The 56,909-nt window shown below is 69.9% G+C and carries 50 protein-coding genes, 2 tRNA genes and 1 pseudogene (1 of these 53 running past the window's edge); 24 read left to right on the top strand and 29 right to left on the bottom strand.

The window, feature by feature from the left end; genetic code table 11:
* The 4 genes and pseudogenes from FK219_RS13715 to FK219_RS09160 form a co-directional block, all read right to left on the bottom strand.
* A pseudogene (locus tag FK219_RS13715) lies at nt 1-650 on the bottom strand (ABC transporter substrate-binding protein); it reaches 595 nt to the left of the window's first position.
* Nucleotides 651-713: 63 nt separating this feature from the next.
* Entirely contained in the window at nt 714-1,601 is an 888-nt protein-coding gene (locus tag FK219_RS09170; RefSeq protein WP_152583813.1) for a carbohydrate ABC transporter permease, read from the bottom strand.
* Nucleotides 1,594-2,562: a carbohydrate ABC transporter permease gene (locus FK219_RS09165; RefSeq protein WP_210416805.1), complete on the bottom strand. Its 969-nt coding sequence runs from the start codon at nt 2,560-2,562 to the stop codon at nt 1,594-1,596. The genes FK219_RS09170 and FK219_RS09165 overlap by 8 nt, the downstream gene beginning before the upstream one ends.
* Nucleotides 2,559-3,764 carry an ROK family transcriptional regulator gene (locus FK219_RS09160; protein WP_152583812.1) on the bottom strand — a complete coding sequence of 402 codons (1,206 nt, stop codon included), beginning with the start codon at nt 3,762-3,764 and terminating at the stop codon, nt 2,559-2,561. Before FK219_RS09160 ends, FK219_RS09165 begins: the two co-directional genes overlap by 4 nt.
* 165 nt (nt 3,765-3,929) lie before the next feature.
* On the opposite strand from FK219_RS09160, the gene FK219_RS09155 reads away from it, so the two are divergent.
* Complete coding sequence (locus tag FK219_RS09155) at nt 3,930-4,703, top strand: hypothetical protein (protein WP_152583811.1); 774 nt, start codon at nt 3,930-3,932, stop codon at nt 4,701-4,703.
* An 84-nt stretch (nt 4,704-4,787) separates the two neighbouring features.
* Here FK219_RS09155 and FK219_RS09150 read toward each other — a convergent pair whose 3' ends face one another.
* The 3 genes from FK219_RS09150 to clpX form a co-directional block, all read right to left on the bottom strand.
* Nucleotides 4,788-6,089, bottom strand: a complete 1,302-nt coding sequence (locus FK219_RS09150; RefSeq protein WP_152583810.1) for an HNH endonuclease signature motif containing protein — start codon at nt 6,087-6,089, stop codon at nt 4,788-4,790.
* A 118-nt stretch (nt 6,090-6,207) separates the two neighbouring features.
* Nucleotides 6,208-6,729 (bottom strand): pyridoxamine 5'-phosphate oxidase family protein, encoded by a 522-nt coding sequence (locus FK219_RS09145; protein WP_152583809.1) that lies wholly within the window; start codon nt 6,727-6,729, stop codon nt 6,208-6,210.
* A 29-nt stretch (nt 6,730-6,758) separates the two neighbouring features.
* Nucleotides 6,759-8,039: an ATP-dependent Clp protease ATP-binding subunit ClpX gene (gene clpX / locus FK219_RS09140; RefSeq protein ID WP_152583808.1), complete on the bottom strand. Its 1,281-nt coding sequence runs from the start codon at nt 8,037-8,039 to the stop codon at nt 6,759-6,761.
* A gap of 195 nt (nt 8,040-8,234) precedes the next feature.
* Between clpX and FK219_RS09135 the strand changes: the two genes are divergently transcribed.
* From FK219_RS09135 to FK219_RS09125, 3 genes are all read left to right on the top strand, one after another.
* Entirely contained in the window at nt 8,235-8,861 is a 627-nt protein-coding gene (locus FK219_RS09135; protein ID WP_152583807.1) for a hypothetical protein, read from the top strand.
* A gap of 119 nt (nt 8,862-8,980) precedes the next feature.
* Nucleotides 8,981-9,691 carry a YcnI family copper-binding membrane protein gene (locus tag FK219_RS09130; protein WP_152583806.1) on the top strand — a complete coding sequence of 237 codons (711 nt, stop codon included), beginning with the start codon at nt 8,981-8,983 and terminating at the stop codon, nt 9,689-9,691.
* Between the two features lie 3 nt (nt 9,692-9,694).
* On the top strand, nt 9,695-10,282 hold the full coding sequence (locus FK219_RS09125; protein ID WP_152583805.1) for a copper resistance CopC family protein: 588 nt from the start codon (nt 9,695-9,697) through the stop codon (nt 10,280-10,282).
* 77 nt (nt 10,283-10,359) lie between these two features.
* Here the strand turns inward: FK219_RS09125 and FK219_RS09120 are convergent, their stop codons facing one another.
* From FK219_RS09120 to FK219_RS09105, 4 genes are all read right to left on the bottom strand, one after another.
* Nucleotides 10,360-11,019, bottom strand: coding sequence for an ATP-dependent Clp protease proteolytic subunit (locus FK219_RS09120; RefSeq protein WP_152583804.1), 660 nt, complete (start codon nt 11,017-11,019; stop codon nt 10,360-10,362).
* An 18-nt stretch (nt 11,020-11,037) separates the two neighbouring features.
* Entirely contained in the window at nt 11,038-11,628 is a 591-nt protein-coding gene (locus FK219_RS09115) for an ATP-dependent Clp protease proteolytic subunit (RefSeq protein WP_152583803.1), read from the bottom strand.
* Between the two features lie 173 nt (nt 11,629-11,801).
* A complete protein-coding gene (tig, locus tag FK219_RS09110; protein ID WP_152583802.1) occupies nt 11,802-13,130 on the bottom strand; it encodes a trigger factor in 1,329 nt (442 codons plus the stop codon).
* Between the two features lie 46 nt (nt 13,131-13,176).
* Nucleotides 13,177-13,253: transfer RNA gene (locus FK219_RS09105), tRNA-Pro, on the bottom strand.
* 158 nt (nt 13,254-13,411) lie between these two features.
* Here FK219_RS09105 and FK219_RS09100 point away from each other — a divergent pair.
* Nucleotides 13,412-13,485: transfer RNA gene (locus tag FK219_RS09100), tRNA-Gly, on the top strand.
* A 22-nt stretch (nt 13,486-13,507) separates the two neighbouring features.
* Here FK219_RS09100 and FK219_RS09095 read toward each other — a convergent pair.
* The 3 genes from FK219_RS09095 to FK219_RS09085 form a co-directional block, all read right to left on the bottom strand.
* Nucleotides 13,508-14,200: a hypothetical protein gene (locus tag FK219_RS09095; RefSeq protein ID WP_165638094.1), complete on the bottom strand. Its 693-nt coding sequence runs from the start codon at nt 14,198-14,200 to the stop codon at nt 13,508-13,510.
* 116 nt (nt 14,201-14,316) lie between these two features.
* Nucleotides 14,317-15,714 carry a hypothetical protein gene (locus FK219_RS09090; RefSeq protein ID WP_152583801.1) on the bottom strand — a complete coding sequence of 466 codons (1,398 nt, stop codon included), beginning with the start codon at nt 15,712-15,714 and terminating at the stop codon, nt 14,317-14,319.
* Between the two features lie 48 nt (nt 15,715-15,762).
* Nucleotides 15,763-16,263 (bottom strand): sigma-70 family RNA polymerase sigma factor, encoded by a 501-nt coding sequence (locus tag FK219_RS09085; protein ID WP_165638093.1) that lies wholly within the window; start codon nt 16,261-16,263, stop codon nt 15,763-15,765.
* A 162-nt stretch (nt 16,264-16,425) separates the two neighbouring features.
* Between FK219_RS09085 and FK219_RS09080 the strand changes: the two genes are divergently transcribed.
* Nucleotides 16,426-20,055 carry an SCO7613 C-terminal domain-containing membrane protein gene (locus FK219_RS09080; RefSeq protein ID WP_165638088.1) on the top strand — a complete coding sequence of 1,210 codons (3,630 nt, stop codon included), beginning with the start codon at nt 16,426-16,428 and terminating at the stop codon, nt 20,053-20,055.
* Nucleotides 20,056-20,206: 151 nt separating this feature from the next.
* A complete protein-coding gene (locus FK219_RS09075; protein WP_152583798.1) occupies nt 20,207-20,692 on the top strand; it encodes a Dps family protein in 486 nt (161 codons plus the stop codon).
* Nucleotides 20,693-20,731: 39 nt separating this feature from the next.
* Here the strand turns inward: FK219_RS09075 and FK219_RS09070 are convergent, their stop codons facing one another.
* From FK219_RS09070 to FK219_RS09060, 3 genes are all read right to left on the bottom strand, one after another.
* Nucleotides 20,732-22,228, bottom strand: coding sequence for an amidohydrolase (locus FK219_RS09070; RefSeq protein ID WP_152583797.1), 1,497 nt, complete (start codon nt 22,226-22,228; stop codon nt 20,732-20,734).
* Between the two features lie 108 nt (nt 22,229-22,336).
* Entirely contained in the window at nt 22,337-23,338 is a 1,002-nt protein-coding gene (locus FK219_RS09065; RefSeq protein ID WP_152583796.1) for an Fpg/Nei family DNA glycosylase, read from the bottom strand.
* Nucleotides 23,339-23,345: 7 nt separating this feature from the next.
* Nucleotides 23,346-23,831, bottom strand: a complete 486-nt coding sequence (locus FK219_RS09060; RefSeq protein ID WP_152583795.1) for a ribose-5-phosphate isomerase — start codon at nt 23,829-23,831, stop codon at nt 23,346-23,348.
* Nucleotides 23,832-23,921: 90 nt separating this feature from the next.
* On the opposite strand from FK219_RS09060, the gene FK219_RS09055 reads away from it, so the two are divergent.
* Nucleotides 23,922-24,698, top strand: coding sequence for an SDR family oxidoreductase (locus tag FK219_RS09055; RefSeq protein WP_152583794.1), 777 nt, complete (start codon nt 23,922-23,924; stop codon nt 24,696-24,698).
* 81 nt (nt 24,699-24,779) lie between these two features.
* On the opposite strand, the gene FK219_RS09050 is transcribed toward FK219_RS09055, so the two are convergent.
* Both FK219_RS09050 and FK219_RS09045 read right to left on the bottom strand, forming a co-directional pair.
* On the bottom strand, nt 24,780-25,127 hold the full coding sequence (locus tag FK219_RS09050) for a cupin domain-containing protein (RefSeq protein WP_152583793.1): 348 nt from the start codon (nt 25,125-25,127) through the stop codon (nt 24,780-24,782).
* Nucleotides 25,124-26,545 carry an NAD(P)/FAD-dependent oxidoreductase gene (locus tag FK219_RS09045; RefSeq protein ID WP_152583792.1) on the bottom strand — a complete coding sequence of 474 codons (1,422 nt, stop codon included), beginning with the start codon at nt 26,543-26,545 and terminating at the stop codon, nt 25,124-25,126. Before FK219_RS09045 ends, FK219_RS09050 begins: the two co-directional genes overlap by 4 nt.
* Before the next feature lie 123 nt (nt 26,546-26,668).
* Between FK219_RS09045 and FK219_RS09040 the strand changes: the two genes are divergently transcribed.
* From FK219_RS09040 to FK219_RS09020, 5 genes are read left to right on the top strand one after another with little or no spacing between them, the layout of a single operon-like run.
* The gene (locus tag FK219_RS09040) at nt 26,669-28,579 is read left to right on the top strand and encodes an alpha-amylase family protein (protein WP_328821661.1); all 1,911 of its coding nucleotides are present in this window, start codon (nt 26,669-26,671) and stop codon (nt 28,577-28,579) included.
* A 58-nt stretch (nt 28,580-28,637) separates the two neighbouring features.
* Nucleotides 28,638-31,181 (top strand): aminopeptidase N, encoded by a 2,544-nt coding sequence (gene pepN / locus FK219_RS09035; protein ID WP_152583790.1) that lies wholly within the window; start codon nt 28,638-28,640, stop codon nt 31,179-31,181.
* Nucleotides 31,182-31,215: 34 nt separating this feature from the next.
* Entirely contained in the window at nt 31,216-32,193 is a 978-nt protein-coding gene (locus tag FK219_RS09030; protein WP_152583789.1) for a mechanosensitive ion channel family protein, read from the top strand.
* On the top strand, nt 32,190-32,603 hold the full coding sequence (locus tag FK219_RS09025) for a globin (RefSeq protein WP_165638092.1): 414 nt from the start codon (nt 32,190-32,192) through the stop codon (nt 32,601-32,603). Before FK219_RS09030 ends, FK219_RS09025 begins: the two co-directional genes overlap by 4 nt.
* Nucleotides 32,600-34,252 carry an FAD-binding dehydrogenase gene (locus tag FK219_RS09020; RefSeq protein ID WP_152583788.1) on the top strand — a complete coding sequence of 551 codons (1,653 nt, stop codon included), beginning with the start codon at nt 32,600-32,602 and terminating at the stop codon, nt 34,250-34,252. Before FK219_RS09025 ends, FK219_RS09020 begins: the two co-directional genes overlap by 4 nt.
* A 20-nt stretch (nt 34,253-34,272) precedes the next feature.
* Here the strand turns inward: FK219_RS09020 and FK219_RS09015 are convergent, their stop codons facing one another.
* Nucleotides 34,273-34,941: a hypothetical protein gene (locus FK219_RS09015; protein WP_152583787.1), complete on the bottom strand. Its 669-nt coding sequence runs from the start codon at nt 34,939-34,941 to the stop codon at nt 34,273-34,275.
* A gap of 20 nt (nt 34,942-34,961) precedes the next feature.
* On the opposite strand from FK219_RS09015, the gene FK219_RS09010 reads away from it, so the two are divergent.
* Nucleotides 34,962-35,846 carry an acyl-CoA thioesterase gene (locus tag FK219_RS09010; RefSeq protein ID WP_152583786.1) on the top strand — a complete coding sequence of 295 codons (885 nt, stop codon included), beginning with the start codon at nt 34,962-34,964 and terminating at the stop codon, nt 35,844-35,846.
* 9 nt (nt 35,847-35,855) lie between these two features.
* Nucleotides 35,856-36,488 (top strand): LysE family translocator, encoded by a 633-nt coding sequence (locus FK219_RS09005; protein ID WP_152583785.1) that lies wholly within the window; start codon nt 35,856-35,858, stop codon nt 36,486-36,488.
* Between the two features lie 2 nt (nt 36,489-36,490).
* On the opposite strand, the gene FK219_RS09000 is transcribed toward FK219_RS09005, so the two are convergent.
* Genes FK219_RS09000 through FK219_RS08985 form a run of 4 tightly spaced genes read right to left on the bottom strand, consistent with a single transcriptional unit; the run spans nt 36,491 to nt 40,470 of the window.
* Nucleotides 36,491-36,952, bottom strand: a complete 462-nt coding sequence (locus tag FK219_RS09000) for an acyl-CoA thioesterase (RefSeq protein WP_152583784.1) — start codon at nt 36,950-36,952, stop codon at nt 36,491-36,493.
* Nucleotides 36,949-38,277 carry a DUF2254 domain-containing protein gene (locus FK219_RS08995; protein WP_165638091.1) on the bottom strand — a complete coding sequence of 443 codons (1,329 nt, stop codon included), beginning with the start codon at nt 38,275-38,277 and terminating at the stop codon, nt 36,949-36,951. Before FK219_RS08995 ends, FK219_RS09000 begins: the two co-directional genes overlap by 4 nt.
* A gap of 43 nt (nt 38,278-38,320) precedes the next feature.
* On the bottom strand, nt 38,321-40,003 hold the full coding sequence (gene ettA, locus FK219_RS08990) for an energy-dependent translational throttle protein EttA (protein ID WP_152583782.1): 1,683 nt from the start codon (nt 40,001-40,003) through the stop codon (nt 38,321-38,323).
* A 2-nt stretch (nt 40,004-40,005) separates the two neighbouring features.
* Nucleotides 40,006-40,470: a DUF6993 domain-containing protein gene (locus FK219_RS08985; RefSeq protein WP_152583781.1), complete on the bottom strand. Its 465-nt coding sequence runs from the start codon at nt 40,468-40,470 to the stop codon at nt 40,006-40,008.
* A gap of 389 nt (nt 40,471-40,859) precedes the next feature.
* Between FK219_RS08985 and FK219_RS08980 the strand changes: the two genes are divergently transcribed.
* The 4 genes from FK219_RS08980 to FK219_RS08965 all read left to right on the top strand — a co-directional run bounded on the left by FK219_RS08980 (nt 40,860) and on the right by FK219_RS08965 (nt 46,063).
* The gene (locus FK219_RS08980; RefSeq protein ID WP_152583780.1) at nt 40,860-42,284 is read left to right on the top strand and encodes a hypothetical protein; all 1,425 of its coding nucleotides are present in this window, start codon (nt 40,860-40,862) and stop codon (nt 42,282-42,284) included.
* A gap of 130 nt (nt 42,285-42,414) precedes the next feature.
* A complete protein-coding gene (locus FK219_RS08975; protein ID WP_407941907.1) occupies nt 42,415-42,732 on the top strand; it encodes a response regulator in 318 nt (105 codons plus the stop codon).
* Complete coding sequence (locus tag FK219_RS08970; protein WP_152583778.1) at nt 42,729-45,407, top strand: hybrid sensor histidine kinase/response regulator; 2,679 nt, start codon at nt 42,729-42,731, stop codon at nt 45,405-45,407. The genes FK219_RS08975 and FK219_RS08970 overlap by 4 nt, the downstream gene beginning before the upstream one ends.
* Nucleotides 45,404-46,063 (top strand): response regulator, encoded by a 660-nt coding sequence (locus tag FK219_RS08965; RefSeq protein ID WP_152583777.1) that lies wholly within the window; start codon nt 45,404-45,406, stop codon nt 46,061-46,063. The genes FK219_RS08970 and FK219_RS08965 overlap by 4 nt, the downstream gene beginning before the upstream one ends.
* A gap of 28 nt (nt 46,064-46,091) precedes the next feature.
* On the opposite strand, the gene ssb is transcribed toward FK219_RS08965, so the two are convergent.
* Entirely contained in the window at nt 46,092-46,586 is a 495-nt protein-coding gene (gene ssb / locus FK219_RS08960) for a single-stranded DNA-binding protein (protein WP_152583776.1), read from the bottom strand.
* A 202-nt stretch (nt 46,587-46,788) separates the two neighbouring features.
* Here ssb and FK219_RS08955 point away from each other — a divergent pair, with 202 nt between their 5' ends.
* Entirely contained in the window at nt 46,789-48,714 is a 1,926-nt protein-coding gene (locus tag FK219_RS08955) for a hybrid sensor histidine kinase/response regulator (protein WP_152583775.1), read from the top strand.
* A gap of 19 nt (nt 48,715-48,733) precedes the next feature.
* Here FK219_RS08955 and FK219_RS08950 read toward each other — a convergent pair whose 3' ends face one another.
* On the bottom strand, nt 48,734-48,946 hold the full coding sequence (locus tag FK219_RS08950) for a methyltransferase (RefSeq protein WP_152583774.1): 213 nt from the start codon (nt 48,944-48,946) through the stop codon (nt 48,734-48,736).
* 92 nt (nt 48,947-49,038) lie between these two features.
* Complete coding sequence (gene msrA / locus FK219_RS08945; protein WP_152583773.1) at nt 49,039-49,566, bottom strand: peptide-methionine (S)-S-oxide reductase MsrA; 528 nt, start codon at nt 49,564-49,566, stop codon at nt 49,039-49,041.
* Between the two features lie 63 nt (nt 49,567-49,629).
* Between msrA and FK219_RS08940 the strand changes: the two genes are divergently transcribed.
* Genes FK219_RS08940 through FK219_RS08930 form a run of 3 tightly spaced genes read left to right on the top strand, consistent with a single transcriptional unit; the run spans nt 49,630 to nt 52,493 of the window.
* Nucleotides 49,630-50,649, top strand: a complete 1,020-nt coding sequence (locus FK219_RS08940) for an aldo/keto reductase (RefSeq protein WP_152583772.1) — start codon at nt 49,630-49,632, stop codon at nt 50,647-50,649.
* A 7-nt stretch (nt 50,650-50,656) separates the two neighbouring features.
* On the top strand, nt 50,657-51,622 hold the full coding sequence (locus tag FK219_RS14150) for an EamA family transporter (RefSeq protein WP_152583771.1): 966 nt from the start codon (nt 50,657-50,659) through the stop codon (nt 51,620-51,622).
* Between the two features lie 55 nt (nt 51,623-51,677).
* Nucleotides 51,678-52,493 (top strand): hypothetical protein, encoded by an 816-nt coding sequence (locus FK219_RS08930; protein WP_152583770.1) that lies wholly within the window; start codon nt 51,678-51,680, stop codon nt 52,491-52,493.
* 92 nt (nt 52,494-52,585) lie between these two features.
* Here FK219_RS08930 and FK219_RS08925 read toward each other — a convergent pair whose 3' ends face one another.
* On the bottom strand, nt 52,586-54,127 hold the full coding sequence (locus FK219_RS08925) for an LPXTG cell wall anchor domain-containing protein (protein ID WP_152583769.1): 1,542 nt from the start codon (nt 54,125-54,127) through the stop codon (nt 52,586-52,588).
* A gap of 120 nt (nt 54,128-54,247) precedes the next feature.
* On the opposite strand from FK219_RS08925, the gene FK219_RS08920 reads away from it, so the two are divergent.
* Nucleotides 54,248-55,690, top strand: a complete 1,443-nt coding sequence (locus tag FK219_RS08920; RefSeq protein ID WP_152583768.1) for a class I adenylate-forming enzyme family protein — start codon at nt 54,248-54,250, stop codon at nt 55,688-55,690.
* Between the two features lies 1 nt (nt 55,691).
* On the opposite strand, the gene FK219_RS08915 is transcribed toward FK219_RS08920, so the two are convergent.
* Nucleotides 55,692-56,714: a serine hydrolase domain-containing protein gene (locus tag FK219_RS08915; RefSeq protein WP_165638089.1), complete on the bottom strand. Its 1,023-nt coding sequence runs from the start codon at nt 56,712-56,714 to the stop codon at nt 55,692-55,694.
* Between the last annotated feature and the right edge of the window lie 195 nt (nt 56,715-56,909).

Here is a 56,909-nt window from a genome sequence, read left to right as displayed (position 1 = left end):
AAGGCCACGGCGGTGCGGTCGTCGTTGAGGAACGACTCGCCGTTCTGCGCGAGCACCTTGTAGTACTCGAAGAACGACACCGGCTGGTGGCTGCCCCAGATGTCATCGCCGAGCGCGGTGATCGCTTCAGCAGCGGCCTGCTCGTCCTCCCACGTCCAGTCGGCGGTCGGGTACTCGAGGCCCGCCTGGTCGAACAGGTCGGCGTTGTATTACAGCACGACGGCCGAGAACGAGCTCGGCAGGCCGTAGCTCACGCCATCGCGGGAGTATGCCTCGATGAGCGACTCTCGGTACGACTCGGGGTTCGCCACCTCGAGCGGCGCGAGGGCGCCCGAGTCGGCGAGGGTCTGGAAGAACCCGAAGTCGGTGTCGACCACGTCGGCGATGGTGCCGGCCGCGAGGTCGGTCTGCAGGGTCGTGAAGTAGTCCGCGTACGGCAGTGTCGTCACCTCGACGGTGATGTTCGGGTTCTCGTCCTCGAACGCGTCGACGATCGTGGCGAGGTTCTCTTCATTGCCTCCTGCGGAGATGAAGTTGCTGTACGTGATGGTGACGGGGCCGTCGGGCTCGGCAGCCTCGGTGGCACAGCCTCCGAGCACGAGGGCGGTGGCGCCGGCGAGGCCGACGGCGGCGATGAGTGAACGCTTCATGTGAGTGCTATCTCCTTCGATAGGGGTTGCAGTGGTGCGGGTGGATACGGAATGTCTCGGGGCTCACTTGATCCCCGAGCTGGCGACGCCTTGAATGACGTACTTCTGGGCGAAGATGTAGAGCGCGAGCATTGGGATGATGCTCACGACGGAGCCGGCCATGACGACGTCCCAGGCCGTGGTGTACTGCCCCTGGAGCGCGGCGAGCGCGATGGGCAGGGTCTGCAGCTCGGCATCGCGCAGCACGATCAGCGGCCACAGGAAGCTGTTCCAGCTGCCCATGAAGGCGAAGATCGTGAGCGTCGCGAGCGCCGGGCGGATGTTCGGGATGATGATCTGCCAGAAGATGCGGAAGTGCCCCGCACCATCGAGCGTCGCGGCCTCGTCGAGCTCGCGCGGCACCTGGTTAATCGCCTGCCGCAGCAGGAAGATGCCGAACGCGGCGGCGAAGGTCGGCAGCAGCGCGCCGAGGTAGGTGTTGATCAGCCCGAAGGCCTTGATCTGCGCGAAGAGCGGCACGACGAGCACCTGCAGCGGAATCATCATGGTCGCGAGGTAGATCGCGAAGACGATGCCGCGGCCGCGGAACGGCAGCCGACTGAACGCGTAGGCGGCCGTCGCGCTCGTGAACAGCTGCGCGATGGTCGTGAGCGTGGCCAGCACGAAGCTGTTCACGACGACCCGCGCGAACGGGCGCTCGGTGAAGAGCGTCTCGTACCCGCTCAGGGAGGGGTTCTCGGGCCACAGGCTCGGCTCGGTCGAGAGGCCGATGCCGTCGGAGAGCGAGGTGACGACCGTCCACAGGAAGGGGAAGAACATGAGCGCCGCGCCGAGGATCACGACGGCGTGCAGAAGAACCCATCCGAGGGATGCCCGGCGCCGGGCATCCGCGCTCGTACGATCGGGGCTCGCCCCGCGGTCGGGGTGCGGCAGCGTGCGCGACTCAGCCATAGTGCACCCACCTCTTCTGGCCGATGACCTGCACGAGCGTCACGGCGAGGATGACGGCGAAGAGCATCCACGAGAGCGCGGAGGCCTCGCCCGCCTGCCCGTAGCGGAAGGTCAGGTCGTAGATCTGCTGCACGACGACCTGCGTCGAGCCGGCGGGCCCGCCGCCCGTCATCGCGTACACCTGGTCGAAGACCTGGAAGCCGTTGATGAGCGAGATGACGACGACGAAGAACGTGCTGGGGCTCAGCATCGGCAGGGTCACGCTCACGAGACGTCGCCACGGGCCAGCACCGTCGACTTTCGCCGCGTCGTAGAGGTCGGGGTTGATCGCCTGGAGGCCCGCGAGCAGGATCACCATGACGAAGCCGAGATCCTTCCACGCGCTCGCGAGGATGATCGAGGGCATCGCCCACGCCGGGTCGGTCCACCAGCCGGGGCCGTCGATGCCGAACCAGGCGAGCACGGCGTTCACGACGCCGTTGGCGGGGTTGAGCAGCCAGCGCCACACGATCGCGACGACGATCCAGCTCGTCACGACGGGGAGGAAGTAGATGCCGCGCCAGAACGCGCGACCCTTGAGGGCACGGTTGAGGGCGAGGGCCAGGATGAGGCCGCCGACGTAGACGAGCGGCAGATAGCCGACGATGTAGTAGAGCGTGTGGGCGAACACCTCGCCCGTCTCGCCCTCGCTGAACAGGCGGGCGAAGTTGTCGAACCCCACCCACTGCATGGGCGTGATGAGGTTCCACTCGTGCAGGCTGATCCACGCCGCCGCCACCATGGGGCCGAGCACGAAGAGCGTCAGAGGAATGGCGCTCGGCAACAGGAAGGCGAGCACGGTGAGCGCGTAGGTCACGCGGGTGCGGCGCGAGCGAACCGGTCGCCGGATGCCCGCCACGGGTGTGCGCGTGGGCTCGGGGCTTCGGTCGAGCAGGCTCGTCTGCAGGGTCGAGGTGCTCACGAATCGGCCTCGGGTGGCGCGGCCTGCTGCACGAGGCGGCGACGCACGAGGTCGCCCTGCTCGCCCATCGAACCGTCCGCGTCGAACGGCGTCGCGAGCACGAGCGTCGCGGCGCCCTGCGCCCAACTGTCGTCCTGCCAGCGCTCGACGGCGATCGGCACGCCGCGCCGAGAGGGGATGAGGGCCGCGCGGAACGCCGGCTCGAAGCCGTAGGACCAGTGCGTCCAGTCTGCGGTGCCCTCGCCGAGCAGGATCACGACCTCGGGGTCGAGCACGTGCACGAGCCCGGCGACGGTGCGGCCGAGGAGGTGGCCCGCCTCGCTGAAGACAGCCGTCGCGCGGTCGTCACCCGAGTCCGCGGCATCCCGCAGCGCCTCGATTCCAGCCGACGCGCCGATGACGCCGCGTTCACGGGCGATGCGCACGAGTGCGTCCTCACTGAGGAACGTCTCGAGGCAGCCGTGGTTGCCGCACGAGCACAGGGGCCCGTCGTCGCGCACGGGAGTGTGGCCGACCTCTCCCGCTCCCCCGCGCGAACCACGCAGGATCACGCCGTCGACGACGATCGCGGCGCCGACGCCGGTACCGATCGTGACGACGAGGAAGCTGTCGTGGCGGCGACCCAGGCCGTACAGGCGCTCGGCCATGGCGAGGGCGTTGACGTTGTTCTCGACGAGGACGGGAAGGCCGAGCTCGCGGCGCAGGCTCTCGCCGATGGGGGCGTGGGTCCAGCCCAGCTGGGTCGAGTCGACGACACCCTCGCCCTGACGGTCGACGTCGCCCGGCACGCCGACGCCGATGCCGAGCAGAGGGGTGTCGGCACCACCGGCGATGAAACGGCGCAGCAGCTCGACGAGCTTCGCGAGCATGGTCGTGGCCGAGGCGTCGAAGGGCTCGCTCGCCGTGCGCAGCACGGAGCCGTCGATGCCGACCTCGACGAAGGCGAGGTGATCGGCGGCGACCTTGACGCCCACGGCGCGGCCGGCGCTCGCGACGAGCCCGAGCATGCGGGCCGGGCGGCCCCCCTGGGAAGGCTGGTGGGCGAGCTCGCGCAGGAGGCCGTCGGCCAGGAGGTCCTTGGTGAGCTGCGTCATGAGCGCGGGCGAGAGGTTGAGCGCCCGGGCGAGCTCGGCGCGCGACGCGGGGCCGTGTGCACCGAGGTGCGCCAGGATCGCGGAGCGATTGACGTCGGTGCGAGCCATCGGGCGGAGCGCCATTGATTCCCCTTACTTCAAGACTAAACAAACCATAGAATGAAGTACCGAAGCATGTCAAGCGGTGCTCTGCCTGGCGGCGTCGCGCCCTGGCGGCGTCTCGGCCTGGCAGCGTCTCGGCCTGGCAGCACCAGCCCCGACGAAGGAGTCCCTATGACCGCCTGCACCCGCGAACTCTTCGAGCAGTACCTGTGGACGGTGCGCGACCGACTGGTCGGCGACGACCGCATCCTCGGGCTCGTCGACATGGGCTCCACCGCCGAGATACACCGGGTCGACGAGTGGAGCGACCACGACCTCGCGATCATCACCTCTCCGGGGAGTCAGGAGGAGGTGCGGCGCGAGCGGTGGTGGCTGCCCGACGCTGAGCGCATCGTTCTGGACGTCATCGAGTGGCACGGCGGCGGCACGCTCGTGTTCGACGATGGGCGCGTCATCGAGTTCGGGGTCGCGAGCCCCGACGAGCTCGCCGAGTGGAGTGTGCACCACCACGACGTGCTCCTCGACCGCGGCGGTGTCGCCGAGGCCGTCGCACGGGCCGTTGCGCGCTCGCCGCGCAATCGGGACGCCTCACTCGCGGACGCGCTCGCGCTCGTCGTCGCGAAGGTGCACCTCGGTGCGGGCAAGGCCCGCCGCGGTGAAGCGCTTGCCGCGTCGGCACTCCTCCGGGGTGACGCCGTCACGCACCTGCTCACGGCGGTCGCCGTGCTCTCCCCTGTCGACAACCGCGCCGACTACCTCGACCCTCGACGCCGCGTCGAGCTGACCCACCCCGACCTGGCAACGTCGCTCGCTCACGCGCTCAGGCTCGACGACGTCGCGCTCGCGGGCCGCCTACTCGAACTGTTGGAGTCAGTCGCAGGTCACAGACCGGAGTTTCCCCGCGACGCACTCGCCATGGTGCGCGCCCGGCACGGCTGGGGCTAGTCGGCGCGCGGCCAGACGCGGTTGGCGCGCGGCGGCGGAATGCGCTCTGCGCGATGGAGTTCGCCCGGCGCGAGGGCAGTCGCACTACGCGGGCACGCGCAGGTCTCGCTCAGGGCGCGTCGCATACTCGCGCCCACTCGGAGCGCGCCACTGCAGCACGCCGTCGCTCGAGTGCCTGACTGCCCATCGCGTGTGGTGCTTGAGCCGATGATGCGCGGGGCACAGGTGTGCGAGATTGTCGTGATCGGACCGGCCACCGTGCTGCCAGTCGATCGTATGGTCGAGGTCGGAGGTCGATGCGCCTCGACCGCAGCCGGGGAACCTGCAGGTACCGTCGCGCACTCTCAGCCACAGCTTGAGGTCTGCCGGCACCGTGTAGCGATCGCGACCGACGGAGAGCACCGCCCCCGTCTCGGGATGGGTCAGAAGTCGCGTGAACGAGGGAGCGTGCGCGGCGAGTCGACGGGCAGTCTCGTCGTCGATCGGGCCATAGCCCTCGAGTTCGGCGGGAGCATCGGACGGCGTGCTGCCTGAGCGGTCGAGAAGAGAGAGCACCGGCACAGTCACGAGAATCTGCGCGCGAATACCCTGACCCAGCGCTGTCTCAGCCACGACGCCGTCGATGAGGAGGTCGGCGAACGCGTCGGCGCGCCGCTGCGCGAGGGTGCGACCGTCGCTCACACCGCGGGAAGCCGCGGGCTCGGCGTCATGGGCGGCGAGGCCTTCGCCCGTCTCGAGGGACCGTGCGATGTGCGTGAGCCGTGCGTAGATGCTCTGAGCCTGCTCAGCGGGCAGGTAGGCGGTCAACCAGGCCATGCCGTCGCGCGCGGGCTCCACCGCTACATGCCGTGACTCCACGGCCGCGGTGCGGCGCATCTCGATGGAGTCGGGATGAACCCGTTCGCGGATCACACGGGCTCGCTGCCGAAACCGCTCAGGCGTGCGGCTCTCGGCCGCGGTCAGCGCCGCGGCCTCGAACTCGGCGCGAACCTCGGCGGGAAGCGACCACGCCTGGTCGATGAGAATCGAGGCGTGACGATACGTGATTCGACCGTCGGCGAGTGCCTGGCGAGTCGCAGGAAGGTCGGCGCGCAGAGTGCGTGCCTGCTCGAGCAGCGTCGTCGCGGTCCGCTCGGAGACACGCAGTGCTGCAGCGAGTTCAGCAGCGGTGGTGCGCCGGGCAACGACCTCAGGACTCCAGCCCGCAGCACCGGTCGATGAGGCACCAGCGCCCTCGACATGGGAGATGACCGCGCTCACGTCTGCAACAAGGGCGGCTCGGCGCTCCGCGATGCGTGCCTCCCGCACCTCCAGCTCGATGAGTTCGTCAAGCAGCGCGTCGAGACGCGAGTCGCTCGCGTTCCGCTCGTCCACCGTCATCGTCATGCCGATAGTCCAGCATCGACCACCGACATTCCCACCCTCGAGACCGGGATCATGCGCGCGCGACCGTGGGCGGGCTCAGCGCACGCGGCACGGCGGCTCGGCGCGACCAGAGGTGCGCTCAGCGCGCGGGGTACCAGTGCCGCACGTGCTGGCGGTCGGCGCGGGCCTGCCAGAACTCGACCTCGGAGGGCTGCAGGGCCCACGCGGCCCAGTCGTGGTTGTGCGGCTCGGTGACGGCGGGTCGGGCGGCCCAGTCGGCGGCGGCGACCTCGCTGGGCAGCTCTTCGACCTCGCCGGTCACGCGCACCTGTCGCCCCCGCTGCGGCCAGTAGAAGGTCAACGCGGCGTAGGGGTTGGCGGCCAGGTCGATGCCCTTGCGTGTGGACCGTGCGCCCGCGAACACCCACTGGCCTTCGCTGAGGTCTTTGAGGATGAGGGTGCGAGCCGTGACGTGGCCCGTGGGCCCGGCCGTGGAGAGCGTGCACGCGTGCGGCTGGTGCACGCCGAAGTGCAGGGCCTCGTCGAGCCACTCGAGGAACAGGTCCTCGGCCGAGGCCGGCGCCCGCGTCGGGTCGAAGATCGGCAGGTCGTCGGGAAAGTCGGGCAGGGCCCGCAACCGGTCGCGCAACGAGTCGCTCATGGCGTCAGAGTAGCCGCGCCACCTGCGAACTACGCCGACTTCTCGCGGCGCTGCGCCGCCCGGCGCGGCACGATCGTCGGCGCCGCGTTCTCCATGACCGCCTCGCGCGTCACGACGACACGACCGACCTCGTCGCTCGAAGGCACCTCGAACATGATCGGCCCCAGCACCTCTTCGAGGATCGCCCGAAGCCCGCGCGCGCCGGTCTGCCGCAGCACGGCGAGGTCGGCGATCGCGTCGAGCGCGTCTGGGGCGAACTCGAGCTCGACGCCGTCGATCTCGAACATGCGCTGGTACTGCCGCACGAGAGCGTTCTTCGGTGCGGTGAGAATCTCGATGAGCGCCGTGCGGTCGAGCGGCGTGACCGTCGTGACGACGGGCAGACGGCCGATGAACTCGGGGATGAGGCCGAACTTGTGCAGGTCTTCCGGCAGAACCTCGCTGAAGAGGTTCTTCTCCTCCGCCTTGTCGTGCAGCGGGGCGCCGAAGCCGATGCCGCGCTTGCCCGCGCGCTGACTGATGATGTCTTCCAGCCCCGCGAAAGCACCGGCGACGATGAACAGCACATTCGTCGTGTCGATCTGAATGAACTCCTGGTGCGGATGCTTGCGCCCGCCCTGCGGGGGAACGCTCGCGACCGTGCCCTCCAAGATCTTGAGCAGCGCCTGCTGCACGCCCTCACCGGAGACGTCGCGCGTGATCGACGGGTTCTCGGCCTTGCGGGCGATCTTGTCGACCTCGTCGATGTAGATGATGCCCGTCTCGGCGCGCTTGACGTCGAAGTCGGCGGCCTGCAGGAGCTTGAGGAGGATGTTCTCGACGTCTTCACCGACATAGCCCGCTTCGGTGAGCGCCGTAGCGTCGGCGACGGCGAACGGCACGTTGAGGCGCTTCGCGAGCGTCTGCGCGAGATAGGTCTTGCCGCACCCGGTGGGGCCGATGAGCAGAATGTTGCTCTTCGCGATCTCCACCTCGTCGGCGAGCTGGTCCGCCGAGGTGAGCGACTGACCGGCGCGGATGCGCTTGTAGTGGTTGTACACGGCGACGGAGAGCGAGCGCTTGGCCGCCTCCTGCCCGATCACGTACTCGCCGAGGAAGTCGTAGATCTCACGGGGCTTCGGCAGCTCGAACTCGGCCGCCTCGTTCTCGTTCGACTCGGCGAGACGCTCCTCGATGATCTCGTTGCACAGCTCGACGCACTCGTCGCAGATGTACACGCCGGGGCCGGCGATGAGCTGCTGCACCTGCTTCTGGCTCTTTCCGCAGAAGGAGCACTTCAGCAGGTCGGCGCTTTCTCCGATGCGGGCCACGGGGCCCCCCTTCCGTGCGTACGTGCATCGAGCCTAACCCTCGGCACCGACGATGTGCGCGCACCTCTCCCCGCCCGGGTGTCGCGCCCCGCCAGACCGACCCGGAAGTCGACCCCGAGCCCGACCCGTCGCCGCGCCCCCGGCCTCCGAATGCTGAGCAGAGCCACAAGCCTCGTCACCTAGTCTGGAGCCGTCATGAGCACCCACGATCGTCTCGCCGCGCGACGCAGTCGCGTGGCCGCGTCGTGGCTCGTCGGCGTCGTCGCGACGGTCATCGCCGGCGCCGCGCACGCTCTCGGCGGGGGCGGCACGCCGTCGACCGCCGCTCTCGCCACGGCACTCGTGGTGTCCGGCCTGGTGGGCATGTTCGTGATCGGTGCGCGACCTTCGAGCCCGCGCATCCTCATCGGGGTCGCGATCGATCAGGCGATCTTCCACAGCCTGTTCTCGTTCTTCGCCGGCGCTGCCGCCGGCACAGGCGTGGCCAGCTCAGCCGGCGCCCACGCCGCGCACACCGCACCCCTCTCCCTCGCGAGCCCCGCGGTCGCCACGCACGGTGCGGCAAGCCTGCCGATGGCGCTCACCCACGTCGCGGCCGGCGCGGTCGCCTTCCTGCTCGTACGCTTCGGCCTCGACGCGATCACCCGCGTCGTGCGCTCGCTGGCCCTGCGGGTCGCCGCCCTGCTGCGGGATGCTCCCGCCGCCGTGCCGCTGCCCCGCACGCCGCGCCTCGCCCCCGCGGCACTCGTGCTGCCCCGCCTCGGCGGCATCCTTCAGTGCCTCGAACTGCGGCGCGGACCGCCCGCCCTCGCCGCCGTCTAGCGCGGCACCCTCCGCAGACACTCCTTCCGGCGCCTGACCCGCTCACTGCTGTGCCGTCGAGCACATCCGAGCGCGCGCCCACTCACTCTCAGACACTTTCTCTCAGACAAGGACCCACCATGAAGAACCGCACCCGCATCACCGCCGCCGCACTCGCGGGCGGCCTGCTCGCCCTCGCCGCACCGGTCGCCGCCCAGGCGCACGTCTCGGCGACCGCCACGAGCGACGCCGCCGGCTCCTACACCGTCGTCACCTTCTCGGTGCCGCACGGCTGCGAGGGATCGCCCACGCAGGTCGTGACGATCGACATTCCCGAGTCGATCCCGAGCGTCACGCCGAGCATCAACCCGCTGTGGAGCGTCGAAAAGGTCATGGTGCCGCTCGACGAGCCGCTCGAGGCGGCCGAAGGCGCCGAGCCGGTCACGGAGCGCATCGGCCAGATCGTCTACACCTCGACGACGGGCGGCCTGGAGGACGGCTTCCGCGACGCGTTCGAGCTCTCCCTGCGGCTGCCCGACGGGGAGGCCGGCGACACGGTCGAGTTCCCGGTCACGCAGACGTGCGACGAGGGCACTGCTGTGTGGGAGGGCGAGGATGCTCCGCTCGTGACCCTTGCCGCCTCCACGGGCGACGCCCACGGCGGCAGCCACAGCGACGCGGAGGAGACGACCGCGGAGACCGCGGGAACGGAGTCGGAGGCTGTCGCGAGCACCACGCAGCCCGACGTGCTCGCCCGCGTGCTCGGCGCCCTCGGCATCCTCATCGGCGCCGGCGGCATCACCGCGGCGATCCTCACCCGCCGCACCGCGCGCACGACCGCGGGGCAGTAGACGATGCGCCGCGCTTCCGCTCCCCTGGCATCTCTCGGGCTGGGCCTCGCCCTCGTGGCGGGGTCCGCCCTGCCCGCCTCAGCCCACAACGCCGTCGTGTCGACGACGCCCGAGGAGGGCGAGACCCTCACCGAGGTTCCCGAGTTCTTCGTCGTGACGACGAACGAGGCGATGCTCGACGTGGGAGGCGAGGGCGCGGGGTTCGCGATCCAGGTGACCGACGGCAGCGGGCTCTTCTACGGCGACGGCTGCGTCGACGTGGGCGGCCCGTCGATGTCGACACCTGCGGCGCTCGGCGAGGCCGGGGACTACACGATGGCCTTCCAGTACGTCTCGGCCGACGGCCACACTCTGTCCGACACGCTCGAGTTCCGCTACGAGCCCGCAGCGGGCGCGGAGGCGAGCGCCGGTGCGCCGGTGCCGCCCACGTGCGGCGAGGAGCCCGCGGCGGCGAGCGGCGGCGAGGACCCGGCAACCGGCGACGAGTCGGCCGCCGTGCTCGGCACGGTCGCCGTCATCGGCGGCGTGATCGTGCTGCTCGCGGTCGGCGCAGGCGTCGCCGTGTGGCTGGCGCGTCGCCGGCGCGGCTGACTGAGCCGCAGAACGAGGCGAGCCCCGCATCCCGAAATATCCAGGGATGCGGGGCCCGCGCTCGTGGCGACGCCTCGTTACGAGGCGAGGGCCGGCTGGTTCTTGCGGCTCGTGAGCACCTGGTCGATGAGACCGTACTCGAGCGCCTCCTGCGCGATGAGGATCTTGTCGCGGTCGATGTCCTTGTTGACCTCTTCGACCGTCTTGTTGGAGTGCTTCGAGAGAGTCTCCTCCAGCCACTCGCGCAGGCGGGCGATCTCGCGCGCCTGAATCTCGATGTCGCTCGCCTGGCCGCGGCCGGCGTCGCCCGTTGCAGGCTGGTGGATGAGCACGCGCGCGTTGGGCAGAGCGAGGCGCTTGCCCGGTGAGCCCGCCGCGAGCAGCACGGCCGCGGCCGAGGCGGCCTGACCGAGCACGACCGTCTGGATCTCCGGGCGGATGTACTGCATCGTGTCGTAGATCGCCGTCATGGCCGTGAACGAGCCGCCGGGGCTGTTGATGTACATGACGATGTCGCGGTCGGGGTCCTGAGACTCGAGCACGAGCAGCTGCGCCATGACATCGTCGGCCGACGCGTCGTCGACCTGCACGCCGAGGAAGATGATGCGGTCCTCGAAGAGCTTCGCGTACGGGTCCTGCCGCTTGTAGCCGTAGGCGGTGCGCTCCTCGAAGCTGGGGAGGATGTAGCGGCTGCTCGGCATGGCGGGCTGGCCTGCGGAGAAAGTGGGCGTGTCCATGGTGTCCGTATCCGTCCTTTACTTGCCGTGCTCGGTGCCGCCGCCGCCGACGACGTCGCTCGCGGAGGAGCGGATGTGGTCGACGAAGCCGTACTCGAGGGCCTGCTGCGCGCTGAACCAGCGGTCGCGGTCGCCGTCCTTGTTGATCTGCTCGACCGTCTTGCCGGTCTGCTCGGCGGTGATCTCGGCGAGGCGCGTCTTCATGTCGTTGATGAGCTGCGCCTGCGTCTGGATGTCGCTCGAGGTGCCGCCGAAGCCGCCGTGCGGCTGGTGCAGCAGCACGCGCGCGTTGGGCGTGATGTACCGCTTGCCCTTCGTGCCGGAGGTCAGCAGCAGCTGGCCCATCGACGCGGCCATGCCGATGCCGACGGTGACGATGTCGTTGGGAACGAACTGCATCGTGTCGTAGATCGCCATGCCCGCGGTGACCGAGCCGCCGGGCGAGTTGATGTAGAGGTAGATGTCTTTGTCAGGGTCCTCCGCGGCGAGCAAGAGCAGCTTCGCGGCGATCTCGTTGGCATTCTCATCGCGCACCTCTGACCCGAGCCAGATGATGCGGTCTTTGAGCAGTCGGTCAAAAACACTGTTGGGCAGTGTCGGTTCGGCCATGTGGGGAGCTCCTGTTCGTCTCGTGCTTCGAATCTACGCGAGGCGGCCCGCCGCATCCGTCATGTTCGCCGTGGGCAGAGAGCGGCGCGCCTGCGCCGGGTTCGGGATGCACGAGGGGCCCGGCACCTGCGGCGCCGAGCCCCTCGTGACCGCGCTGCGCGCGGAGGTGACTACTAGTGGTCGTGCCCCTCGTGGTCGTCGCCGCTCTCGGCGACGGGCGCGGTCGCGGCCGCCGTGAATGCGGTCAGATCGACGGGCTTGCCCTTCGAGTCGACGACGCTGACCTTGCTGAGGGCGACGGAGAGCGCCTTCGAGCGGGCGACCTCGCCGACCATGCCGGGGATCTGCCCGTTCTGGTCGAGGATCTTGATGAACTCGCCGGGCTCCATGTTGTACTGCTGCGCACCCTGGATGAGGTACTGGGTGAGCTCGTCCTGGCTGACCTTGACCTCCTCCTTCTCGGCGAGAGCGTCGAGGAAGATCTGGTTGCGGAACGTCGTCGTCGTCGACTCGGTGACCTCGGCGCGGTGCGCGTCGTCCTCGAGGCGGTCCTCGTTCTCGAGGTGGCGGTGCACTTCGCCCTCGATGAGCGAGTCCGGAACGGGAATCTCGACCTGCTCGAGCATCGCCGCGAGCAGCTTGTCGCGTGCCTCAGCACCCTGGCCGAACGACTTCTGCTGGGCGAGCTGCGTGCGCAGGTCATCCTTCATCTCGCCGATCGTGTCGAACTGGCTCGCGATCTGCGCGAAGTCATCGTCAGCCTCGGGAAGCTCGCGCTCCTTCACCGACTGGATGGTGACCTCGATCTGCGCCATCTTGCCTTCGTGCTCGCCGCCGAGCAGCTTCGACTCGAACGTGGTCGTCTCGCCCGCGGTGAGCGACTCGACGGCCTCGTCGATGCCCTCGATGAGCTCGCCCGAGCCCACCTCGTAGGAGATGGAGCTGGCGGTGTCGACCGTGTTGCCCTCGACGCTCGCGACGAGGTCGAGCTGCACGAAGTCGCCGGTCGTCGCCGGGCGGTCCACGGTCACGAGCGTGCCGAAGCGGCTGCGCAGGTTCTGCAGCTCCTCCTCGACCTCCTCGTCGCTGACTTCGGTCGCCTCGACCTCGATCGTCATGCCGTCATAGGCGGGGATGTCGAACTCGGGCCGCACGTCGACCTCGACCTCGACCTGCAGGTCGCCGGAGAAGTCCTTCTCGCTCGGCCACTCCTTCACGTCGGCGCTCGGGCGGCCGAGGGCCCGCAAGCCCTGCTCGGCGATCGCGTCGCGGTAGAACTTGTCGAGACCCTCGCTGACAGCGTGGTTGAGCACCTCACCACGACCGACGCGCTGGTCGATGATGGGCGGCGGCACCTTCCCCTTGCGGAAGCCGGGAATCGTCACCGACTCGGCGATGTGCTTATAGGCGTGCTCGATGCTCGGCTTCAGCTCTTCCGGTGTCACCGTGATGGCGAGCTTGACGCGGGTGGGGCTGAGCTTCGTGGCCGTGGACTGAACCAAAAGGATCTCCTGAATGTGTGGACGTCATGTGGGCGTCGTGCGGGCGTGGTCGGGGCGACAGGATTTGAACCTGCGGCCTCCCGCTCCCAAAGCGGGCGCTCTACCAAGCTGAGCTACGCCCCGCGACCGTGACCGTGACCAAGCGCGTCACGACGCAGGTCGCTACGAAAAATGGCCTCGGCAAGTCTAGCCGAGTAGTGGAGGGCTACCGCCGAGCGCTGGGTCGCATGCGTTACGCTGGGCACCAGATACCGAAATACTGGCGGAAACCTGCCAATCTCGGGGCTGTAGCTTAGTGGTAAAGCCTCTGTCTTCCAAACAGATGATGCGAGTTCGATTCTCGTCAGCCCCTCCATCACCAGCCGGCGAAACGCTGGCTAGTCGCGGGTCCAGTTTGCGGTCAGCACCTGGCCGTCGGACTCCTCGGTCGTCGTCGTCGCGAGCGTGTCGACCTGGCAGTCGACCTCGAGGCTGCCACTCCAGGCATCGGTCGCGATCTCGCGCGCCTCGACCTGCACCGACTGACCGTCGATCTCCGCACTGACGGTCGTCGTGAAGTCCTCGCCGGAGGGGTCCATCGCGAAGAGCGTGTCGCCCGACGCGGTCCATGTGCCGCCCTCGACCCCGTCGAAGACGATCTGCACGTCGGCATCCGCGCCGTTGCCCACGACGCGAGCGTCCATCGTGTGCTCGTCGGCGCGCATCTCGTAGGCGCCGTCTGCCGACCAGTCGAGCACCTTCTCGCCCGAGAACGTCGCCGTGCCGCCCGCGAACTCCGGCAGCGACATGACCTCGGCGCCCCACGCCTCGTTGTCGAGAGTCCACGTGCCCACGAGGCAGCCCTCTGCGCGGGCCTGCGGATCGGACTCGTCGAGCCAGTCGGGGCTCGACTCCGCGTCGTCGGTCCCGCCGTTCGAGTCGTCGGGAGTCACGAGCGGTTCGCCGTCCGTGCCGTCGCCGCCCACCCCCGGGCCGACAGGGAAGCACCCGGCGAGGGACGCGATCATCACCCCGCTCAGGAGAGCTGCTGCCGTGGTCGCGCGGCCTGGCCGCGTGCGTCGCGTCGTCATCGAACGTCACCTCAGTCGTCGTATCGCGGCCCTGAACCGGACACGCTAGCAAGGCCGTGCACGGGATGCACGGCCTTGCTGCGACGGATAGCGATGAGTGACCGAAGCCCGCGCGACTACTGCTCGGCGGGCGCAGGCTCGATGATGCCAGGCTCGATCATGCCCGGGTCGATCGGCTCGGGCAGGGCGATGACACCCTCCACGAGAGACACGACCGCGTTCCACCAGCCCTCCGGCTGCTGCATCGCGTAGCCCGGGACGAGCCAGGCGTTGCCCTCGGCATCCCACAGCAGCAGCAGCGTCGCCTCCGCGTCCTCGACCGTCACGGTGACCGTCTCGGGCTCGGGCAGCGGCTCGGGTAGGGGCTCCGGCTCGGTCGGGATCGGCTCGCCCTCGCCGGGCTCGGTCGGTTCGGCCGGCACCGGCTCGCCCACTCCTGGTTCGCCCGGCTCGGAGCCCTCGGGCGACGAGACGGGAGCATCCGCCCCGCCGTCGATCGCGTCGCGCGCGACGCCCGATTCGGCCGCCAGGATGCTGTAGCCGCCCTGGTAGTCGGGGCCGGCGGCGCCGAACCAGCGCCAGTCGCTCAAGCGGTCGACCGCCGCGACCGCCGACACCGTGTCGAAGGTGCCGCGCTCGACGACCTCGATCGCGTGACCGTACGCCCACACGAGCTCACCGGTCTGCGCCGACCACGCGATGCCCCAGTCGAGCGCCGTCGCGACGCCGTCGACCGTCAGGTAGGCGCTCGCCATCGTCTGGTAGGGGTCGACCGTGACGGTGATGTCGCCCGGCGCGACCTCGAGACCCGTCGCCGTGAAGGCCTCGTGCGCGAGCGAGCGCGCCTCCGCCTCGCCGGGTGCGAGCGAATCCTCGAGCCGCGGCTCGACGAACTCGGTCTCGTCGTCACGAGTCACCTGCGGGTAGCCGCCCGGGTTGCTGAACCACCAGTTGGCCGTGCCCACCCACGAGATCGTCACCGACGGCGCCGAGCCGTCCTCCGGCCCGACCACGTAGCTCGGGTACTGCTCGTCGAAGTACTCGGTGCGCTCCGCGGCACCCTCGACGCCGTAGCGCGCCGAGACGTCAGCGAGCACGCTCTCGGGGCTGCCGGTGCGCTGCAGGGCGTACACCGAACCGCGCCCGCCGCTCGTCGACAGCCCGTCACCCGGCAGGTACTCGTAGTCGATCCACTGCGCGATGCGCAGGTCGGCGTCGGCCGACTCCGACGCCGCCGAGAGCGCGCTCGCGGTGCCCGTGCCTGCCGCGGTGAAGAGCGGCTGCGGCGCGAACGGATTCGCGACGACGAGGGCGCCGACCGCGACGGCGGCGACCGCCGAGACGGAGAGGCTCGCGGCTCGCGTCACGCGCCCGTGGTTCACGAGGCGCGGCGCACGCCGGTCAGCTGCGCCGTGCACCACGTCAGGGGACAGGTCAGGCGACACATCGGTGCTGTTCTCGCTCGCGAAGGAGCGGCGCAGACGCTGCGACAGGTTCTCAGAAGAATCGTTCATACCTGGTTTATGTCGCGGCGCCGATGGATCTTTCACCGCGCGGCGCAGTCAGGCAGGGTCAGAATCGCCGGATGCGCCCAGCGCCGCTGCGAGCGACTTCTTCGCGCGATGCAGCCGTACGCTCACGGCGTTCGGCGTGACCCCGAGCGCGACCGCCGCATCCGCGACCGCGAGGTCGTCGAGCACGACGAGGGCGAGCACCTCGCGCTCGGTCGCGCTCAGCGAGGCCCACGCCGCGGCGAGCGCCGGGTCCCCGTCGAGGGCGGCGTCGGCGGCCGGTGCGGAGTCGGGCACGGCGAACCAGCCGAGCACGGAAGCTCGTGCGGCGAGGCGGCGCCGGTGATTCGCGACGAGGTAGCCGGCGATGCGGTACAGCCACGGCAGCTCCTCCCCCGGTGCGACCGCGTCGCGCTTGCGCCACGCGACCGCGAAGACGTCGGCCGCGAGATCGTCGACGTCGTCGCGCTCGACGCGGCGCCGCAGGTAGGCGCTCACCGCCGGCAGGTACTGCTCGTAGAGCGCGGCGAACTGCGCGCGGCTGACCGTCATGCCGCCATTCTGACGACCCCGCACCGCCGGGCGCGACCCAACGTTTTTCGCGTGTCGATCGTCTGCGGCTCCCCCGGGTGGGGCACGCACCCCGCCTCGGCGCGCGCTGCGCGCTGGGGAGGGGTCTGCTGGTGCGGGACGTGGTGCCAGTACGGTGTGCGTATGAGCGACTCCGGTGGCGGCGGCGCACGCCCCGACAGGTTCTGGGCCGGCACGATGCGGTTTCCGCGCACGCCCGCCGACCTGCGGTCGACGAGGACGTGCCCCGCGTGCTTCGCCGTGCTGCGCAGCACGACGTGCGGCACGTGCGGCCTCGACCTCACCCACCCGGCGACGGCCGAGCTCGCCGCGCTCTCGACGCGCATCGCCGATGATCTGGATGCTCGCGCCGACCTCGTCGGGCGCATCCGACGCGAGACGGCGCAGCGCGCAGCGGCGGGGCCGGCCGCGGTCGAGCCGCCGGCCCCAGCGCCGGCACCGGCACCGGCTGCCATGAGCACGACGCCCGCGGCGTCGGCCGCGGCACCGGCTCCGGCACCGGCTCCGGCACCGGCACCGAGCAGCCCCACGCCCGCGCCCACCGCGACCGGACCCACCGGAAAGCGCCGCTCGAGCATCCAGATCGCCCTCGTCGTCGTCGGCATCTCGCTGCTCGCGGTGTTCGCCGTCTTCGGCCTCGTCTACGCCTTCGTGACGTACGGCGAGACCGTGCGCATGCTCATCATCGGCGCCGGCACCCTCGCGACGCTCGCCGCCGCCGCCGTGCTCTCGCGGCGTGGTCTCACCGCGACCGCGGAAGGCATCGCCGCGCTCGGCACGATCGTGCTCGTGCTCGACGCGTGGGCGCTGCGCCTCAATGACCCGGCTGGCCTCGGCTCCCTGCCGGAGCGCGGCTACTGGGGCGTCGCCCTGCTCATCGTCGGGGTCGTCGCCGCCGGCTGGTCGCGCTGGGGGTGCCTGGCGAGCCCGGCCGTCGCCGCCGCGGCGCTGCTGCCGATCGGCGCGGGGCTCGCGACCGCCGAGCTCGTGGTGCAGTTGAGCGCTCCGTTCTCGAGCGACGCCGGGGAGCTGCTCGCCGCCTTCCTGGGCGCGCTCGCCGCGGTCGGCACCGCAGGGCTCTCGGGTGGTGTCGCCTCTCGCCACCGCCCCGCGACCCGTCGGGCCGCGCACATCGTCGCGCGGTCCGTCGGCGCACTCGCCGCGAGCGTCGCGCTCGTCAGTCTCGTCGACCTGCTGCCCGCAGAACGCTTCGCACCGCTGCTCGGCGGCCTCGCGCTCGGTGGTCTCGCCGCCGCGCACCTCGCCCCGCTCGCGCTCGAGTCAGGCGAGCGCCGCCGCGCGCTCGACAGCCTCACGGCCGCCGCGCTCGGAGCCGGCAGCGCCCTCGCGGTGCTCGTGGGCGTGCTCGCGACGACGCTGCGCGTCGACCAGGATCGCGCGACCGTCAGCATGCCCCTGCTCGCCGCGGTGGTGATCGCCGTCGTCGGCGAGCAGCTGTGGCGCCGCTCGAGTGTGCCCGGCGTCTGGCGCACCGGGTTCGCGAGCGGCACGATCGCGGCCGCCGTGGCGGCAGTTATCGCGGCCGCCCTCGCGGGCCTCGTCGCCGCATCGGCGTTCGCGGAGGCCGCGACCGCGGGCATCCGCGTGCTGCCCGGCTCCGTCAGCGGAGCCGTCGCGACGCCCGAGCCCGCCGTGCTCGCGGCTCTGGGCGCGCTCGCCCTCAGTGCGGGCCTGCTCGCGGCGAGCTGGGCGAGCGTGGGTCGCCTGCGGTCGCGCGCTCGCGCGCTCGGCCCCGCACTCGCCGTCATCATCGTGCTCGCCGTGCCGCTCGCAGGCCCCTGGTGGCTCGTCATGCTGCTGCTCGCCGTACTGTCGGTCGGCGGCGTCGTAGCGCTCCGAGCGGGTCTGCCCGCGGCGAGCGACGACGACCGAGGCGCGCTTGTGGCCACGCTCGCCCCCCTCATCATCGGTTCTGCGTTCGGCGCCTTCGCGATCGGCTGGGCGGTGCAGCGCGGCTGGATGCTCGGGCTCACGATCGCGCTCCTGGCCATGCTGCTCGCCCGCACCACGATCGCGCACCGGTGGGTGCGCGGGCTCAGCCTCGGTGTCGCGGCCGCCCTCGTGGTCGGCGTCGCGGGCGCGGTCGAGTCGGAGCTGACGCGTGTCGGTCTCGACTGGGGCGTGTCGACCGTCGCCCTGCTGCTCGCCACGGTGCTCCTGCTGGCCGTCGCGCTCGGGCGCCTCGAGCCCGTCGAGCGCCTCGCCGCGGGGGGCGTGGCCCTCGCAGGTGCTCTGCTCGCACTCGCGCTCGACCCCGAGGCCGCGGTGCCGTACGTCGCGGCAATCGCCGCGCTGCTCGGCGCGCTGACCGTGCTCGGCGCGCGCGGCCACCGCATCGAGCAGTGGGCGGCGCGCATCGCCATCCCTCTCGTCGTCGTGCGGGGCGGCATCGCCCTCGCCGACGACCGCGGTCTGGCCGACCTCACGCTCCCGCTCGCCCTCTCGACCCTCGTCATCGTTGCGGCGATCGCCCTCGCCGTGAGCGGGAGACAGCGAGAGGATGCCCGGCTGCGGCTCGCGACCGACATCGCCATCGGCGCCGTCGGTGCCACGGTGCTCGCGCTCGCGCTGCTCGACCTCGCCGAGACTGCCCCCGCGTCGGCGGCCCTCGCCCTGCTCGTCGCCGCCGCCGTGACAGTGCTCACGGCGACGAGCGCCGGCGGGCTCGTGGGGTCGTCGAGCCCGCGGCGCCACCTCGGCTGGCTCGCGGTCGCCCTCGCGACCGCGGCGCTGTGGACGCTGCTGCTCGACTCCGAGTTCACCCGGCTCGAGGCCTTCGTGCTGCCCGTCTCGGGCGCCCTACTGCTCATCGCCGCGCTCATCGCCCGCGCCGGTCGCGGCACCACGGCGGGCGTCGCGATCGTCGCGAGCGCGGCCCTAGGCCTCGCACTCCTGCCGCTCGCCGCCGTGAGCGGCGTCGATGAGCCCTGGCGCCTCATCGTCGTCGGTGCTCTCGGAGCGGTGCTCGCGGTGCTGCCGCTGACGATCGGGCACCGACTCGACGCGGCCTTCCGCGGGCTCGCCCTCGGTATGGTCGTCGTCGGGCTCGGCAGCGTCGCGCTCGTGGCGGCCGCACAGGTCGTGCGCCTGGGAGAGCTCCTGGGCTCGGCCGGCGGAGCGGCACTCCCCGCTCTCGAGCAGGTGCGCATCGTGCTGCTCGTCGCCGTACTCGCAGCGCTCGCCCTCCTCGCGTGGTTCGCCGCCGCGACCCGCACGCGGCTCGCGGTCGCCGCGACCGCTGCTGGGCTCGCGGCCGCCGTCGCCGCGCTCGCCGGCGTGCTCAACGCCGTGCAGCCTGTCGAGCTCGTGAGCGTGCCGCTCGCGTTCGCGTTGCTCGGCATCGGCACGCTGCAGCTGGGCCGGGAGGAGAGGGCCCGCAGCTGGCCGTGGCTCGGGCCGGGCATCCTCGCTCTGCTCGTTCCCTCCCTGCTCGCGATCGATGGCGCCGGCGAACCGCTGTGGCGCGCGATCGCCCTCGGCGCGGTCGCTGCTCTCGTGTTCGTGCTCGCCCTGCAGCGACGACTGCAGGCGCCCTTCGTACTCGGCGGTACCGTGCTGCTCACGCACCTGCTCGTGCAGTCCTGGCCGTTGCTGGAGCAGGTCGGCCGCGCGGTCGAGTGGTGGATCTGGCTGGGCCTCGCGGGCATCGTCGTCGTGCTGCTCGCCGCCCGCTACGAGCGCCGCGTGCAGAACGTGCGTGCCGTCGCGCGCCGCATCGCCGACCTGCGCTGACGGGCCTCGACCTGCGCTGACCGGCGTCGCCCTGCCCTTACCGGCGTGGCCGGGCGGCGAACCTGAACGCCGCCTGACGGTGGAATGGATGCACTCAGGGCGCTGTTCTACGGTGAGACAGCACACGACCCCTACACAAGGAGGAGTTTCCATGACCACCGTCGCCGACGCCCCCAAGGGCGCGAAGGATCCCGCCCTCACCTCTGGAGTCGCCCAGTACTTCACCCCCATCGTCATCGACCTGACCGCCCTCTCCCTCGAGGGCAAGCAGGCGCACTGGCACGTGCGGGGCAGCAACTTCCAGCCCGTGCACGAGCTGCTCGACACGCTCGTCGAGCACACGCGCGAGTGGACCGACCTCGCGGCCGAGCGCGTCGCCGCCCTCGGACTGCCGCTCGACGCGCGCACCGCCACGATCGCGCAGAAGGCGACCGTGCCCGGCGTCACGGCCGGCTTTCAGAAGACCGACGTGCTCATCGCCGACATCATCGCGGGCATCGACGCGACGCTCGTGAGCCTGCGCGCCGCGATCGAGGGTCTCGAGGAGATCGACCCGGTCAGCCAGGACATCGCGATCGCGATCACGAACGGTCTCGAGCAGGACCGCTGGTTCCTCTACTCGCACATCGCCGAGTAGCGCCGCTGCCGCGCGAGCGCGGCGGCCGGGTTCGTCGGTTCAGAGCTCGACAACCTCGATCGGCGTGCGCACCGTGTCGATGATGCTGAACGTCACGCGCCCACCGAGCAGCGTGAGCGCCACCGGCATCGTGCGCAGCAGCGCTTCGTCCGCCTCGAGCGGGTCGAACTCGACGGCGATGAGATCGGCGGGCTCGCCGACCTCGACGCGCGTGCGCGTCGAGCATCCGATCGCTTCCACGACGCTGATGCACTGCTCGGGGTGGAACGGCTCGCGATGGTCGCGCGTGCGCGTCGTCGCGGCCGCGATCGCCCGCCACGGGTCGAGGTTCGCCACGGGAGCATCCGAGCCGAGCACGACGTGGGCGCCGGCGTCGATGAGCGAGCGCACGGCGAACGCACGCTGGGTGCGACCGCGCCAGTAGTGAGCCGCGACATCCCGATCATCGAGAAGGTGCTCGGGCTGCACGCTCGCCGTGACCCCGAGAGCGGCGAACCGCGGCACATCGGCCTCGTGCACGAGTTGCGCGTGCTCGATGCGCCCCCCGCCGCCGAGCGCGGCGAAGGCGTCGAGCGCCAGGCGATTGGCCGCGTCGCCGATCGCGTGCACCGTCGCCGCGAGCCCCGCGTCGCGGGCCTTCACGAGCATCGGCTGCAGGTCGCACGGCGGCACGAGCAGTCGCCCGTACGGGTTCGGCGCCTCCTCGGGGTAGGGGTCGCAGCAGTACGCCGTGCGCGTGTTGAGCGAGCCGTCGGTGATGACCTTGAGCGGGCCGACCGAGACCGTGCCTCCCACGCTGTCGCCCGTGCGCAGCCCGGCCTCGATCGCCCGATCCAGGTCGTCCGGGTAGATGCCGAACTCGACGCGCAGGGTGTCGAAGCCTTCGGCGACGCGCCGCTGCCAGTCGGCGTGGTTCCAGCGCATCTCCAGATCGACGATGCCGACGACGCCGCGGGCTGCCGCGTCGGCCGCGGCCTGCGCGACCCAGCGGTCGAGCTCTTCGTTCGTGGAGGCGTCGATCATCGCCGTGACCGCGAAAGCCTCCTCCTCGCGGAGGATGCCATCGGGCGAGTCGAAGCCGTAGCGCTCGAGCGCGAGAGTGTTGAGCCACGCGCAGTGCACGTCACCGCTGATGAGAACGACGGGCCGGTCGGGCACGACAGTGTCGAGCAGCTCCGCCGTCGGCTCGTCCGGCCACAGGCCGTCGCGGAAGCCGCCGCCGATGATGACCGACTCGTCCTCGAACTCGCCGTGCACGATCGCCGAGCGCACGATCGCGACCGCCTCGGCGGCCGTCTCGGCACCGGAGAGGTCGAGACGGGTGAGGTGCTGCGCCCACTGCGTGAAGTGCACGTGCTCGTCCCACAGGCCGGGCAGCAGCCAGCGCCCCTCGACGTCGACCGCCTCGCCCTCGGCGAAGTCGCGTGCAGCGACCGTGCCCGCGGGTGCGATGCTCGCAATGACGCCGTCGACGATCGTGACGTCGATCGGGTCGTGACCGCCCAGCGGTCGCGCGTTAAGAATCGCGCGGATCATGCACTGTCCTCTCTGGCCGGTCTCGGGAGATCGTCACGTGGCGTTCCGCGACGACACTACCCGCACGCGTGGGGTCGCCCGCGCCATCGCTGAGTGCCCGCTCCAGAGTCACTGCTGGCACGACGGGCAGTAGTAGAGCTTGCGGGCCGCGGCGAGCTCGAGCACGACGTGCGTGCCGCAGTTGCGGCATGGCAGGCCCTCCCGCTTGTAGACCCAGTGCCGGTCGGCGCGGCTGCGGCGGGCTCGCCGCTGGGCATCCTCGTCGAGGCCGTCCATCGTGAGCATCTGGCCCGTCTCGACGCCGACGCCGAGCAGGTACCGCCAGTCGCGCCACAGCTCGCGAATGACGTCCTCCGGCAGGCTCGCGCCGGGCGTGTGCGGGTCGAGCCGCGCCCGGAACAGCAACTCGGCGCGATAAACGTTGCCGATGCCGCTCACGACCGACTGATCCATGAGCAGCAGGCCGATCGGCACGCGGCGACGGCGCACGCGCTCGAGCATGCGCTCCTCCCCTTCGTCGGGGTCGTCCACAAGAGGGTCGGGCCCCAGACGGTCGATGACCTCCTGCACGGCGGCGGCATCCAGCACTTCGCACGCCGTCGGGCCGCGCAGGTCGGCGACCGCACGCTCGGTGAGCAGGCGCACGCGCACCTGACCGACGGGCTCGGCGGGGAACGACTCGAGCGCCTCCGTCGAGCTCGACTCCTCGCCCATGCGCAGGCGGGCGCGGCGCGGCGCCCCGATCGAGGCGAGCGAATCCTCGTGCTCGCCGACGACGGTGCCCGGAGCATCCTCGTCGTCATCGACGACGCCGTGCTGGCCCGTCTGGCCCATGCGGCCGCGCGCCGACCGCGTGACCGGATCCTGCTCGATCGAGCCGGCGAAATCCCACGCCCCGTAGATGCCGAGGTGCACGCGCAGGTAGAGCGCCTCGTCGAACTCGAGGAACAGCTGCTTGCCGACTGCGCGCGAGGCCGTCATCGTGCGGCCATCCAGGAGCCCCGCTCCCTCGACGAACCGGCCCTGCGGAGAGCTCGTGCTCACGCGCTCGCCTACGAAGTGCCGCGCGAACTGCAGCGCGATGCGATGAACGGAATGACCCTCGGGCACGGCGGCGTCAGTGGATCTCGTGGCCGGCGATCGCGCCCGTCGACTCGTACTCGGCGAGCTGCGCGATGCGGCGCGCGTGACGCTCCTCACCGGGGAACGGTGTCGCGACGAAGACATCGATCAGGCGCAAAACCTCGTCGACGGCGTGCTGGCGCGCGCCCACCGCGATGACGTTCGCGTCGTTGTGCTCGCGCGCGAGGCTCGCCGTCGCCTCGCTCCAGACGAGCGCGGCCCGGATGCCCTGCACCTTGTTCGCCGCGATCTGCTCGCCGTTGCCCGACCCGCCGAAGACGACGCCGAGCGCCTCCACCCCGGCCGCCTGGTCGCGCGCGACGGCGCGGGCGGCATTGATGCAGAAGCTCGGGTAGTCGTCGAGAGCGTCGTATTCGACCGGCCCGTGGTCGACGACCTCGTGCCCCTGCGCCGCGACGTGGGCGCGCACCGTGGCACTGAGCTCGAGGCCGGCGTGATCGGTGGCGACGTGGATGCGCATGGCCTCGATTCTAGGCCGGGACGAAAGGCCCTGGACGCGCGAGGGCAGGGGTGACACCGTGGGGCGCATCGAGACGAAAGGAGTCACCTCATGACTCGCACCTACGTCATCACCGGCGCGGCGAGCGGCATCGGCGCCGCACTCGCCGAGCTTCTGCGCGGCCAGGGCCACACCATCATCGGGGTCGACCTGCACGACGCCGACGTCACCGCCGACCTCACCACGCACGAGGGCCGCGACGCCCTCGTGGCCGAGGTCACGCGGCTCAGCGGCGGCACGATCGACGCCGTTGTCGCCAACGCGGGGCTCGCGACGGAATCCGTCGCAACCGTCGCCGTGAACTACTTCGGCGCCATCGCGACACTCGAGGGGCTGCGCCCGCTGCTGGCGGGCTCGGATGCTCCGCGAGCGGTGGCCACGGCATCCATGGCCTCGCTCTTCCCCGTCGACGACGAGCTCGTCGATGCGTGCCTCGCGCACGACGAGAAGGCCGCGCTGCACCGCACGCAAGAGCTCCTCGACGCCGAGCAAGGTGCGCTCATCTATGGCTCGACCAAGCGGGCGCTCGTGCGCTGGATTCGCCAGAACGCGGCGACAAGCGACTGGGCGGGGGCGGGCATTCCGCTCAACGCGGTCGCGCCGGGCGTCATCCGCACGCCCATGACGGCCGACCTGACGGCGACCGAGGAGGCGACGAAGGGCCTGCTCGAGATGGTGCCGATGCCGCTCAACGGCATCGCCGAACCGGCGGCAGTGTCGAACCTGCTCGCCTACCTCGTGAGTGTCGAGAACACCCACCTGTGCGGTCAGATCGTCTTCGTCGACGGAGGCAGCGACGTCGTCATCCGGGGGGATTCGACGTTCTAGAGCTCCGTCAGAGGGACGGATGCTGACCACCGCTGGCCGATCGGGATATTGGCCGGCGCTAGTTGGCGCACGAACGGGGCGCTACGCGATGTAGATCTTGCGCAGCGTCTCGTGCACCTCCCACTCGGTCTCCTCGCCGTCCTCGAGACGGCCGACCGTGCCGGCGACGAGCTCAGACTCGCTGCCGTCCTCGCGTCGCAGGGTCGCGTGACCGCTGAGCACGACGAACACCTCGTCGACCTCGACATCGGTCACGATGCCGGGGGTGATTTCCCACACCCCGATCTCGATGTCGTCGAGCTCGGCGAGCGCCGCGATACCGGTCGTCGGGCTGCCCGAGACGACCTGATCGGCGTCGACGGGCTCGTGCTCGAGCTCGATGGACAGTGCCTGCAGCACGGTCGCGGCGTCGAGCGGTAGACGGGTCACGAATCGAACCCTAGCCCTACTGCGTCGAGCGTGCGAAGGAAAAGATTGCGGCGACCCTCGCGGTGGTCGGCGCGGTCGAGCGCCCAGCGCACCGACTGCACCGCCGGATAGGTCGCGGGCTCGGGCGGGAACGGCAGCGGCAGCTCGTTCACCATGCGCAAAGAGGTGCGTTCGGTCTGCTCGCCGGCCAGTTGGTCGAGCATGACGTTGGCGGCGAACCGCGTCGCGGCGACCCCGAGGCCCGTGAAGCCCGCCGAGTACGCGACGCGCCCCCCGTGCGCGGTCGCGTGGAACGCGCAGAACCGGCTGGAGGTGTCGATGACGCCCGCCCAGCGGTGGCTGAACCGCACGCCCTCGAGCTGCGGGAAGGTCGTGAAGAAGTGGCTCGCGAGCGTCTCGAAGCTCTCGCGGCGGTCGTCGTACGCGGGCCTGATACGCCCACCGAAGTGGTAGATGGCGTCGTAACCGCCCCACAGGATGCGATTGTCGGCGCTCAGCCGGTAGTAGTGGAACTGATTGGCGCTGTCGGCGATGCCTTGCCGCCCCTCCCACCCGATCGAGGCGAGCTGCGCGTCGGTCAGGGGCTCCGTCATGAGCACGTAGTCGTACACGGGCACGGTGTGCAGACGGTAGCGCTTGAGGAGGGAGGGGAAGGCGTTGGTCGCGAGCGCGACACGGTCGGCACGCAGAACCCCTCCGGCGAGGATGCTCAGCTCGACCCCGTCTGCCTCCGCACGCAGACCACCGACGGCGGAGTGCTCGAACACCTCGACGCCGGCATCGAGGCACGCTCGCAGCAGCGCGTCGGCGAGCTTGCCGGGGTGCACGAGCGCAGTGTCGCGCGTCGACCACAGCCCGCCCTCGTAGGTGGGCGAGTGCACCTGCTCGCGCATGGCGGCGTCGTCGTAGAACCGCTCGGTCTCGCCGTCGTGCGCCGCGGCGAGCTCGGCCACCTGGTACGGCTCGGTCGCGACGGCGAAGGAGCCGACGCGCTCGAAGTCGCAGGCCCAGGCCCGATCGCGCACGGTGCTCTCTATCGCGTCGAGGTTCTCCATGCCGAGGCGGTCAAGCGTCTCGAGCTCGGTGGGGAACCGCGCCTCGCCGTTCTTCTCGCCGTGGGTGAGGCTCGCCTCGACGAAGCCGCCGTTGCGGCCGCTCGCCGCCCAGCCGACGCGTTTGCCCTCGACGAGCACGACGCGCGTGCTCGGGTCGCGCTCCTTCGCGAGCAGGGCCGTCCAGAGCCCCGTGTAGCCGCCGCCGACGATCGCGAGGTCGGCATGCACCCTCCCGTCGAGGGTCGGCAGCGCCGGCCGTTCTGGCAGGTCCTCGAGCCAGAACGGGGAGAGTCGCGAGCCCTCGAGGGCATCGGCGATGAGGCGGGCATCGGGGCGGGCGCGCTCGAAGACTGTCGTGGCCATGCCTCTATCGTCGCACGCGTTGTCCACCTGGACAACACAGTGCTGGGCGGGATGCTCCCCCGGCGCCGACCTAGACTTACACCCGTGCCGCCCCTGCAGAACCGGCCGCGCGCGCTCGACGAGGTGCGCCGCCCCGAGACCACGGAGCAGGAGTGGGCCCGCTTCACCGCCCGCGTCGAGCGCGAGCTGCCCCGCCTGACCAGCCTCTTCACGCGCGTCTACGGCGACTCAGACCGCACGAACCAGCACCTGACGGCCTTGCTCGTGCAGCTCGCCGAGTCCTGGCAGGAGCGCCCCGCCGACTTGCGTGCGCTCGACGCGACCCGCGAGGAGGACCCCGACTGGTTCCTCGCGGGCCGCATGCTCGGGGGCGTCTGCTACGTGGACCGGTACGCGACCGATCTCGAGGGCGTGCGCGCGCGCATCCCGTACTTCCGCGAACTGGGCCTCACCTACCTGCACCTCATGCCGCTCTTCCTGGCCCCCGAGGAGAACAGCGACGGAGGCTACGCGGTGTCGAGCTACCGCGAGGTGAGCCCCGCACTCGGGGACATGGCGCAGCTCACGGCGCTCGCGGCCGACCTGCGCGCGAACGGCATCGCCCTCGTCGTCGACTTCATCTTCAACCACACCTCGAACGAGCACGAGTGGGCGCAGCGCGCGCTCGCCGGCGAGAAGGAGTTCGAGGACTACTACTGGATCTTCCCCGACCGCACGATGCCCGACCAGTACGAGCAGACGGTTCGCGAGATCTTCCCCGACGACCACCCCGGCTCGTTCGTCCCGATGCCGGACGGCAGCGGGCGCTGGGTGTGGGCGACCTTCCACTCCTTCCAGTGGGACCTCAACTACTCCAACCCCGCGGTGTTCAGGGCCATGGCGGGCGAAATGCTCTTCCTCGCCAACCAGGGTGTCGAGATTCTGCGCATGGACGCGGTCGCCTTCATCTGGAAGCAGCTCGGCACGAGCAGCGAATCCCTGCCCGAAGCGCACCTGCTGCTGCAGGCCTTCAACGCCGTGTGCCGCATCGCCGCGCCCGCGCTGCTGTTCAAGTCGGAGGCCATCGTGCACCCCGACCAGGTCGCCGAATACATCTCGCTCGAGGAGTGCCAACTCAGCTACAACCCCCTGCAGATGGCGCTCATCTGGAACTCGCTCGCGACGCGCGACGGCCGTCTGCTGCAGCAGGCGCTCGACCGCCGGCACGCCCTGCCACCGGGCACGGCGTGGGTCAACTACGTGCGCAGCCACGACGACATCGGATGGACCTTCGCCGATGAGGACGCCGCCGAGCTCGGCATCGACGGCTTCGAGCACCGGCGCTTCCTCAACAACTTCTACGTCGGGCGGTTCCCCGGCAGCTTCGCCCGCGGCATCCCCTTCCAGGACAACCCGGCCACGGGCGACTGCCGCATCTCGGGCACGACGGCATCCCTCGCGGGCCTCGAGATCGGCGATGCTGGCGGGCTCGACCGCATCCTGCTCGCCCACTCGATCGTGCTCTCGACCGGCGGCGTGCCCCTGCTCTACCTCGGCGACGAGGTCGGGCAGCTCAACGACCCCGACTGGGCCGAGGAACCGGGCCACGCGGAGGACAGCCGCTGGGCGCACCGCCCCCACTACCCCGCCGACCGCTACGCGCAGCGGCTGAACCCGACGACCGAACCCGGGATGCTCTACTCGCGTCTGCGGGCCCTCATCGAGCTGCGCGCCCGCACGCCGGAGTTCGCCGGCGGCACCCTCATCGGCTTCGACGCGAAGGTGCCGAGCGTCGTGGGGTACCAACGGCCGGGGTCGCACGAGGGCGTCGACACCCTCGTGGTGTGCTTCGCGAACGTCGGCGACGAGCCCGCCCGCATCGACCCGCTCACGCTCTCAGGGCTGCCCTCGAGCGCGCTCGACGTGCTCACCGGCGAGCGCCTCGACCTCCGTCGCGGGCTCACGATCGCGGCCCACGGGTTCACGTGGCTGCGCGTCGCGCTCGAGCCCGCCGAGACTGCCCCCATCAGCGGCCCCGACGGTACGCGCCGCTAGGCTGGGCCGGTGCGGCCACGAACCGCGCATCGCCCTGCAGCCGAAGGAGGCCACACCCGTGCCCGGAGACAACCTGACCCGCGCCGAAGCGCACGAGCGCAAGAGCATTCTCGAGACCGAGAGCTACCAGGTCGCCCTCGACCTCACGACCGGGGACGAGGTGTTCCGCTCGACGTCGACGGTCACGTTCACCGCGACGGCCGGCACGAGTACGTTCATCGACGCGATCACCCGCACCGTGCACAGCGTCGAGCTCAACGGCGAGCAGCTCGACCCCAGCGAGGTCGCCGACGGCACGCGCATCCAGTTGCCGAATCTCGCCGAGCACAACGTTCTCACCGTCGTCGCCGACCACGAGTACACCAACACAGGCGAGGGCCTGCACCGCTTCGTCGACCCCGTCGACGGCGAGGTCTACCTCTATTCGCAGTTCGAGGTGCCTGACAGCCGCCGCGTCTTCGCGGTCTTCGAGCAGCCCGACCTCAAAGCCACCTTCCACTTCACCGTCACGGCGCCGCAGAACTGGGTCGTCGTGTCGAACTATCCCGTCGCCACGCGTACCGAAGCCGGCGACGCGGCGACGACCGTCTTCGAGCCGACCCAGCCCGTCTCGAGCTACATCACCGCCGTCATCGCAGGCCCCTACGAGAGCGTCCACAGTGAGCTCGTCAGCAGCGACGGCCGCACCATCCCGCTCGGCATCTACGCGCGCGCCTCGCTCTTCGAGTACCTCGACGCCGACTACATCTTCGACATCACGCGCAAGGGCTTCGTCTACTACGAAGAGCAGTTCGGTGTGCCGTACCCGTTCGACAAGTACGACCAGCTCTTCGTGCCCGAGTTCAACGCGGGCGCGATGGAGAACGCCGGCGCGGTGACGTTCACCGAGACCTATGTCTTCCGCAGCAAGGTCACCGACGCGATCAAGGAGCGCCGCGTCGTCACGATCCTCCACGAGCTCGCCCACATGTGGTTCGGCGACCTCGTGACCATGAAGTGGTGGAACGACCTGTGGCTCAACGAGTCGTTCGCCGAGTGGGCGTCGACGATCGCGACCGCCGAGGCCACCGAGTGGACCGAGGCGTGGACGACGTTCCAGGCCATGGAGAAGAGCTGGGCATACAAGCAGGATCAGCTGCCCTCCACCCACCCCGTCGTCGCGACCATCAATGACCTCGAGGACGTGCAGGTCAACTTCGACGGCATCACCTACGCCAAGGGCGGCAGCGTGCTCAAGCAGCTCGTCGCGTGGGTCGGCCGCGAGGCCTTCTTCGACGGGGTCTCCGCGTACTTCCAGAAGCACGCCTGGGGCAACACCGAGCTCAAGGACCTCCTCACCGAGCTCGAGACGACGAGCGGGCGCGAGCTCGGCTCATGGAGCACGCAGTGGCTCGAGACCGCGGGCGTCAACACCCTGCGCCCCGAGCTCGAGGTCGACGCTGACGGCACCATCACGAGCTTCGCCGTGCTGCAGAGCGCGGCAGATGACTACCCGACGATCCGCCCGCACCGCATGGCCATCGGCTTCTACGAGCTGCAGGATGGTGCGCTCACGCGCACACACCGCCACGAGCTCGACGTCGATGGCGAGCGCACCGAGGTGCCCGAGCTCGTCGGCCGCGCGCGCCCCGCACTCGTCCTCCTCAACGACGACGACCTGGCCTACGCGAAGATCCGCCTCGATGAGGCCTCCCTCGCCGTCGCGATCGAGCACCTCGCGGCGATCGAGAGCCCGCTTGCCCGCGCGCTCGTGTGGGGCGCGGCATGGGATGCCACGCGCGATGCCGAGACTCCGGCGCGCGACTACGTGCGCCTCGTGCTGAACAACATCGCGACCGAGACCGAGTCGACGACCATTCGCACGACCCTCATGCAGCTCGCCGCGGTCGCGCGCACCTACGTCGAGCCGACGACGCGTGCGGCGACGATCGAGGAGGTCGCCGACGCGCTGTGGCAGCTCGCCCAGGGCGCCGAGGCCGGCAGTGACGCGCAGTTCCAGTTCGTGCAGTACTTCGCGAACCTCGCGGCGACGCCCGCGCACGGCGAGGTGCTCGCCGGTCTGCGCGACGGTTCGATCACCCTGCCGGGGCTCGAGATCGACACCGACCTCGACTGGCTGCTGCTCGAGGGCCTCGCGCTCGTGGGCGCGGCGACGGGCGACGACATCGACGCGGCGCTCGCGAAGGACAACACATCGAACGGCCAGCAGGCCGCCACGCGCGCTCGTGCAGCCCTGCCCGATGCCGCGAGCAAGCGCGCGATCTTCGACCACCTCGTGAGCGACGACAGCATGCCCAACGCGATCGTGCGCATGACGTGCCTCGGCTGGCAGCACGCCAACGACCCGAGTGCGTTCGAGAGCATCGTCGAGCCGTACTTCGCCTCGCTCACGTCGATCTGGAACGACCGCAGCTACAAGATCGCCGAGTACCTCGTGCTCGGCCTCTACCCGGCCGCCCTCGCGAACCAGACGCTCGTCGAGGCGACTCGGGCGTGGCTCGACGCGAACCCGGGCATCCCGGCCCTGCGTCGGCTCGTGACAGAGAACCTCGCCGGCGTCGAGCGGGCGATCGCGGCGCAGGAGCGCGACGCGCGCGGCTGAGCTCTCTGACCGGCCTGAGTAGGCTGAGCGGCACATGAACGACATCGACTGGGCCAGTGTCTGGCAGAACCTCGTCAGCTTCGCCGTCACCTACGAGGCTCCGCTGCGCATCATCGCTGTCATCGTTGGCGCCGTGATCTTGCGGTGGATCCTGCTCATCGTGATCGGTCGCGTCGTCGATCGGGTCGTGTACGGCGTCAAGAAGGCTCAGAACGTCGAGCACACGACCGAGATCTCTGCCTCGCCGCTGCACGCCGTGCGCGTCGTCCAGCGCACGCGCACGATGGGCAGCGTCATGCGCAACCTCGTCACGTGGGCGATCGTCTCGGTCGCCTTCGTGCTCGTGCTCAGCGAGCTCAACTTCTCGGTCACGGCGCTCATCGCCTCGGCGGGCATTCTCGGCGCCGCGCTGGGCTTCGGCGCGCAGAGCGTCGTCAAAGACATGCTCAACGGGCTGTTCATGGTGTTCGAAGACCAGCTGGGCGTCGGCGACATCGTCGATCTCGGCGAGGCGATCGGTGTCGTCGAGAATGTCGGCGTGCGGGTGACCCAGGTGCGCGATGTCAACGGCACGCTGTGGTTCGTGCGCAACGGCGAGATCCTGCGCGTCGGCAACAAGTCGCAGGGCTGGGCGCGCGTCATCATCGATCTGCCCGTGCCGTACACGAGCGACGTGCACGCCGTCGAGGACGTCCTGCTGACGACGGCCATCGCGATGTCCGACGACCCGGTATGGAAGCGCAAGGTGCTCGAGACCCCCGAGATCTGGGGTATCGAGTCGATCTCTGCGGAAGCCCTCGTCGTTCGGCTCGTCATGAAGGTGCGCACCGCCGACCAGTTCGAGATCGCGCGTGAGCTGCGGCTGCGCCTCAAGCTCGCGCTCGACGACATGGGTGTGAGCCTGCCCGCGCTCAACCGCGTCGTCATGGACGGCCTCGACCGCACAGCCCCGCGCAAGGGCTCCCCGCGCACGAAGCCCGTCCCGCTGCCCGACGACGAGTCGCGCTCGTGAGCCCCTCCTCGATCCCCGTCGGCCCGCCGGATCCGTTCTTCGAGCAGGTGGGCGGCCACGCGACGTTCGAGAAGCTCGTGCGGCGCTTCTACGAAGGCATCCGGGAGGACGAGGTGCTGAGGCCCATGTACCCCGACGATGACCTGGAGGGCGCCGTGTGGCGCCTCACCGCGTTCCTCGAGCAGTACTGGGGCGGGCCGACCACCTACAGCGAGCAGCGCGGCCACCCACGGTTGCGGATGCGCCACGCGTCGTTCCACGTCAACCCGGAGGCGCGCGACCGGTGGCTCGCCCACATGCGGGTCGCGGTCGACGAGCTCGAGCTCTCCCCGATGCACGAGGCCGCCCTGTGGGAGTATCTGGAGCGCGCCGCGCACGCCATGGTCAACACCTTCGAGGAGACTCCGTGACCGGACGCTCCGACGCGATCGTCATCGGCGCGGGCCTCGCCGGGCTCGTGGCCGCCGCCGAGCTCGTGGAGGCCGGCAAGCGCGTCACGATCGTCGACCAGGAGCCCGAGGCGACGTTCGGCGGGCAGGCGTGGTGGTCGTTCGGCGGGGTGTTCCTCGTCGACAGCCCCGAGCAGCGACGGATGGGCATCCGGGACTCGATCGAGCTCGCCCAGCAGGACTGGGCCGCCACGGCCGGATTCGACCGACCGGAGGACGACCACGCCCGGCAGTGGGCCGAGTCGTACCTCGACTTCGCCGCGGGCGAGAAGAGGTCGTGGCTGCGTGCGAAGGGCGTGCGGTTCTTCCCCGTCGTCGGCTGGGCCGAGCGCGGCGGCGACACCGCCACGGGGCCCGGCAACTCGGTGCCGCGCTTCCACATCGTGTGGGGCACCGGCCCGGGAATCCTCGAACCGTTCATCCAGGCCGTGCGCCGCGGCGTCGACGAGGGTCTCGTGACGCTCCTCTTCCGGCACCGCGTCGACGCCCTCACCGTCACCGACGGTCGCGTGACCGGCACGAGCGGCAGCGTGCTCGCCCCCGACGACGCCGAGCGCGGCGTCGCCTCGAACCGCGACGTCGTCGGCGACTTCGCCCTCACCGCCGACGCGGTCGTCGTCGCCACGGGCGGCATCGGCGGCAACCACGACCTCGTGCGCGCGGCGTGGCCCGAGCGGCTCGGCACTCCCCCGGCGCACATGATCAGCGGGGTGCCGGCGCACGTCGACGGGCGCGGGCTCGGCATCGCCGAGACGGCCGGCGCGCGCCTGATCAACGGCGACCGCATGTGGCACTACGTGGAGGGCATCCAGAACCACAGCCCCGTGTGGGAGCGCCACGGCATTCGCATCCTGCCCGGCCCCTCGAGCCTGTGGCTCGACGCGACCGGGCGCCGGCTGCCCGCACCGCTCTTCCCGGGCTTCGACACCCTCGGCACCCTCGACTACCTGCGGCACACCGGCTACGACCACAGCTGGTTCGTCACGACGCAGTCGATCATCGAGAAGGAGTTCGCGCTCAGTGGCAGCGAGCAGAACCCCGATCTCACGGGCCGCAGCGTGCGCGAGCTGCTGCGCCAGCGGCTCGGCAAGGGCGCGACGGAGCCCGTCGAAGCGTTCAAGCGGCTCGGTGCCGACTTCATCGTCGCCGACACGAAGGACGAGCTCATCGAGCGCATGCGCGCCCTCGAACCGGATGCCCCGCTCGACGGTGCCCGCGTGTGCCACGAGATCGAGGCGCGTGATCGGATGCTCGACAACGGGTTCGGCAAAGACGCCCAGCTCACGGCGATCCGCGGTGCTCGGGCCTACCGGGGCGACAAGCTCATCCGCGTCGCCGCGCCGCACCGCCTGAGCGACCCGAAGCACGGCCCGCTCATCGCCGTGCGGCTGCACGTGCTCACGCGCAAGAGCCTCGGCGGCATCCAGACCGACCTCGACTCACGCGCGCTCACGACCAGCGGCGAGGTGCTGCCCGGCCTGTACGCGGTCGGTGAGGCGGCGGGCTTCGGCGGCGGCGGCGTGCACGGCTATCGCTCCCTCGAGGGCACCTTCCTCGGCGGGTGCCTGCACTCGGGCCTGCGCGCGGGCCGCGCGATCGCGCGCCTCTAACTTCGCCGAGAGAGGGCGGCTCAGCCTCCGAGCGACCAGCCGCCCTGCTTGACGAGCACGTGGCCGCGCTGCGTGCTCAGGCGAATCCACGGTCCGGAGGCGAACTGCTGCACGGGGTCCTCGCCGAGGAACCCGAGGGCCTCGGCTGCGAACGCGACACCCGCGGGAAGGTGGTCGTGACCCTCGAGCGGGCGGCCCCACACCTCCGAGCGCACGCGGTGCACGATCTGCTCCCCCGTGTTCTCAGGAATCGTCGCGGCGACCTCTTCGATGCCCGCACGAGCGGCGGCCGCGAGCGGCGCAGGGTCGAGGGGGGCCATCCGCTGCCAGCCCCCGCGGGGCGGCGAGATGCCGGCCCACACGACGGTGTGCACGGCGGTCGGCACGCGCACGACGACGGGGCCCTCCGCGGCAGACGTGAGCGCAGCATCCACTCTCGCCTGCAGCGACGCGATCGGCACGACCGCATCGAAGGAGCCGTCGAGCAGGGCGGTCGTGCGCAGGCCCAGCACGGTCGGGCCACGGTCGAGCAGGCCCTTGGGCGTGATGACGGCGACGTACATGGCCAGCACCCCCGAGTCGGCGATGAGGCGCACGGCCGCCGCATCGTCGAGGCGCGCGGCACGCCCGAGCAGCACGGCGAGATCCTGTGCAGCAGCGGCGGTGGGGAGGGTGAACGAGTCGTTCATCGCTCTCTAGACTACGACGGATGACTGATGCGCCTCGCGACCCCGTCGCCGACCTCCTCGCCGCCCTCACGCTCACCGACACGGGGGCGCGCACGAGCGAGGACATCTTCACCGCGCCGAGCCTGTGGACGCCGCAGCGGCGCGTATTCGGCGGCCAGGTCATGGCCCAGGCCGTGCTCTCGGCCATGCGCACGGTCGAGCCTGACCGCTTCATCCACTCCATGCACGGCTACTTCCTCCGGCCCGGCGACATCGACCAGCCGATCACGTTCTCGGTCGACCGCATCCACGACGGTCGCTCGTTCTCGACGCGCCGCACGCAGGCCTATCAGGACGGCCGCCCGATCCTGTCGATGATCGCGAGCTTCCAGGACGACGACCCCGGGCTCGAGCACCAGGCGGCGATGCCGATCGACGTGCCCGCGCCGGAATCGCTGCCGAGCGCCGCCGACATCCTCGGCGCCATCGATCACCCCGCCGCGCAGTACTGGGCGAAGGGCCGCCCCTTCGACATGCGCCACGTCGATACGCCCGTGTACCTGCACGCGAGCGGCGACCAGGTCGCGCACCAGGCCGTCTGGCTGAAGTGCCTCGAGCGCCTCCCGGACGACGAGAATCTGCACCGCGCCGCCCTCGCCTACGCGAGCGACTACTCGATCCTCGAGCCGATCCTGCGCCGGCACGGCCTCGGCTGGTCGACCCCGGGCCTCAAGATGGCGAGCCTCGACCACGCCATGTGGTGGCACCGCTTCGCCCGCGTCGACGAATGGCTGCTGTACGTGCAGGAATCCCCCAACGCGATCGGCGGGCGCGGCCTGTCGACGGGGCGCATCTTCACGCACGACGGGATGCTCGTGGCCTCGGTCGCGCAAGAGGGCATGGTGCGCGTGCCCGGCGTGCAGTAAGTCGCCGGCATGATCCCCGTCGACACGCTGCTCGCCTTCATGCTCGCCTCGCTCATCCTCATCGTCATTCCGGGCTCGAGCGTGCTCTTCGCGATCGGTCGCTCCCTCGCCCTCGGGCGCCGCGCGGGCGTCCTCAGCGTCGTCGGCAACACCCTCGGCACCGTTCCCGTGGTCGTCGCGGTCGCGTTCGGGGTGGGTGCGATCGTCACCTCGTCGGTCGTCGCCTTCACGATCATCAAATTGGCGGGTGCCGCCTACCTGGTCTGGTTGGGGGTGCAGGCGATCCGGCATCGGCATGCGCACGTGCAGACGGCGCCGCTCGCGCCAGCATCGTCGCTGAAGCTGGTGCGCGAAGGGTTCATCGTCGGGTTCACCAACCCCAAGACGATCGCGTTCTTCCTCGCCGTGCTGCCGCAGTTCGTCACCCCGGCGGCGGGCGCGCCGTGGGCGCAGATGCTGCTGCTCGGTGGCGTGTTCCTCACGATCGCCATCATCAGTGACAGCGCATGGGCCTACGCAGCGGGCACCGCCCGAGCATGGTTCGCACGGTCACCCCGGCGGCTCTCGACGCTGTCGGGCGTCGGCGGCGGATTGCTCATCGGTCTCGGCGGCACGCTTGCGTTCACCGCCCCCAGTAGCTGAGGTCAGTCGCGGAAGGCGATCGGCGTTTCGACGTAGGGCTGCCAGGCCTCGCGGGCCCCATCGCTCAGCTTGCGCGGGGACCCTGAGGCGCGATCCACGAGAACGATCGTCGTCGCCGCGCGCGTATAGAGCGTTCTGGGCTCGACACCGGGTGGGCTGAAGATCTCGTAGCAGACCTCGAGACTCGCGCCCCCGAGCCGGCCGATCCACAGTTCCACGTCGAGCGGTTCGCGGTGGAAGGGGATTGGTGCGAGGTACTCGATGCGCTGACCGGCGACGAGCGTTATCGACGGAGCACCAGGGCCGGTCTCCAGCACGGCGGTCGGCGCACCGCCCGCCGGGTCGCTCCAGAATGCCGCGATGCGTGCCTCCTCGAGGAGGGTGAGCATGCGCGCGTTGTTGACGTGCTCGTAGGCGTCCAGATCGCTCCAGCGCACGGGCACCGGCACGTGCAGTCGAGTCATGAGGTTCTCCTCTCCAGGGCGTTGCGGGCCGCCTTCAATCGCTCGAGGTCGTGCGGCAGGAGCGCGGAGGTGTCCGCACCTTCGACGACGCGATCCGCCGCCGCGAGCAGAGCGGCTCGCCTTTCGAGATCGGTCGTGCGCCTCAGCAGACGCCCGGCGCAGTCGAGCAGACGCTCGCCCACGACCGGTTGCGTCGAGGCATAGCCCCGCAGGGTGTCGATCGTGTCGACGACGAGCTCGATCCACGCGCGGCTCGACGCTCGCGTGCGCGCCACCCCGTCGTCGTCGACGAGCACCGGGTGGGGATCCGGCCGAGCCGCGGTCGGCGCGATGGCCGCGCTGAGCGCGTCGATGGCGTTGAGCGCCGTGTACGGGTCATTTACTCCCGGGCTCAGCGACCGGGCAGCGACGTCGACGAGCTGCCGCGCGAGGTGCTCCACATCCTGATACGGCGTGCGCTGGTCACCGATCGACACCCGGCCCACGGTCGCCCGGCACAGCTGCTCGAGCCGCTCCTCGGCCGTCGCCCGCTCGCGTTCAGCATCGTCGTGTTCGGCGTCGGCTTCCACGGTCACGAGGGCGATCACGTCGCCCCTGCAGACGAACGTCCCGGGGTGCACCAGCACGTCCACTCGTCCCTCGTGGCGCGTCGCGGCCGAGACCAGATCGTCGAGCGCGACGCTCGTCACGTATCCGTCCGCGTCGGCGAGCGCCTCGCGGGCGACGCCGCCGCTCGGCCACGAGTCCGCGGGCCGACGACGCGCATCCGCCGTCGCTGGATACTGGTCCGCGAGGCGACCCGCCAGCTCTCGGCGCACTCCCCCGGCGAGGTTGGCGATCTGGATGCCCGCACTGATGTGATGGATGAAGTAGATGAGCACGCACACGCCGACGAGGGCGAGGGCGAGACCCACCGTGACGGCGAGCTCCGGCACGAACGCCTCAGAGCCGGAGCGGATGCGCCGCAGCACCATGAGCGAGTAGAGCGAGCTCGACACGAGCACGGCGAGCACGAGCTGGTTTCCTCGGTCTGCCATGAAGTTCTGCACGAGTCGAGGACCGTACGCCGAGGAGGTGAGCGCCAGGACGGCGATCGTGATGGAGAACATCGTCGCCGCGGCCGACAGCATCGAGGTCGCGATCGCGGCGAGCAGACCCCGCGCTCCGTCCGGTCCCACGCCGAGCAGCGGCAGCCAGTCCCAGCCCGCCGACAGGTCGACCGCCACGAGCGCCTCAGCGAGCGCGAGGGCGAGCGCGATGAGCACGGCGGGGACGAACCAGAATGAGTCGCGAATGCGCGCGAGCCAGTAGGCGATGCGGTTCACGCCCTCCCCCTTCGATCGATCTGCCGGCACCCCCGGCGCGGGGTCAGTCGCGCGTGAGCTTGCGGTACGTCGAGCGGTGCGGCTTTGCGGCATCGGGGCCGAGGCGCTCGATCTTGTTCTCCTCATACGCCTCGAAGTTGCCCTCGAACCAGTGCCAGTAGCTCGGGTTCTCCTCCGTGCCCTCCCAGGCGAGGATGTGCGTCGCGATGCGGTCGAGGAACCACCGGTCGTGCGTGATGACCACCGCGCAGCCCGGGAATTCGAGCAGCGCATTCTCGAGACTGCCGAGCGTCTCCACGTCGAGGTCGTTGGTCGGCTCGTCAAGCAGCAGCAGGTTGCCGCCCTGCTTGAGGGTGAGCGCGAGGTTCAGGCGGTTGCGCTCACCGCCCGACAGCACGCCCGCCTTCTTCTGCTGGTCCGGCCCCTTGAAGCCGAACTGCGAGACGTATGCCCGAGACGGAATCTCCGTCTTGCCGACCTGGATGTAGTCGAGGCCGTCGCTCACGACCTCCCACAGGTTCTTGTTAGGGTCGATGCCGCCGCGGCTCTGGTCGACGTATGAGATGTCGACGGTGTCGCCGATCTTGAGGGTGCCGCCATCGAGCTCCTCGAATCCGACGATCGTCTTGAAGAGCGTCGTCTTGCCGACGCCGTTGGGGCCGATGATGCCGACGATGCCGTTGCGCGGGAGGGTGAAGGAGAGACTATCGATGAGGATGCGCTCGCCGAAGCCCTTCTTGAGCTTCGAAGCCTCGATCACCTGCGAGCCGAGTCGTGGGCCCACGGGGATCACGATCTCCTCGAAGTCGAGCTTGCGCGTCTTCTCGGCCTCCGTCGCCATCTCCTCATAGCGGGCGAGCCGGGCCTTCGACTTGGCCTGCCGACCCTTCGCATTCGAGCGCACCCAGTCGAGCTCGCTCGCGAGGCGCTTGGCGAGCTTGGCGTCCTTCTTGCCCTGCACCTCCAGACGCGCGGCCTTCTTCTCGAGGTACGTCGAGTAGTTGCCCTCGTAGGGGTAGAGGCGGCCACGGTCGACCTCGGCGATCCACTCGGCGACGTGGTCGAGGAAGTACCGGTCGTGCGTGATGGCAATGACGGCGCCCGGGTACTTCTGCAGGTGCTGCTCGAGCCACAGCACGCTCTCGGCATCGAGGTGGTTGGTGGGCTCGTCGAGCAGGAGCAGATCGGGCTTCTCGAGCAGGAGCTTGCAGAGCGCGACGCGACGCTTCTCTCCACCACTGAGGTGGGAGATCATCTCGTCGCCGGGCGGGCAGCGCAGAGCATCCATGGCCTGCTCCAGCTGGCTGTCGAGATCCCAGCCGTTCGCGGCGTCGATCTCCTCCTGCAGCGTGCCCATCTCGGCCATGAGAGCATCGAAGTCAGCCTCGGGGTCGGCCATCGCGAGCGAGATCTCGTTGAAGCGGGCGAGCTTGTCGCTCAGCTCGCGCACGCCGTCCTGCACGTTCTCGAGCACCGTCTTCGACTCGTCGAGCTCGGGCTCCTGCATGAGGATGCCGACCGAGTAGCCGGGGCTCAGCCGCGCCTCGCCGTTCGAGGGCTGGTCGAGACCCGCCATGATCTTGATGATCGTCGACTTGCCCGCGCCGTTGGGGCCGACCATACCGATCTTGGCGCCGGGGAAGAACGACATCGTGACGTCGTCGAGAATGAGCTTCTCCCCGACCGTCTTGCGGGCTCGGACCATGGTGTAGATGAATTCGGCCATAGCTACCAGTCTATGGAGAGCGTGCGGCCGACGAGGCACCGACCGGTGCTCAGGGCAGCCGCATCGTCGGCGACGACGGCGCCGTCGGCCACCTGGCCCAGCAGGCAGTCCTCGCCCCAGCGCACGGCCACGAGGATCGAGTCGGCCTGCAGGCCCGTCGGGGTCGTGTCGGCGGTCACCTCCATGGCGGCCTTGTCGAAGCCCGAGGAGACGAGCTCGTCGACGAGCTCGCGGCTGGAGGGCGCACCGTTCTGGGCAAGAAGTGCTTCGAGGCGGAAGACGAAGTAGTCGAGGTTCTCGGCGGCGGTGCCGCCCTCCACGAACTCGGGAACCACCCCGGGCGTGACACGAGGCTGCTCGACCGGATCGACGGGAGCGTCGCTCGAGGGGGTGGGAATCGGGTCGCGTTCGGCGGCACAGCCGGCAAGGGCGAGGCCGCCGACGAGGATGCCCGCCGCGAGCGTCACGACTCGGAGGCTGCGCGGCGACGGGCGCGAGAGCATCCCGAACCTCCGTGATCTGCCTGCGGCGACGAGGCCGCGTCGCGACCCGAGGGCCAGTCTACGCAGGCCGCGTTCGGTAATCGAACACGCCCCACGGGCAACGGTTGCGAGCATCTCGCAGGCTGGAGCAGACTCATGTCAACGCAAGCGGTTGGTGATCGGGGGATCACCGGGGGACCGCGAACCGTGGCAGCGTTTCGGCCCGTTCGGGTCGGGCCAGAAGCGCTGAGACAAGTGCCGGTGGCCTCTGATCTCTTCGGGTGAGATCAGAGGCCACCGCCTTCTCGACCAGAACGCTCGTCAGGCACGTCGAACCGGGTCGGCCTACACTCCCTCTCGGCGAAGGGAGACGCATGCGAAGCCTCACGGTTCGCGACGCTCTCGGCGGTCCCTGGGCCTCGCACTGGCTCGTCTGGGTGAGCCTCTACCCGCCGACGACTCTGCTCGTCCTCCTGCGCGAGACCGTCACGCCCTTCCCGGAGTGGTGGTGGCCGCTCCTCTCGGCGACCGTGCAGCACCTCGTGGTCGGCGTCGTCATCGCCCTCGGCGCGGCGCTCGGCCGTCGCCGGCACGCTGTGCTGCCGCTGGCCGTCGCGGGTTCCATCTGGGGCGTCGCGGCGATCGTTCGCGGTGTTATCGGGGGCGCGGTCGCGGGTAGCGTCGCCGGCGTCGACCCCGAGTACGTGTTCCGCATCATCACGTGGCTGGTCGCGAGCACACTCTGGGTGCCGGTGTTCGTCTACACGCTCGCGCAGTTCGATCGGCGGCGCCTGCTGCTCGGTTCGCTCGACGCGGCTCGACGCGAGCTCGACAGTGCGCGAGACATGACCGCCGAGTCGGCCGACGACGTGCAGCGCAGGCTCCGGGAGTCGGTGCGGCAGACGCTGCAGCCCGTTCTCGACGACTTGCAGGGGAGCCTGTCGAACTCGCGCGAGTCGCTGTCGCGTCGTCGTCTGGAGGAGTTGAGCGCTCAATTGAGCCGCGTGCACGATGAGGTCGCGGCGGTGGTCGACGCCGCGGGCAACGGCAGCGGCAGCGGCAGCGGCGAGAGAACGGACTCCGGCGAGCGGGCGTCGGTGCGGCGCGCCTTCGACGTTCGGCCGGGCAGGCCCGCGCTCACCGCCCTGCTCGTGACGGTCGCCACCATCACGCTCATCGTCCCCGATGCATGGCGCGTTTTCGGGCACCTCGCGGCCATCGAGGTCGTCGTGGCTACCGTGGTCGCCGGCCTCTTCCTCGGCGTCGGGCCCGCCATCGCGCTGCGCACGGGTCATCGCGTCTCGGTCTTTCCGGGGCAGGCCGTGACCGTCGTCTCCCTCGTCTTCGCGCTCGGTGCCATGACCCAGATCATGCTCGCGAGCGGGATCGATCCGATCACCTGGCACGGACTCCTCATCGCCCCGCTCATCGCCGTGTCGCTCATCCTCGCGAGCGTCGTGTTCGCCCTCGCCTCGGCGCTCTTCCGCATCAACGAGGAGGCGGGGCAGCTGATCTCCGAGACCCGCGCCACGATCGAGGCTCTCACGGCCGAGAACGATGAGGTTCGAGAGCGGGAGGGCCGACGCCTCGCCATCCTGATGCACGGCCCGATCCAGGGGCGGCTCGCTGCGTGCGTCATGGCGCTCAACTTCCACACGACTGCCGCGCCCGACCCGGCCGACGAAGACCGCGTCCCCGCGATGCTGGACTCGATCCTGGCGCACCTCACCGATGTCTCCGCCGATCTCGTCGCGCTCGCATCGCTCGACGACCGCGCGGCAACCCCCGAACAGGGGTAGTTCTCCCTCTATAGACGGGCCCCGTAGCGCCATCATGGCGCTTAGACTTGCGCGCATGGCTGACCCGGAGCCGACCGACATCGTCGTCCTCGTCGCGGACGACGACGCCCTCGTGCGATCGGTCCTGCGCATGGCGCTCGCCTCGCGGGGGCTCGCCGTGGTCGAGTCCTCCGACGTCGAGGAGACTGGCCGTGCAGCACAGGCGCAGGCCTTGCACCTGGCGGTGCTCGATGTCAACATGCCGGGAGGCTCCGTGCTCGACGCGGTCGCTGCGCTGCGCGCCTCGCACGCGCACCTGCCGGTGCTCGTGCTGAGCGGCGACATGTCTGCCCCCGCAGAGTTGGACAACGCCGACTACGAGTTCGCGCGCAAGCCCATCGAACTCGACGACTTCCTGGAGCGTGTGGAACGCCTCCTCTCTCCGACGCGCAACGGCAGCCGGCCATGACGTCGCCGCTGCGCGACCCGGCGGTTCTCGCGGCCGTGCTCGACAGTGCGATCGCGGACCTCGCCGACATCGCGTTCGTGGTCGACATCGAGGGCACGGTCATCGCGGCGAACAAGACTCTGCTGGCGCGGTCCGGTCTCTCACGCGACGATGCCATGGGGCAGTCGTTTCTCGACATCATCCATGGCGAAGACCGCACGATCACCAGCGAGCACCTGAATCGCGCACTGCAGGGCGAGGTGGCGGCGTTCCGCATCGTGAGGACGCTCAACGAGGAAGCCCAGTACGTCTCCGACGTCACGCTGCACCCCGTGCGCGACGGTGACGACGTCGTGGCAGTGCTCGGCACCGCCCGTGACGTCACCGAGGCCGTCACCGTGGCCCGCGAGCGGGAGTCTGCGGAAGAGCTCCTGCAGATCGCCGGCCGCATGGCGGGGTTCGGTGGCTGGTCGATGGATGCGACCGACCGGGTCCTGCGGCTTTCCGACGAAGCGCGCACGATTCTCGCGATCGCGCCCGACGCGGAGATCGTGCTCGGCGCGCTGCTCGACGCACAACCTTCTCGCACGCGTGACGAGCTGAGGGGAGCCATGCGCGAATGCCTAGAGGAAGGCCGGGGCTTCGATCTGCAGCTGAACATCGTGACGATCACCGGCTCGCAGGTCGTCGCGCGCATCCTCGGCAGACCAGAACGTGACCACACGGGGGCGGTCGCGCGCGCTCTCGGCGCCATCTGGGACGTGACCGAGGTCGAGGCGGAGAAGGCCAAGCTCGTGGAGTTGGAGGAGCGCTTGACGATTGCGCTCAACACCATCAGCGACGGCATCATGTTCCTCGACCGCGACTGGATATTCACGTTCGCCAACCCTCGAGCACTCGAGCTCACCGGGAAGTCGGAAGCTGAACTGCTCGGGAAGTCGTACTGGGAGGCCTTCCCCGAATCGGAAGGGTCCGAGTGGGAGCAGACATACCGTCGCGCCCTCGAGACGGGTGCTCGCCAACAGGTGAGATCGCTGGACGAGAACCGTGACACGTGGTTCGACATCACCGCGTATCCCACAGCGTCGGGGCTCGCACTGTACGTGCGCGATGTGACCGAGGACGAGCTCACACGCCAGCGCATGGTCGCGAACCAGCGCCGTCTTTCCGACCAAGCCAGATTGCTCGACGCCTCGCGGGACTCGATGATCGTTCGCGGACTAGATCACCGGGTCCAGTACTGGAATCGCGCCGCGACCGAGCTGTACGGGTGGGACGCTGGCGAGGCCATCGGGCAGCCGATCACCGCGCTCATCTTCGACGACACGACCGCCTTCGACAATGCCACCGCTGCGGTTCTGCGAGATGGCTTCTGGAGCGGAGCTCTCGAGCAAAGAGATCGGAACGGCCGGCCGCTCGTTGTGGACAGTCGTTGGCAGCTCGTGCTGGACGAGAGCGGCGAGCCCTCCGCGATCTTCGCCGTGAACAGCGACATCACCGAGCAGCAGAAGGCGGAGGAGGCGCGCCTGCGGGCGCAGCGCATGGAGAGTCTCGGAACGCTCGCCGGAGGGATCGCGCACGATCTCAACAACGTGCTCACGCCCATTCTCATGTCGGTTCAGCTCCTCACACGCCGTGCGCACGACAGCGACGAGCGTCAGATACTCGACGGCATGGAGGCTGCCGTCAAGCGAGGCGCTGACATGATTCGCCAGGTGCTCGCCTTCGCCCGGGGCGTGGAGGGTCGACGCATCCGTGTCACCATCAGCGACCTGCTCGACGATCTCATCGTCTACGCGCGCAATGCGTTGCCGAAGGAGATCACCGTCACGATCGAGCACGATGTCGCCGACGGAGACACGATGGGCGACCCCACGCAGCTGCTCCAGGTGCTCATCAATCTCGTCACGAACGCCAAGGACGCCATGCCCGAGGGCGGCCAGGTGCGCATCAGGGCCCGCCGTGTCTCCATCGATGAGCAATACAGGTCAGTCAGCCACTCCGCATCGCCCGGTGAATACCTCACGATCGAGGTCGAGGATGACGGATTCGGCATGCCGCCGGACGTCGTCGCCAAGGTCTTCGAGCCGTTCTTCACGACGAAGGAGCCCGGCCGCGGAACGGGGCTCGGGCTCGCGAGTTCGCTCGCCATCGTGCGCAGCCACGGAGGCTTCATGCAGGTGTACAGCGAGGAGGGCAATGGGACGAAGTTCCAGGTGGCTCTGCCCGTCGCGGAAGGCGGTGAGGTGTCGCGACCTCCCGAGATCGCAGTCGAGGAGCGCGCTCCTCGCGGCGGAGGCGAGCTCATCCTCGTCGTCGACGACGAACCGATGATCGTTAAGGTGACGACGCAGACGCTAGAGTCTCACGGCTACCGCGTGGTCACGGCACGGAACGGGCAGGAGGCGATCGACCTCGTCGATCGGGGAGAGCACGATATCGACCTCGTGCTCACCGACATGATGATGCCCGTCATGGATGGTGCGGCGGCGAGCGCGTACCTCGAGCATCACCATCCCGAGATACCCATCGTCGCCATGAGCGGGCTCAACTCCCACGGATCGGCGAAGCGCGCTGTCGGCATGGGCATTGCCCGCTTCCTGCCGAAGCCGTTCACCACGAGCCTTCTCCTCACAACCGTTGCTGAGACCTTGCGCGGTATCCCGCTCGACCTAGAACTGGAGCACGAGCTGTGACCGATTCCGAGAGCCGCGCTCTGCGGGTAGTCGTCGCCGACGACGACCCCTTCACCCTCTCACTCGTCACGGGCGGGCTCGAAGCGCAAGGCTTCGACGTGACCTCAGCGACGAGCGCTGAGGAGGCCCTCAGCGCCGTCGCCCGCGTCGACCCTCACGCGCTCGTGAGCGACCTCAACTTCGGGCCGGGCCGGACGGGTGCCGCACTCCTCGATCGTGTCGCCGAAGAGTTCCCCTGGATCGGGCTCGTCGTACTGACCTCGCACCGCTCCCCCGAGCTTGCCGTGCCCAACCCCGAGCTCATACCGGCGAGCGTCGTCTACCTCGTGAAATCGCAACTGAGCCGCGTCGACGAGCTCGCCGGCGCCGTTCACCGGGCGATCAGCGGCCAGATCGACGCAGACGTGGTGCGTGACGACGACGATGTGCCCACCGTGACCGCCGCGCAGGCGGAGGTGCTGCGCATGCTCGCCGAGGGTGCGTCGACGCGCGCGCTCGCCGAGCACCGAGGGACGACGGTGCGCGCGGTGGAGACGATGCTCAATCGCCTCTTCCTCGCGCTGGGCCTCGACACGGGCGAGAACGCGAGCCCCCGGGTCGCCGCGGTCACCCTGTGGCAGCGCGGAGGCATCCGCGTGCGTCGGGCGGGCGACTGATCCGAGGGCCCAGCATTATCGGCAGTACCTAGAACGGGGTCGCGGCAAGCGCATCCTGCCCGCTCTGGTCTGCTGACTCCTCGGCGGGCGACGCATCCTCCTCGGTCGGCCCCTGGGCGGTCCCGTCACTCGACTCCGAAGGGTCATCACGCGTCGTGCTCTTGGCGATGACGCTGCGCGTGAAGGTCGCGCGGCCCCAGGTGAGGTCGTGCCCGATCGCTTCGGCGTCGATCTCGATCGACGTGCCCGACTTCTCGTCTGTTTCCCAGTCGCGGATGCGCACGCGCCCCGTGACGATCACGCGCTGCCCCTTCTCGAGCGAGGTCGCCACGTGAGTGCCGAGCTGCCGGAAGGCGGTCACGGTGTACCAGTTCGTGTCGCCGTCGATCCAGGCGTTCTGGCCGCGGTCGAAGCGGCGCTGGTTCGAGGCGAGGCGAAAACTCGTGATCGTGAGCCCCTCGCTCGTGACGATATGACGAGGGTTCGTCGCGACGAGCCCCGTGAGCGTGATGGTGTCGGTCATGGTGTCCTCCGGTCTGCCAGTGGTGGGCGAGACGCCGGACGGTTCGTGCCGGAAGAGCGCCCGGCGTCTCGTACCGGAGAGTGTGGTGGGTCGGGAACCATGCAGAGAGGAGACGCAGCGGCCTGCGGAGGCACGACCGCCACGCGCAACCTGGGGAGGAACGGCCGGGCGGGACCGTCGAGACGCGCCCTAGACTGGGGCGATGTCGAACCACACGCCGGATCGACACGTCGATGGTGATGCCCCCAGCCCGGTCGACTGGTCCGCGACCCCCGAGCAGGTGCGCTCCTCGATCGAGCAGTTTCCGCACCCGGTGGTGCTCGTCACCCCGGACTGGCGCATCAGCTTCGCCAATGCCGCCGCCATCGCGCAGTCCGGTGTTCCGACCCACGTCCTGACACGCGACACCATCTGGGAGATCTACCCCGAGCTCGCCACGGAAGCCTTCCGTCCCGCGCACGAACGAGCGATGCACGAACGTGAGTCCGCGAACGTGAGGGCTTTCAGCGACCACTACCAAGCATGGTTCGAGATCACGGTCCACCCGATCGACGGCGGCATCGCCAGCTATCTGCGAGATGTCACGCGAGACCAGCTCACGCGCCTCAAGCTCGAGGAGAGCATCCGGAGCCTTCGAGAGCAGGCGGCCCTCCTCGATGCCACGCGCGATGCGATGATCGTGCGCGACCTGGATCACACGATCCGCTACTGGAACAGTGGGGCCAGCGCGATGTACGGCTGGAGTGCCGATGAGGCCGTCGGCCGTTCGGCACGAGACATGCTGTATCACGACGTGCGCGAGTTCGACTCGAGCTGCACCGCGGTGCTGCGCGACGGCTACTGGTCAGGGGAGATCCGTGAGCGCGCGCAGGACAACCGTCTCATCGTCGGAGATGGACGATGGCATCTGCTGCGGGATGACGAGGGTGACCCCATCGGCATCTTCACGGTGACGTCGGACATCACCGACTTTCGGCGCGTGGAAGACATGCGCGAGCGCGCGCAACGCATGGAGAGCCTCGGCACTCTCGCCGGCGGCATCGCCCACGACCTCAACAACGTGCTCACACCGCTCCTCCTCGCTACCCAGGTGCTGCTCGCCGACGACCGCAGCGACCGCGATCGGGAGATGCTGACCACCATCGAGAAGAGCGCACGGCGAGGCGCCACGATGATCCGTCAGATGCTGACGTTCGCCCGTGGAGTGGATGTCGAGCGTGCGCCCATCGACCTCGCCGATCTGCTCGCCGAGGCGCACCGATTCGCGCGCGACACCCTGCCGGACTCGGTCGACATACTCGTGCGGCACGAGGCGCGCCACGGCGCGCTCGGCAGCACCACCCACCTCATGCAGGTGGTGCAGAACCTCATCCTCAACGCCCGCGACGCCATGCCCGACGGCGGCACCTTGACGCTCGCCACGCACAGCGGCTCGCCGCACGAGCCGCCCGAGCATGACCCCCTGCCGCACGCGGTGCTGGAGAAGGACCACGTGGCGCTCTCCATCATCGATAGCGGCGTCGGCATGACTCCCGAGATCGTCGAGCGGCTGTGGGAGCCCTTCTTCACCACCAAGCCACTCGGCGAAGGCACGGGGTTGGGCCTGCCGACCTCCGCCGCGATCATCGAGAGCCACGACGGCCGAATATCCGTGCGCACCGAGCCAGGGAGGGGTACGCGATTCGATATCGTCCTCCCCGCGGCCGAGCTCGCCCCCGCCTCAGCGGAGCGCGATGATGATGCCGTGCCGGGCCACGGTGAGACGATCCTCGTCGTCGACGACGAGCCCCTCATCCTGGCCACCACGGCGGAGGCGCTGCAGGCCCACGACTACCGCGTGCTGACCACGAACGACGGGCACGAGGCGCTGCGCATCCTCCGCGACGACGGTCACCGCATCGATCTGGTCTTGACCGACATGATGATGCCGGGATTCGACGGGGCCTCCCTCGCCGCGCATATCGCCGCGTCACCCCACGACATCCCCGTGCTCACCGCGAGCGGACTCGCCGCAGGCGCCGAGCTCATGCCGAGCGCCACGAGCGGCATCACCGCATTCCTCGCCAAGCCGTACACGGTGCCGACCCTGCTCGGCGCGGTGCGGCTCGCCCTCGACGGCACCGCGTGATGCTGCGCGAGCGTGTCGCCTAGTGCTCCGTGAAGTCGGGTCGCTCAGCACCCGGCCCCAGCGCGGCGTGCAGCGCGCGCTTGGCGACGTCGAGCGATTCGTACGGCCCGCGCCGGGCATCCTCACCGGGCAGTGACACGTAGAAATCGTCACCGCTGCGCTGAACGGAGCCGACGGCTCCCGCGGGGCCGTGCGCGGCCCACGTCTGGTCGATCTCGATCGGTGTGCTCATGGTGCGCTCCCTTCGGTCGATGGACGCCTCGTGGTGCGAGATACGAAAATACGCCTGAAGGCGGGCGCCTGTCGAGGGCGCCGAGGAGTCTCTCAGCGCGCCTTCACGTACGGCGCGTAGGCCTTGCGCACCTTGTTGACCTTCGGCAGGGCGACCGCGAGGCAGTACCCCTGGCCGGGGTTCATCGCGAAGAAGTCCTGGTGGTAGTCCTCGGCGATGATGTAGCGGCCGAGCGGCGAGATCTCCGTCACGATGCCGCCATCCCAGATCTCGGATGCGCGGTCGCGGGCCGCCTCGAACAGCACCTTCTGCTCCTCATCACCGTAGAACATCGCCGAGCGGTACTGCGTGCCCACATCGTTGCCCTGCCGGTTCAACTGGCGAGGGTCGTGGAGCGTGAAGAAGATGTCGAGGATGACGTCGGCGGGCACGACATCGGGGTCGAAGGTCACGGCAACAGCCTCGGCGTGCCCCGTCGAGCCCGTGCAGACGAGTTCGTAGGTGGGGTTCTCGACGTGACCGCCCGTGTAGCCCGAGACGACGTCGGAGACGCCCTCGATCGTGCGGTAGACGGCGTCGAGGCACCAGAAGCAGCCTCCGGCGAGGTGGAATGTGCGCATGGAGCGAGTGTACGACCGTCGCCCGTGCACGGGCCGAGCGCTCCCCGGTCGTACGCTGGACGCATGCCCACCGAACACACGCCGTACGCCGCCGCCGATGACCGCTACGACCAGCTCGAGTACGCCCGCGTCGGGCGCAGCGGCCTGAAGCTTCCGCGCATCTCGCTGGGGCTGTGGAACAACTTCGGCGACGACAAGCCGATCGAGACGCAGCGCGCGATCCTGCGCCGCGCCTTCGACCGCGGCGTGACGCACTTCGACCTCGCCAACAACTACGGCCCGCCCGCCGGCAGCGCCGAGAGCAACTTCGGCCGCATCCTCGCAGAGGATTTCCTGCCGTACCGCGACGAGCTCGTCATCTCGTCGAAGGCCGGCTACTTCATGTGGGAGGGGCCCTACGGCGAGTGGGGCTCGCGCAAGTACCTGCTGAACTCCCTCGACGCGAGCCTCAGCCGCCTCGGACTCGACCATGTGGACATCTTCTACTCGCACCGCCCCGACCCTGACACCCCGCTCGAGGAGACCATGGGGGCGCTCGCCACCGCGGTCACGAGCGGCAAGGCGCTCTACGTCGGCATCTCGAACTACGACGCTGATCAGACGCGCGAGGCGCACCGCATTCTCGGCGAGCTCGGCATCCCGCTCCTCATCCATCAGCCCCGCTACAACATGTTCGACCGGCGCATGGAGGACGGGCTCCTGGATGCTCTGGCCGACCTCGAACTGGGCAGCATCGTGTTCTCCCCCCTCGCGCAGGGCCTGCTCACCAACCGATACCTCGACGGCATTCCCGCCGACTCGCGTGCCGCCGAGGGTCGCTGGATCTCGAGCGACACCATCGACGACACGTATCTCGAGCGTGCACGGGCCCTCCACGCCATCGCGGAGGGCCGCGGCCAGTCGCTCGCGCAGATGTCGCTGTTGTGGGTGCTGCGGCATCCCCAGGTGACAAGCGCGCTCATCGGCGCGAGCAGCGTGCGCCAGCTCGACGACAGCCTCGACGCCCTCCGCGGCGCGGCGCTGAGCGACGACGAGATCGCGGCGATCGAGCCGCACGCCGTGCACGGCACCGGCACCCGGTAGCCCGACGGTGGGATACGTCTACGCACTGCTCGCTGCGGTGCTGTTCGGCGCGAACGGCAGCGTCACCAAGCTCATCATGGAGGCGGGGCTGACCCCCGCGCAGGTGACGCAGTTCCGCCTCGTGGGTGCCGCGCTCATCGCTGGCGCTGTGCTGCTGGCGATCGACCGTCGCGCCTTCCGGATGCCCCGCCGGCAATGGCCGATCATGATCGTGCTCGGCGTCGTCGGTGTCGCCTTCCTGCAGGGAACCTACGCAGCCGCCGTGCAGCTGCTGCCGGTCGGCATCGCTCTGCTGCTCGAGTACCTGGCGGTGCTCCTCGTCGCCCTCGTGGCGTTCTTCTTCTTCCGCGAGAAGGTCAAGGCGCGGCTGTGGGCCGCGATCGGCCTGGTGCTCGTGGGGCTCGCCGTCGTCGCTCAAGTGTGGGCGAGCACGCTCGACGCCCTCGGCGTGCTCTTCGGCCTCGCGGCCGCGATCTGCCTCGCCACCTACTTCCTCGTGGGCGAGAAGCAGGTCGTGCGCACCTCGCCGCTCGCCGTTTCGTTCTGGACGATGTCGTTCGCCGCGATCTTCTGGGCGTTCGTGAGCGGCTGGTGGCAGCTCGACCCGACGGTGTTCACGGCTCCCGTGGACCTCGGCGGCCAGGGTGCGGAGCTTCTCGTACCGATGTGGCTGCCGCTCGCCTGGAACGTCGCGCTCGGGTCGTTCGCCCCCTTCATGCTGAGCCTCGCCTCGCTGCGGTACCTGACGGCGACAGCGGCGGGCATCGTCGCCTCCTCAGAAGTGGTCTTCGCCTTCGCCGTCGCATGGCTGTGGCTCGGCGAGACCCTCGGGCTCGTGCAGATCGTCGGCGCCGCGGTCGTGCTCGCGGGGATCATCCTCGCTCAGACGGCCCGCAGCACGAAGACGGTCGTCGACGCCGATCTGGCCCTCAATACGGGGCCGATCACGACCGTCGACGTATCCCCTCGCTGATCTTTCGTCAGCTCGGGGCTCGCCACGACCCCCGTTCGGGGGTACAGTGCAGGGCATGACATGGGGGAACGACGTCGTCCAATGGTGGGCCTCAGACGAGGGCTGGCGCGTGCTCACGGGGGCGATCATCCCGGGGCTGGCGATTCTGGTGGCCGGGGTGATCGCGGCGCTCATCGCGCGCGGCTCCACGAAGCGGCTGCTGAAGCACCATGATCGGGATGCTCTCACCAGCGCCGTCGGAGCGTTCGTGCTCGCCGGGCGCACCGCCGCCGCGTGGCACGACCACAGCGACACGGAGCGCCGACACGTCGACGAACTCATCTCAGAGGCCGAGACGCGCCTGCGCCTCCTGCCCATACCCGGCGCTGCTCTCGCCGCGAACTGGGCGACCCACCAGCTCGAGTCGATGAAGGGGCACTCCTCGGGCTTCCGCTTCCAAGCGCAGCAGACCCTCGGCGACTACCGGGATGCGCTCATCGCCTGGTCGCAGAAGCCGCGCGCGGCCAAGAAGCTCTTCGGCGCCGACCTCGAGCGGTGGCGCTACGAAACCGACGAGACCGCCGAACCGCCCGCGGAGGCGCCCTCTGTCCCCGCTTCTGCCTATGCTTCTGCCTCTGCCTCTTCTTCTGCCGAGGCAGCGCCGGAACCCTCGCCCTTGACGACCCCGCCCTCTGCGTCGGTGTTGCCCGAACCGCCCGCCACGACGGGCCCCGTGCGCGACCCGGCCCTGGCGGCGGCCCTCGCGGCGGCGCCCCCGCCGAGCACCCGCACGGCAGCGAGCCCCGCGATCGTCGACGACGCGGAGGACGCCCCGCGCCCGATGGCCGCGTCGGTCGTGCGCGAGCGCATCGACTCGACCGACCACGACTAGAGCGCGAGCGAGCCGCCTGGCCGCGATCGCCCGCACGGCACCGTCACGACGGCTCCGTACCGCGCCCGCAGCAGGCGGGTCATCCGAACGATTCAGACGGTGCTGCGCCGACCGCGCACGAGGAGAACGAGCGAGCCGAGGGCCACGAACGCGGCGCCGAGCCACCCGACCGTCGTCGCGTTCGACACACCGGTGGCCGCGAGCTCGCTGCCCAGCTCGTCTGCCTGCAACTCGACGGCACCCGCGTCTCGGAGGCCATCGCGCGGCTCGCCGCGCTGGTCCTCGTCGGGAGTGTCGGAGACCGGCGAGAAACCAGCCGCCGCGTCGACGGCCGAGAAGACCGAGGCCACCTCCGCTGACGTCACATCGAGGAAGTCCTCGACGGGCACGATGTCCACTGCCGGGCTTCCGGGAATCAAGAGGACGGTGTCAGTCGCGCCGCCGTTGGCGGCGAGCGATGCTCCTGGGCCGAAGATCTGCGCGACCGACTGGCCGAAGAGCGTCGACGAGGCCGCGGTGCCGATCGCGACCTCCGTCGCCTGCGATGTGCTGAAGACGTTGCCGCCCCGGTCTTCCCACGTTCCGTCCTCGATAGCGCCCAGCTGCGGGAACGACCGCGAACCGGCGAAGATATTCCCCACGATGAAGCTGGAGTCGATGTCGTCCTCATAGACGAGGACGGCGTCACCACGTTCGCCCTCATCCGACGTGTTCGCTTCGTTGTCGAGGAAGGTCGAGAGGCCGATCTGCGCGTACGCGGAGGTGATCGCCCCGCCGATGCCAGCCGCCGAGTTCTCCACGAACGTCGAGTTGAGCACGTAGGCGAGTCCGTAGCTCGAGATCGCGCCGCCGTCCTCCTCCGCAGTGTTCCCGACGAACGTCGACCCGAGAGACGCGCTGTAGTCCTGCGCGACAACCGCTCCACCGACGAACGCATCGTTGCCGACGAAAGTCGACTCGAACTGCGCCGAGCCGGCAGCGTAGAGCGCACCGCCGAAGAAGGCACTGTTGTCGCTGAACGTCGAGCCGACAGCGATGACGTCCTCGCCGTAGATCGCGCCGCCAAAGTCGTCGGCGCTGTTGTCGGTGAAGGTCGAGCCCTCGATGATCGCGAAGCCTGAGCCGTCGTGGTAGATCGCCCCACCGTCGTCGGAAGCGACGTTGCCCTCGAAGCGAGAGTCGTAGACCTCGATGTCGCCCTCCACGTACACGGCACCGCCGTCGACGCCGCTACCGTTCAGGACAGCGAGGTTCTGCAGGACAAGGTCGGCTCCAGCCGACCCGGCGAGGATCTGGGTGGCGTTGTCGCCATCCAACTGCGCGCCCGCGAGACCAAAGAGAGTCAGTTCGTGGTCGAACGTGAGGGGCGTCGAGAGCGTGAAGGCACCTGCGAGGCAGACGATCGCGGTGTCGGCATCCAGCAGCACCTGAATGTCGGCCGCGTCGTCACCCGGCGCGGTGACCGTGTTGCCGGTATCGCAATCGTCGGCGGTCGCGGCGATCGCGGGTGTCACCCCGACAGAGCCCAGCCCCACGACGAGACCGCTCGAGGCGATCGCGGCGGCCGTGCGCGTGACGCGCCGACGGCGGAAGGCGGGGGGCACTGCCACGGTCTCAGGGGCATTCTCGGGCACGGCGGGGGCTCCTCAAAGGAATGTCGTCACGCGCGCATAGGGAGAAGCGCGCCCGGGCGTGCTCCACACCCTACAGTTGATCCGATAACTTTTCACGACCTCATCAACCGGAGAGCCGAAATGTTCGCACCTCTGCGGTTCCTCACGCAGCAGGCAGCTGAGAGGCCGGATGCGCCTGCGCTCATCGGCGTCGATACCCGGTGGAGCTTCGCCGAGCTCGACCGGGCCGTTGCGGCTGTCGCAGGCCGGCTTCGCGACCTCGGTGTCGTGCCGCGCCAACTGGTCGCGACAGACCTCAAACCGGCCGACGACTGGATCGTCACCCTGGCGCTCCTGCGCATCGCCACGCGGACCGTCTCGCTCACCGGGACGGGTTCCGCCGTGAGCATGATCCCGGATGTGCTTCTCTCCCGACCCGGGAGCCGCGTGGTGCACGCCGCCACCGTAATCACGGTGGACGGGCTGTGGATCGAGCAGGTGATCGCCGTGGCGGACGAGACGCAGGGTGTGCCGATCGTGCTCTATCCGCGCGCCGACAGCATCTGCCGTGTCATCCTCACGAGCGGCACGACCGGCAATCCGCGAGCGGCTGAGCTCTCGGTGCGCGCCGTCGAGCACCGACTCAAGCACCTGCCCGACTACTGGACCGACGCGCGGCCCGAGGTCAACCTCATGTCGTTGTCGACGACCGGAGGCTTCCATACGGCGCTCGCGGCGCTGCAGCACGGCACCCCGTACATCACCGTGGACCCGGCCGACGCACGGTTCGCCCGGGCGACCGCCGGGGTCTCCGTTCAGGTGCTCTGCGGCTCGCCCGTGCAGATCGGCCAGACTCTGCGCTTGCTGCGCGAACGCGATCACTCGCTTCCCGACCTCCGCGAAGTGCGCACGGCCGGAGGCGCCGCGACCCCCACCCTGCTCGAGACGATCGCGTCGCAACTCGCCGTACCCGTCCGCGGCGTCTACGGGTCGACCGAGGGTGGCGGCGTCGCCACGCGCATGCTGCACTCGGGAGGGGATCCCGCCGACGTGGGCACCGCGATCAGCGGCATCGACCTCGAGATCGTCGACGAGCACGGCGCGACTCTCCCCCCGGGCGAGGAGGGCGACATCCGCTACCGCGGACAGGGACTCGCGAGCGGCTACGCGGGAGACGATTCTGACGGCTCCTTCCGCGCTGGCTGGTTCTCGCCCGGCGATCAGGGTCACCTCACGAGCGAGGGCGCACTCGTCCTTCACGGCCGTACCGCTGAGATCGTCAACGTCGGCGGTGTGAAGGTCGACCCGGCCGCCGTGGATGCCGCCGTCGACGGGTTTCCCGGCGTGATCGATGCCGGAACGTTCCTCATCGAGCAGGTGCCGGGCGTTCCCGAGCTCGGGCTCGCGATCGTCGCCGAGGCGAGCTGTGATCTGCGAGCGCTAGACCGCCTGCTGCGCCAGCGACTGCCCGGCAAGCACCCGACGGTGTTCGGCCAGGTCTCGGTGATCCCTCGCAACCGCATGGGCAAAGTCGAGCGGACGCGCCTCACCGCAGAGTTCCGACGCCGACTGGGGCTGGACTGAGCTACGACGCGTGCGCAGCTCGCAGCGCCGCCACGAGCAGCCGGAACGACAGGCGCGGCGCCGCGAGCTGGTTGATCGTCCCGACGGCGTAGAGACCGCTCACCGGTTCCGCGAACATCACGTGCCCTGTCATGCCCGCGTGACCGAGCAGCACCCCCGGCCGCGGAAGCCGGGTGAGGAGGCGCGGCAGACTGAGTGCCATCATGCCCACCCCGTACGTCACGCGGGGGAACAGGGGCAGACGGTCGGCAGTCGCGAGAGAGAGCATGCGCGGGTCGAGGATCTCGCCCTCGAACACCGCGCGGAGGAATCGCATCGTGTCGGCCGTCGTCGAGACGAGCGCACCCTCAGCCCCGAGGGAGGCGAGGCGTCGGGCTCCCCGGTAGGGCTGGGAGCCGTGCAGCAGCGGCGAGGCGGCGTCGAAGAGCTCGAGCGATGACGGCGTCAGGAGCGCCGTGTCGGTCACGCCGAGAGGGTCGAGCAGCTCGCGACGCAGCGCGACCTCGAGCGGGCATCCCGCGATCGTCTCGATGAGCCGGCCGACCAGTTGGTAGTTCGTGAAGCTGTACTGGGCGCGACCGCTGTGCGGCGCGAAGGGTGCGTTCATGCCGCGCGCGATCTCGAGCGTCTCGTCGAAGCTCCACCCCGGGTCTGCCGCGGTGACCGCCGCGATATCGCTGCGCGGGTCGAGCGCCTTCGCCGCGTAGTAGTTGGGAATGCCTGAGGTGTGGGCCAGCACATCGCGAACGGTGATGTCCTCAGCATGGTCGCGGCCTCCGAAGCGGTTGAGATCCTCCAGGTCGGTACGGGGCAGGATGCTCACGAGAGGCTGCTCGAGCGTCAGATCCCCTGCGGCGATCCGACGCAGCACGAGCACCGCGGCGAAGGTCTTGGTGCTGCTGGCAATCGCGTTCTTCGCGCGTGAACCGGGCGCTGCCCAGCCGTAGTCGAGTGTTCCTGAGCGGTCGGCGACGCGCAGCTTCAGCTCGCTGACACGCGGGTCGCGGTCGAGTCTCTCGCACACCGCGTCGAGTCTCTCGTGTCGTGATCGCACCCCGCGACGCTACCGCGAGACCTGCTCTACGCGCCCCCGGCAGGATGTCGAACCTGCGACCAAGAGATGAGAAGGCACCGCGAGATCTGCTCTACGCGCCCCCGGCAGGAGTCGAACCTGCGACCAAGAGATGAGAAGGCACCGCGAGATCTGCTCTACGCGCCC

Source organism: Microcella pacifica, from assembly GCF_009371975.2.
Classification (GTDB): Bacteria; Actinomycetota; Actinomycetes; order Actinomycetales; family Microbacteriaceae; genus Microcella; species Microcella pacifica.
The sequence above is the reverse complement of the archived record's forward strand: the minus strand, read 5'-3'. Positions and strand labels throughout refer to the sequence as shown.

Coding starts and splice junctions, on each gene's coding strand:
- FK219_RS09170 (WP_152583813.1), bottom strand. CDS start 1,601: ATGGCTGAGTCGCGCACGCTGCCGCACCCCGACCGCGGGGCGAGCCCC.
- FK219_RS09160 (WP_152583812.1), bottom strand. CDS start 3,764: ATGGCTCGCACCGACGTCAATCGCTCCGCGATCCTGGCGCACCTCGGT.
- FK219_RS09155 (WP_152583811.1), top strand. CDS start 3,930: ATGACCGCCTGCACCCGCGAACTCTTCGAGCAGTACCTGTGGACGGTG.
- FK219_RS09150 (WP_152583810.1), bottom strand. CDS start 6,089: ATGACGATGACGGTGGACGAGCGGAACGCGAGCGACTCGCGTCTCGAC.
- FK219_RS09145 (WP_152583809.1), bottom strand. CDS start 6,729: ATGAGCGACTCGTTGCGCGACCGGTTGCGGGCCCTGCCCGACTTTCCC.
- FK219_RS09135 (WP_152583807.1), top strand. CDS start 8,235: ATGAGCACCCACGATCGTCTCGCCGCGCGACGCAGTCGCGTGGCCGCG.
- FK219_RS09130 (WP_152583806.1), top strand. CDS start 8,981: ATGAAGAACCGCACCCGCATCACCGCCGCCGCACTCGCGGGCGGCCTG.
- FK219_RS09125 (WP_152583805.1), top strand. CDS start 9,695: ATGCGCCGCGCTTCCGCTCCCCTGGCATCTCTCGGGCTGGGCCTCGCC.
- FK219_RS09120 (WP_152583804.1), bottom strand. CDS start 11,019: ATGGACACGCCCACTTTCTCCGCAGGCCAGCCCGCCATGCCGAGCAGC.
- FK219_RS09115 (WP_152583803.1), bottom strand. CDS start 11,628: ATGGCCGAACCGACACTGCCCAACAGTGTTTTTGACCGACTGCTCAAA.
- FK219_RS09095 (WP_165638094.1), bottom strand. CDS start 14,200: ATGACGACGCGACGCACGCGGCCAGGCCGCGCGACCACGGCAGCAGCT.
- FK219_RS09090 (WP_152583801.1), bottom strand. CDS start 15,714: ATGAACGATTCTTCTGAGAACCTGTCGCAGCGTCTGCGCCGCTCCTTC.
- FK219_RS09085 (WP_165638093.1), bottom strand. CDS start 16,263: ATGACGGTCAGCCGCGCGCAGTTCGCCGCGCTCTACGAGCAGTACCTG.
- FK219_RS09080 (WP_165638088.1), top strand. CDS start 16,426: ATGAGCGACTCCGGTGGCGGCGGCGCACGCCCCGACAGGTTCTGGGCC.
- FK219_RS09075 (WP_152583798.1), top strand. CDS start 20,207: ATGACCACCGTCGCCGACGCCCCCAAGGGCGCGAAGGATCCCGCCCTC.
- FK219_RS09070 (WP_152583797.1), bottom strand. CDS start 22,228: ATGATCCGCGCGATTCTTAACGCGCGACCGCTGGGCGGTCACGACCCG.
- FK219_RS09060 (WP_152583795.1), bottom strand. CDS start 23,831: ATGCGCATCCACGTCGCCACCGATCACGCCGGCCTCGAGCTCAGTGCC.
- FK219_RS09055 (WP_152583794.1), top strand. CDS start 23,922: ATGACTCGCACCTACGTCATCACCGGCGCGGCGAGCGGCATCGGCGCC.
- FK219_RS09045 (WP_152583792.1), bottom strand. CDS start 26,545: ATGGCCACGACAGTCTTCGAGCGCGCCCGCCCCGATGCCCGCCTCATC.
- FK219_RS09030 (WP_152583789.1), top strand. CDS start 31,216: ATGAACGACATCGACTGGGCCAGTGTCTGGCAGAACCTCGTCAGCTTC.
- FK219_RS09015 (WP_152583787.1), bottom strand. CDS start 34,941: ATGAACGACTCGTTCACCCTCCCCACCGCCGCTGCTGCACAGGATCTC.
- FK219_RS09010 (WP_152583786.1), top strand. CDS start 34,962: ATGACTGATGCGCCTCGCGACCCCGTCGCCGACCTCCTCGCCGCCCTC.
- FK219_RS09005 (WP_152583785.1), top strand. CDS start 35,856: ATGATCCCCGTCGACACGCTGCTCGCCTTCATGCTCGCCTCGCTCATC.
- FK219_RS09000 (WP_152583784.1), bottom strand. CDS start 36,952: ATGACTCGACTGCACGTGCCGGTGCCCGTGCGCTGGAGCGATCTGGAC.
- ettA (WP_152583782.1), bottom strand. CDS start 40,003: ATGGCCGAATTCATCTACACCATGGTCCGAGCCCGCAAGACGGTCGGG.
- FK219_RS08980 (WP_152583780.1), top strand. CDS start 40,860: ATGCGAAGCCTCACGGTTCGCGACGCTCTCGGCGGTCCCTGGGCCTCG.
- FK219_RS08975 (WP_407941907.1), top strand. CDS start 42,415: ATGGCGCTCGCCTCGCGGGGGCTCGCCGTGGTCGAGTCCTCCGACGTC.
- FK219_RS08970 (WP_152583778.1), top strand. CDS start 42,729: ATGACGTCGCCGCTGCGCGACCCGGCGGTTCTCGCGGCCGTGCTCGAC.
- ssb (WP_152583776.1), bottom strand. CDS start 46,586: ATGACCGACACCATCACGCTCACGGGGCTCGTCGCGACGAACCCTCGT.
- FK219_RS08955 (WP_152583775.1), top strand. CDS start 46,789: ATGTCGAACCACACGCCGGATCGACACGTCGATGGTGATGCCCCCAGC.
- FK219_RS08950 (WP_152583774.1), bottom strand. CDS start 48,946: ATGAGCACACCGATCGAGATCGACCAGACGTGGGCCGCGCACGGCCCC.
- msrA (WP_152583773.1), bottom strand. CDS start 49,566: ATGCGCACATTCCACCTCGCCGGAGGCTGCTTCTGGTGCCTCGACGCC.
- FK219_RS08940 (WP_152583772.1), top strand. CDS start 49,630: ATGCCCACCGAACACACGCCGTACGCCGCCGCCGATGACCGCTACGAC.
- FK219_RS08930 (WP_152583770.1), top strand. CDS start 51,678: ATGACATGGGGGAACGACGTCGTCCAATGGTGGGCCTCAGACGAGGGC.
- FK219_RS08920 (WP_152583768.1), top strand. CDS start 54,248: ATGTTCGCACCTCTGCGGTTCCTCACGCAGCAGGCAGCTGAGAGGCCG.